Genomic DNA, 57,671 nt, shown 5'->3' with positions numbered 1-57,671 from the left:
TCTTTAGGTAAACTGGGTCTGCTGCATCACTTTCCGGACACGCTGTTCAGCGGTTATGACATCCAGCGCTGGAAGCCCGATCCAGCGTTAATGTACCATGCGGCAAAAGCGCTGAATGTTAATCCGGTAAACTGTATTCTGGTGGACGACTCCACTGCCGGAGCACAATCAGGTATTGCGGCGGGTATGGAAGTGTTTTACTTCTGCGCCGATCCGCATAACCAACCTATCGATCACCCGAAAGTGACTACGTTCACTGATTTAGCGCAGTTGCCAGAGCTGTGGCGCGCACGCGGGTGGCATGTTACGCGTTAACCAAAACCACTAAACAGGACGTTTTTATGGCCCAGGCAACCCGACCACTTCCGGTCTTTAAATACCACCCACATCCCCTGGACACCGGGGTGTTTTCTGATGACAAAACGGTCACCTGCGCCTGCTGCCAGCAGCCGACCGCGATTTATTACACCAATCCGTTCTACACCACCGAAGAGATCGATTACCTTTGCCCGTGGTGTATCGCTGACGGCGCAGCCGCGCAAAAGTTTGGCGGCAGTTTTCAGGACGAATCCAGTGTTGATGGCGTTGAAGCGGAGTACGACAACGACGGCGAATTCACCGGGTTCAAAAATCCCTGGCCGGAAGACCGTCTCGTTGAGCTGACCGAACGCACACCGGGTTACTGCGGCTGGCAACAGGAGTACTGGCTGGCGCATTGCAACGACTTCTGCGCTTTTGTGGGGTACGTCGGCTGGAAAGAAATTGCCGATAAACTCGATCAGTTTGCCGACCTGCAAGCCGACTGCTATGCATTTGGTATGGACTACGAGAAACTGCCTGAGTACCTTCTCGATGGCGGCGACTGCCAGGGTTACCTCTTCCGCTGCCTGCATTGCGGAAAACTACGCCTGTGGGCGGATTTATCCTGACGGAGTATACCCATGCCAGAATTACTTGAGCGCTACCAGGGCACGCTTCTCGGCCTGGCAGCCGGGGATGCCGTGGGCACTGCCGTTGAATTTAGCCCGAAAGACAGCTTTCCCCCGGTAACGGATATGGTAGGCGGCGGCCCGTTTCACTTACAAGCCGGGCAGTGGACGGATGATACCTCTATGGCCCTGTGCCTGGCGGAAAGCCTGACGACCTGCCGGGGTTTTGATGCCAGAGATCAGATGAATCGTTATCTTAACTGGTGGAAATGGGGCTATTTCAGCTCCACGGGCCACTGTTTTGATATCGGTATGACTGTTGCGGGGGCGCTGCAAAAATTTGCCAGCGATGGCGAACCGTTTGCCGGTTCCAGCGATCCACGAACGGCCGGAAACGGGTCGTTGATGCGTCTTGCTCCCGTCGTGCTGTGGTATTTCCCGGATGCGCAGCAGGTGCTGGAGTATGCCGAAGCCTCATCGCGTACTACCCATGCCGCCCCGGAAGCCGTCGCCAGTTGCCGCTTATTTGCACAGATGCTGATCAATGCGCTGAGCGGTATGAGCAAGCAGGAGATCCTGACACATATCCCGCAACTGCCGCAGCAAGAAAAGCTGCGCCACATCGCTGAAGGCCGCTATTTGCAGAAAACGCGAGCGGATATCGTTGGCACCGGTTATTGCGTACAGAGCCTGGAAGCCGCGCTCTGGTGTTTCGCAAAGGGCGGTGATTTTGAGGAAACGATTCTTCTGGCTACCAACCTTGGCGACGATGCCGATACCACGGCCGCGATTGTCGGGCAGTTAGCCGGCGCGTATTACGGCGTGAACGGTATTCCGCAACGCTGGCGCGATAAACTGTGGCAGTATGAGGATATCGATAATCTGGCGAGAAAACTGCTGGTGAAATCAGCCTGAGACACTCACCCCCTCCGTAGCGAGGGGGTGATATTGCTGCATTACTCTTTCGGATCTTTCCCGGCAAGCAGCTTATCCAGCTCATCACCGCCGACATGACGGAAGTCCTGCCCCTTCACGAAGTAGAAAATGTATTCGCAAATATTCTGGCAGCGGTCACCAATACGCTCGATAGAGCGGGCGCAGAACAGAGCAGTCAGGACGCTCGGGATAGTGCGGGAATCTTCCATCATGTACGTCATTAACTGACGCACGATGCCTTCGTATTCCTGATCCACTTTTTTATCTTCGCGGTAGATGCGTACCGCTTCATCCAGATCCATGCGGGCGAAGGCGTCCAGCACATCATGCAGCATTTGCACGGTGTGGCGGCCCAACGACTCCAGACTCACCAGAAGAGGCTGATGCTGCTGCGAGAATTTCTCCAGTGCGGTACGGCAAATTTTATCCGCCACATCGCCAATACGTTCCAGCTCAGCAATAGTTTTAATAATTGCCATGACCAGACGCAGGTCGCTCGCCGTAGGCTGGCGTTTGGCAATAATACACACACAGGCTTCATCGATGGTCACTTCCATCATGTTGACCTGTTTATCACCTTCGACGACGCGCTTTGCCAGCTCACTGTCCTGGTTGTGCATCGCGGTGATCGCATCAGAAAGCTGCTGCTCCACCATTCCACCCATGGTCATTACCTGAGTGCGGATACTTTCCAGTTCAGCGTTGAACTGCCCGGAAATATGTTTGTTAAGGTTGAGGTTGTCCATGGTTCAACTCCAAATGCCCGACAGATTTCACGTTAAAACAAGGCGTTTACGCCTTTGCGGTTCGGGCATATCAACCGTAGCGCCCGGTAATATAGTCTTCGGTTTGTTTCTTCTTCGGCTTGGTGAACAGATCATCCGTATTACTGAACTCAATCAGTTCGCCGAGATACATAAACGCCGTATGATCGGAGCAACGCGCAGCCTGCTGCATGTTGTGGGTAACGATCACGACGGTGTAATCCTCTTTAAGCTCAGTAATCAGCTCTTCAATACGACCCGTTGAAATCGGGTCCAGCGCTGAACAGGGCTCATCCAGCAACAGCACTTCCGGGCGAATCGCGATACCGCGTGCAATGCACAGACGCTGCTGCTGACCACCGGAGAGAGAGTACCCACTCTGGTGCAGTTTATCCTTGGTTTCGTTCCATAATGCGGCTTTGGTCAAAGCCCACTGCACGCGCTCGTCCATATCGGCGCGGGAGAGCTTCTCAAACAGACGCACGCCAAAGGCGATATTGTCGTAAATCGACATCGGGAACGGCGTCGGCTTCTGGAACACCATGCCCACTTTTGCACGCAACAGCGCGATATCCTGGGTATTGGTGAGGATGTTATCGCCATCCAGCAGGATTTCACCTTCAGCGCGCTGCTCCGGGTAGAGCTCAAACATCTTGTTAAAGGTACGCAACAGCGTGGACTTGCCGCAGCCTGACGGCCCGATAAACGCAGTCACCTGATTTTTAGCGATATCCAGGCTGATGTTTTTCAGTGCATGGAATTTGCCGTAATAGAAGTTCAAATCGCGAACCTGAATTTTGCCCGGCGTCGTATCAACCATACTCATTTATCTCTTTCCTCAACTCGACGCCGCTTATCGCCGCGTCGCAAAAAATTAACCGTGTTTACTCTTCGCGAAAATGACGCGCGCCAGAATATTCAGCAACAGTACACAGAGAGTGATAATCAATACCCCGGCCCAGGCCAATTCTTGCCATTCGGCAAACGGGCTCATAGCGAATTTGAAAATCGTCACCGGCAGGTTAGCGATAGGCTGCATCATGTCGGTACTCCAGAACTGGTTAGAAAGCGCAGTAAACAGCAACGGCGCGGTTTCACCCGCAATACGCGCAACCGCCAGCAGCACTCCCGTCATAATCCCGGAGACGGAGGCCTTCAGGGTAATCGCCGCAATCATCTTCCATTTAGGCGTTCCCAGCGCATACGCCGCTTCACGCAGGCTATCCGGTACCAGTTTCAGCATGTTTTCCGTGGTGCGGATAACAATAGGCACCTGCAACAGCGCCAGCGCAATCACGCCTGCCCAGCCGGAGAAGTGCTGCATTTGCGCGACCACAATGGTGTAAACAAACAGCCCCACCACAATAGAAGGCGCAGACAACAGGATATCGTTGATAAAGCGGATCACTTCCGCGAGCAGCGACTTACGCCCATACTCGGCCAGATAAATCCCCGCCATAATGCCCAGCGGTGTACCGATGACGGTTGCCCACAGAATCAGCAAACCACTGCCCGCCAGAGCGTTCGCCAGACCGCCACCCGCCGTATTCGGCGGCGGTGTCATTTCAGTGAACAGTGCCAAAGACATGCCATCAAAGCCGCGTGCCACGGTAGAAAAGAGGATCCAGACCAGCCAGAACAGACCAAACACCATGGTCGCCATCGACAGCGTCAGGGCGATACGGTTTTTCATGCGACGACGCGCCTGCATTTTGCGGCGCGACTCGGCTAATTGCACCGTGCTTTGCATTTCAAGCGTTGCCATCAGCGCGCCCCCTCGTTTTTCGCCAGTCGCAGGATCATCACTTTAGAAATGGCCAGCACAATAAAAGTGATCACAAACAGGATCAGTCCCAGCTCCATTAGCGCGGCAACATGCAGACCGGATTCCGCTTCGGCGAATTCGTTCGCCAGTGCGGAAGTGATACTGTTGCCCGGCATAAACAGCGAAGCGCTATCGAGTTGGTAGGTGTTACCGATGATAAAGGTTACCGCCATGGTTTCGCCCAGTGCGCGGCCCAACCCCAGCATAATGCCGCCAATCACCCCGTTTTTCGTGAACGGCAGCACGATGCGCCAGATCACTTCCCAGGTGGTGCAGCCAATGCCGTACGCCGACTCTTTCATCATCACCGGCGTTTGTTCAAACACATCGCGCATAACCGCCGCAATGTAAGGAATAATCATGATCGCGAGGATCACCCCGGCAGCCAGAATGCCAATACCGAACGCCGGCCCGGAAAACAGCGCGCCCACAAACGGAATGGTGGAGAGCACATTACCCACCGGCTCCTGGAAATAGGTGGCGAACAGCGGAGCAAAGATAAACAAGCCCCACATGCCATAGACAATACTGGGGATAGCCGCCAGCAGCTCAATCGCAATACCCAGCGGGCGTTTCAGCCAGTTTGGCGCCAGTTCGGTCAAAAACAGCGCGATGCCGAAACTCACCGGAACCGCGATCAGCAGCGCGATAACTGAGGTGACGATAGTGCCGTAAATAGGTACCAACGCACCATAAATGTCATTCGGAGCATCCCACTCTTTGGTCCACAGGAATGAGAAACCAAACTTCTGAATGCTTGGCCAGGCGGAGAAAATCAGAGACACAATAATGCCGCTGAGCAGCAATAACACAATCAGCGCAGCCAGTTTTACCAGTGCGCTGAAAATCATGTCGCCTTTTTTTCCCGGAGGGTTAAATGCCGGCTTGGTTGCAGCCATAAATTACTCTTCAGTTTAACGTCTTACGAATTTGCCCGAAGGCGCATGCATCGGCTTACGGGCCTACAGAGAATCTGTAAGGCGAGTGGTGTAAGCGCCACTCGCCATATTCTTCAATAATCTGTGATTAGTACAGTGCTTTACCGCTGCTGTCTTTCACATTTGCTTTCCATGCAGCGCGAACCTGAGTCACGACGCTTTCCGGAAGCGTGGCGTAGTCAAGTTCGTTAGCTTGTTTGCCGCCTTTTTTGTAAGCCCAGTCGAAGAATTTCAGGACTTCAGCGCCTTGCTCCGGTTTAGCCTGCTCTTTATGCACCAGGATGAAGGTGGTGGAAGTGATTGGCCACACATCCGCGCCTTTCTGGTTAGTCAGGTCCTGAGCGAAGGATTTGCTCCAGTCGATATTTTTTGCGGCGTTAGAGAAGCTGGTTTCAGTCGGGCTAACCGCTTTACCATCTGCAGACAGCAGTTTGGTGTAGGTCAGGTTGTTCTGCTTAGCGTAAGCATATTCAACATAACCAATGGAACCCGGCAGACGCTGTACAAATGCGGCGATACCGTCGTTACCTTTACCGCCCAGACCGGTCGGCCAGTTAACCGTGGAGCCAGAGCCAACTTTGGATTTCCACTCTTCGTTGACTTTCGCCAGGTAGCTGGTGAAGACGAAAGAGGTGCCAGAACCATCAGCACGACGCACAACCGCGATGTTCTGCGAAGGCAGTTTCAGACCCGGGTTGAGTTTTGCAATCGCTGCGTCATCCCATTTTTTGATGTTGCCCAGATAGATATCACCCAGCGTTTTACCATCCAGTACCAGCTCGCCGGATTTAATGCCCGGGACGTTAATAGCCAGTACAATACCGCCGATTACGGTCGGGAACTGGAACAGGCCTTCCTGAGCCAGTTTGTCATCAGCCAGCGGGGCATCGGAAGCACCGAAATCAACCGTTTTAGCCGTAATTTGTTTCACGCCGCCGGAAGAACCGATACCCTGGTAGTTAATCTTATTACCCGTTTCTTTCTGGTAGGTATCAGCCCATTTGGCATACACCGGCGCAGGGAAAGTTGCACCAGCACCGGTCAGGCTTGCCGCAGCATTGGCAGCAAAAGCGCTCAGAGATAAGGTCGCGGCGACAACAGTTGCGACAGTGGTACGCATAACGTTCATAATGTCTCCTGCAAGATTCGTAAATCGTTGTTTGAGTTGCTACTCGGAGCAAAATAGGACACTTTGATGACAGTTATATGCAATGATTGTTACTGTTTAATGACAGCAATGAAATATCCTTGCTGAATTATTAAAAACATTTATAAATCAATGTAATAACATTCAATTACCACAACTTCATTACACGAACATTTTCTTTTTATGACAATCCAAACGTAGCTGAAAATCCGGATTTGTCATAAAGCGCTGCCAGAATAAACGCCGCTATTCCGCCCCAGCTAACGATCCCTTTTCCAGTGATTTAGCAATCATCCGCCACCGATTTTCAGCGCGACAGCGCTACCAGGAAGAGGTAGCAGACAAGCCTCTGGTTTCGTATTTATATAGCTACGAAGTCGGACCATTGTTGATGCAACATAGTAAACCCTAAGGAATGATGATGATTAAATCAGTTGCTGTCGCTATCGGATTGCTGTCGTTTCTTCCTGCTACATACGGCAATGCCGCCGACAGGCCCGTATCTCTTGGCTCCTCCGGTTATCAGTCTGATTCGGTGATGGTTTTGCAGGGCACAGAACATGACACGGGTAACGCAACTATCGTCCCATCGGATTACCTGAGCGTAAATAAACTCAGAAACATTCAAGAGGATGCGCCAAAACAAAAAGAAGACATCGCTGATATGAAAAAAACGCTCTCGGAAATGGGGCGGGACAGAGAAAACCTGCAAAGACGCAATGATGAATTAAGCCGTAAAGTTGATGACATGCAACGCAGCATTAATTCGCTGGAAAACAAGCTTGATGAACTGAGCCGTAGGGTCAAATAAGTCAGGAGAGGTTGCCATCGGCAACCTCTTTTTTACGCTGCGGCTAACTGCCTGGCGCTTGCTGTTTATCGAACACAAACAGAATGTGTTGATCATCCAGATACTTAATATCCACTTTATTGCCTTTCTGTATTTTTGATGCGTTAAAGGCAGAAATGGTCTCTTTCCCTTCCACCGATCGGGTGGCCCCTCCTTCTTGCAATGCGAGCCGATATTTAATGTTAATGGTGCCATTGTCGTTTGAGCTGATGTAGCTGACCTCTTCGACGGTAGCCTGCAATTCATGGCCCTGTGTCTGGATCTTATGGTCACGGTTAAACAGATAGACGATATAAGCGACCATGCCGACGATAAATATTACCGAAAAAACGATAACAAACTTCATTTAATCAATCCCTTACATAAACATCGTTAAACCATGAACCGAGGCCATCACCTGACCGTATTGCATCATTGCATTGGTAAACGCTACCCGACCCTCGCTGGAGGCCAAATCAAAAGCCGACTTATCGAACTTCAGATTGGTTAATCCTACCTTGCTGATCGCGGTAGCCGTAAACGAGGCCCCCTCGGTGACCACCTTAAGGGTGGTAAAATCAAAAGAAAACAGGGAAACCGTCTCTTTATGGTCTTTATATTCAAGCGCTTGTGGCGTTTTAATGTGCACCTTTTCATCACTCGCAATGGTGATCAGTTTAGGGGAAGAGATTGTCGCACCCTGCGCTATTTTCTGGGTCCACGCCCCTTCTATGATGGTGATGTTATTGCCGGTGATCGTTTGTGTCAGGTTTTGCGAAATCGACTCTTGCCTGGAGCCGGTAATCAATGACGAGACGCCGTTATCAAAGGTATAACTCACCAGACCGGTAATATGCTGCGATGATCTACCGTCAATATCTTCAGTGCGGTTGCCTTTTACCGTCACCGTTTCACCCCCGCTGGTTACCCGCATCACACGGCCATTCGTAATGGTGGTTTCTTCACCATTACCTACCGTTCGGGTCTCTTTATCCGTCACTTCCGTCGTGCGCGTTGCATGGTATTTGAAGCCTGCGCGTTTCGTCACCTCATCATCAAGCTCACCCAAAACGGTCAGGCTACGGTTACCGTCGACTGTAATCACCTGATTATTTTCGACCGAGACATTCATGTCCTTTTCCGCATGCAAATCCATGCGCTCAGCGCCGAGTTTATCTTCAAACAGCAGATAGCTGGCGTTGTCGCAATTGCCGGTTTTTGAGCGCGTCATAAACCCCATTACCGTTGCGGCGGCGGGCAATGCCCAGGGCGGCATATTTGCTTCGTTATATACGCGCCCGGTCACCATCGGACGGTCGGGATCGCCGTTGATAAAATCAATTACCACTTCATCACCAACCCGCGGGATCTGAACACCACCAAATCCCTGACCGGCCCACGAACTGGATACGCGCACCCAGCAAGAGCTGGTTTCATCACTTTTCCCCAGCCTGTCCCAGTGGAATTTCACTTTTACCCGCCCGTATTTATCGGTCCAGATAGGTTCCCCCTCCGGGCCGACTACGCGAGCGGTTTGCGGGCCATATGTCCGCGGCCATGCGGTTTTTTGCTCCGGTCGCCAGGTCAGAGAAGCCGGGATCACGCTAAAGCTAATTAGCCGGGAACTGTCACCTTCATCACCGCTGGCATAGCGGTTTTCTTCAAACTGCAACCAGGTCTTTGTCACCAGATAGCGGCCATTATCCTGCATAAAAGGAGCATTAATGAGCTGAAAGGTATGCCCGGCCGCAATGCCAATAGCGGTGGCTGTTCCCGCGGTCTGCTGATGATCAACCTGCCAGCGTTCCTGCTTGATGCGGGCATAATATTCCCCGTCATTTTGCTCAACAAAACGCCCCGGCCATTCATACACATCAATACGGCCAGGCGACGGTGATGCGGGGTTCTGGCGAGCCTGGAAAAGCCAGGCATTTGGTTTACGAAAGTCGTAATCCTCGGTGCTGAAAATACCCGGCGTAACGCGATCTTCCATTGACCACTGACTAATGCCTTCAACATCCGCCACGCCGCCAGCCTGGGACTGTATATAGGGGATGACATCATAACCTGCTGCCGACGGAAAAGCAGAACCGGCGTCGGTAAGTACCAACGTATGGTTATCCGCTGCATGGCGAAAATACCAGGAGATACCTTCCAGCTCCATTAAGCGTCGGATGAAATCCAGGCTGCTTTCCTGGTACTGCACACAGTACTCCCAGACCCGATAACTTGCTGTGAGCTGATTATCCAGCTTTACCCCATGTTCACTCAGCATGGTCTGGACGATTTGCGGAACCGTCTGCGCCTGAAAAATACGCATGTTTCGCTCCAGCCGCATCGGCCAGAGATCCGACTCAACAGTGAGCTGATAGGCCGCGTAACGCTGCCCGGAAAGCTCTACGGAAGCGACTGCCACGCTGGTGGCTTTTCCGTTGAGATACCGTGTTGCAAGCGCGTCCTGGCCCGGTATTTCAACGCTGACGGATTGCCCCAATATCTGGCTTCTGTCTATTCGGGCATCTTGTCCGAGTACGGTAAGTTGATATTCAAAGGGTTCAGAGAGGGATTCACTGCCGGCCATTTTCCAGAAAAGCAGGTCCGGTGCGGCGGTGATTTTGACGGTTATGCGGGAAGACATTGATCATCTCCGGGCAGATTCAACGGTAGGCGAAACACAGGAGCGGTAAGTGCTCCAGCTGAGATAGCCAGCCGCGGAACATTCCGCGCAATGTCTGATTCCGGTAGTGCGAGTGTCGGGCTGACCATAAAAAAAATCCGGTATGCTTTTTAAAAAGCATGACCGGATTTGTTTACAGTACGGTTAAACCGCAGACCGTAACGGCGTTAGCGCCGCATTATCGGATTATTCTACTGTGACGGATTTCGCCAGGTTACGCGGCTGGTCAACGTCAGTGCCTTTGATCAGCGCAACGTGGTACGCCAGCAATTGCAGCGGCACGGTGTAGAAAATCGGCGCAATCATCTCTTCAACATGCGGCATCTCAATGATATGCAGATTGTCGCTGCTGGTGAAACCGGCATCCTGATCGGCGAAGACGTACAGCACACCGCCGCGCGCGCGAACCTCTTCGATATTGGATTTCAGTTTTTCCAGCAGTTCGTTGTTTGGTGCCACCACAATCACCGGCATATCGGCATCAATCAGCGCCAGAGGGCCGTGTTTCAGCTCGCCCGCCGCGTACGCTTCTGCGTGAATATAGGAGATCTCTTTCAGTTTCAGCGCGCCTTCCAGCGCAATCGGATACTGATCGCCACGCCCCAGGAACAACGCGTGATGTTTGTCAGAGAAATCCTCCGCCAGCGCTTCAATACGCTTATCCTGTGACAGCATCTGCTCAATACGACTCGGTAGCGCCTGCAGACCATGAACGATGTCGTGCTCGATAGACGCATCCAACCCTTTCAGGCGGCTCAGTTTCGCCACCAGCAACAGCAGAACCGTGAGCTGAGTAGTGAAAGCCTTGGTGGAGGCAACGCCAATTTCGGTACCGGCATTGGTCATCATCGCCAGATCGGATTCACGCACCAGCGACGACCCCGGAACGTTACAAATCGCCAGTGAACCAAGGTAGCCCAGCTCTTTCGACAGACGCAATGCAGCCAGTGTATCCGCCGTCTCGCCGGATTGGGAAAGGGTGATCATCAGGCTGTTGCGACGCACCGCCGATTTGCGGTAGCGGAATTCAGAGGCGATCTCCACATCACACGGAACACCGGCCAGCGCTTCAAACCAGTAACGGGAAACCATACCGGAGTTATAAGAAGTTCCGCAGGCAACGATCTGGATATGTTCCACTTTCGACAGCAGCTCGTTAGCATTCGCCCCCAGTTCGCTCAAATCCACTTCGCCGTGGCTGATACGGCCGGTCAGAGTATTTTTAATAGCATTCGGCTGTTCAAAGATCTCTTTCTGCATGTAGTGACGATAAATGCCTTTATCACCCGCATCGTATTGCAGACTGGATTCAATATCCGGGCGTTTCACCTGCGCGCCTGATTTATCGAAAACAACCACTGTACGACGGGTCACTTCCGCGATATCGCCCTCTTCCAGGAAAATAAAGCGACGGGTCACCGGCAGGAGTGCCAACTGGTCGGAGGCGATAAAGTTTTCCCCCATACCGAGGCCGATAACCAGCGGGCTACCGGAACGTGCAGCCAGCAGCGTACTGGGATCGCGGGTATCCATGATCACCGTACCGTATGCACCGCGCAGCTGCGGAATGGTACGCAGCACAGCCTCGCGCAGGGTGCCGCCCTGTTCCAGTTCCCAGTGCACCAGATGTGCGATCACTTCAGTGTCTGTTTCAGACACAAACACATACCCGCGCGCTTTTAAAACTTCGCGCAGCGGTTCATGGTTCTCGATGATGCCGTTATGCACCACAACAATATGGTCTGAAACATGCGGATGCGCATTGCCTTCAGAAGGTTCACCATGGGTCGCCCAGCGTGTATGAGCAATACCTGTCCCACCGTGCAACGGGTGTTCTTCCGCTGCCTGAGAGAGCATCTGCACTTTACCGAGACGACGCAGACGCGTCATATGCCCGTTGTTGTCCACCACTGCCAGACCGGCAGAGTCATATCCACGGTATTCCAGACGACGTAAACCTTCGAGAAGGATTTCTGCAACATCACGCTGCGCGACAGCGCCAACAATTCCACACATATTTTAAGATTCCGATTTTGGCATTATGCCTTTTGTTGTCGGTCAACCTGTATGCCCGTTTTCGGGCGCCCCGAGCCTTGTAGAGAGTGGGGTTATTTTTATAGGTACTGCCTTACGGGCGGAGGAATTATTTTTCCCCTCATCCCTGAATACTTGCCGGAAAGCGCTACGCTTATCCGGCCTAAAAAACGGGTTATTTCTTCTTCACCGGACGACGCCAGCCCGGTTTCTGCACCTGTGGCACGCGGCTTAACACCAGTTCATTTTCGCCTACGTTGCGCGTGACCGTCGTACCAGCCGCAATGGTGGCACCGTTGGCCACCGTAACCGGCGCCACTAACTGCGTATCAGAGCCAACAAACACATCATCACCAATCACGGTTTTGTGCTTATTTGCACCGTCGTAGTTGCAGGTGATGGTCCCGGCGCCAATATTCACATTATCGCCAATGTCCGCGTCGCCCAGGTACGTCAGATGCCCCGCTTTAGAGCTTTTACCCAGACGCGCTTTTTTCATTTCAACGAAGTTACCAACATGCGCGCCAGCCAGCAGTTCGGCCCCCGGACGTAAACGCGCGAAGGGACCAATGGTGCATGCGGCTTCCAGGCGGGCATCTTCCACGACGCTGTAAGGACTGATTTCGCAATCATCGCCAATTTCGCTGTTTTTGATCACGCAGCCTGCGCCAATCTTCACGCGATGGCCAAGTTTGACGCGCCCTTCAATAATGACGTTAGCATCGATCTCCACATCCCGCCCGTGCTCCAGCGCGCCGCGGAGGTCGAAACGCGCCGGATCGCGCAGCATAACGCCGGCAAGCAGTAGCCGCTCAGCTTGTTCAGCCTGATAAGCACGCTCCAGACGCGACAATTGCAGACGGTTGTTGACCCCTTCCACTTCACTCAGGCGTTGCGGATGAACAGCTGTAATTTCACGCCCTTCCTGATGAGCAAAGCCAATGATGTCGGTAATGTAGAATTCACCCTGAGCATTGTTATTGGTGAGTTGGCTAAGCCAGCGCTTCAGATCGCCGCCGTTGGCCACCAAAATGCCGGTGTTGATTTCTTTAATCAGGCGTTGAGCTTCGCTGGCGTCTTTCTGCTCGATAATCCCGGTAATCACGCCATTTTCACGCGTAATCCGACCATAACCGGTGGGATCGTCGAGTTTCACCGTCAACAGACCAATACCGCCCTGTGGCTTGGCGTCACGCAGGCGCTGCAGCGTATCAACAGAAATCAGCGGAACATCGCCATAGAGCATCAAAATGTCTTCGTCATCGGCGAAGAACGGAGCGGCCTGCTGCATCGCATGGCCCGTGCCCAGTTGCTCAGCTTGCAGCACCCAATTGAGTTTATCGTCGCGTAGCGTAGCTTTCAGCAGATCGCCGCCATGACCATAAACCAGATGAACGTTATTTGCGCCAAGATTTGTAGCAGCATCAATGACATGCTGGACCATCGACTTCCCTGCAAGGGTATGCAGCACTTTCGGGAGATCGGAATACATGCGTGTGCCTTTGCCCGCGGCAAGGATCACCACACTCATTTTTGTGTTCAACATACGCGTCCTGACTGTCATTTGAGTGAGAAGTTAAACTCTTTAGCGTTGAAAATACTACATATTTTGCAGCATAAAATGGAGTGTTGGTGAAACGCTCAACATCCACCTTTACAGTGCATTTGGAGGCTATTTTAACGGCAGAGTAAATGCGTTTGTCACTGAAAATTAGCGACGTTTCTCTCTGTCACTAATTTATACAAAGGGTTAGCTGTTTTTTTTTATCCTGAATAAAGATTAAACAAAAATAAAACACCGTTTTGATCATTAAAGAGTGTGACGTACAAAAAAGAAACAGTGTTTCATCCTGGTAATAATGGCGGGCAATGATTAATCAGGAGCATAAAATGAATTATAAAATACCTCTCGCCATAACCGTTTGCAGCTCACTTATCTCCGCTTCTGTACTGGCCACACCGGCTCCTGTATGGCGAGCCATTGCTTTCGGGCAATCAACTGACGTGAATTTTTCTTCTAACGTTCTGCCGGAAAAGATCGGCGTTAACGATGTAACTATCGACGGCAAGACACTTTCCGTTTCGGACCAGGCCGATCTCTCTAAACCCATCACACTCGAAAGCCGCGGCGGTAAAATTGCTAACTCTCATGATGGCCTGACCTACTTTTACACATCCCTGCCCACTGGCGAAAATTTTGTCTTACAGGCCACCGTCACCGTAGACCAGTTCGGTCCGGAAAATGGCGCCAAACCGGCGGCGCAAGAAGGGGCTGGCTTACTGGTTCGCGATATTATTGGCAACCCGCGCCAGCAGCCGCTGAAAGAGGGCTATGAGGAGTTCCCGGCGGCATCGAATATGGTGATGAATGCCATCATGACGCAGGATAAAAAAGACCATTTTCGCGTGAAAATACAGGCAATCGCCCGTGAAGGGATCAGCCACCCGTGGGGAGACGCTGGCGCGGCAATCACTAAAAAAAGTTACCAGGAAGAGGTGGATCTTCGCCAGACGCCCACCTTCCGCATGAAACTCGAGCGTACCAATGACGGTTTTATTAGCGCATGGGCTCCGCAAGGAAGCGATAACTGGGTAAGCCAGACAATTCCACATGCCGATTTGATTTCAGTACAGAACAGCGAGCAATATTACGTCGGTTTCTTTGCCTCACGTAATGCCAAAATTACCATCTCCGACGCCTCTCTGACCACCAGCAAAGCCCGAACGGTGGCATCCAAACCCTGGCAGGCAAAACCGTTGCCTGTTGTTGTGCAGATAGCCTCGCCTGCGCAAAGTATCAGTGAGAAATATACCGTTCAGGCACGCGCCAACTATGATGGTCTGTTTGCTGTGCGGCAAAACGAAGTGGTGATCGGTAATGATAAACCCGTAAAAGCGGGTGATATGTACACGCTCCCCGCGACGCTTTCAGGTGACACCTCCATGTTTGTGTTGACCTTCACCCCCACCAGCGGCGATGACAAAACCCCCGTTACGCAGACCATAAACGTAGAGAGAGCGACCGCCACAACCGCCACAACCCTCCATGTCGCCGCCGACGGAAAAACGGATGGCGAAGGTACGGCCGCCTCACCGCTGGATTTAGCCACCGCCATCAATCTGCTGCCGCCAGGTGGCACCCTTGCGCTAAAAGCCGGAGACTATGCGCGAACAGAAATCCCGCTCACAGCCAGCGGTTTGCTGGGGAAGATGAAGACGCTGCAAGCCGACGGCAAAGTGGTGATTCATGGGTTACAACTAGACGCCAGCTACTGGCATATCAAGGGGATTGAAGTCACAGACAAGAGCCTGCGTGTGCAAGGCAGTCACAACCTGATCGAAAAAGTGGTCGCCTGGCGTAATGACGATACCGGTATTCAAATTTCTTCGCCGGAAAATATCGGTCGACCATTATGGGCGAGCCACAACCGCGTGATCGATTCCGAGTCCTGGAGTAATGAAGATCCGGGGAAAATTAATGCCGACGGGTTTGCCGTAAAAATGCGCGTAGGCGAAGGGAACAAACTGGAAAGATGCTATGCCCACGACAACATTGACGATGGTTTTGATCTTTTCAACAAGATTGAAGATGGCGGCAACGGTGTTGTGGTGATCGAGAATTCAATTGCCAGTAATAACACCAGCAATGGTTTTAAACTGGGAGGAGAAGGGCAGCCTGTCGCTCATCAGGTTCGCAACAGCAAAGCAATCGGCAACCATCTGGACGGTTTCACCGATAATTTTAACCCTGGCAAGTTGGTGGTGGAAAACAATATTGCCGCGGATAACCAACGCTTTAACTTTATCTTCCGCCCCAGTCCTTACGGTGATGCCTCCACGCAAGGCGTGTTTAAAGGCAACATTTCTGTACGCAGTAAAGCCGGGCAGTATGATGATGCGGTGGTGGGGAATATTGACGCGACGAACTACTTTATCGCCAATGGCAAAAGCGTGAATGCATTGCAGCAAGAAGTGGACAGTAAAGCGGTACTGGCGGAACTGAAGATGTAGCCAGATGGCGCTCGCTTATCACACAACGGTAAGCGCAGCGCCACTCAGCGGATCAGCAGATTAGTGGTTGAACGTCCCGAAAGAGATGTTCATATTGCTGAAGAGAGCGATGATTTTGTTGATCAGTTTCATGATGGCTTCCTGATTTTGTCAGAGTTGATTTTTGTGATGAACCTCACAGAAAAGAAGTCTACGCCTCATTTTTTAACCGATCAATATTTTTGTGATGCGCATCACAAAATAATAAAACACGTTTTCAGTTCCATTTTTTCTGAAACGCAACCATAAAAAAAGCCAGTCTGGAAACCAGACTGGCTTTTTAACGTTCAAGCCGGTTTACATCGCTTTTTTAGTCAACTCGATAACACGCAGTTTCGCGATGGCTTTCGCCAGCTCCGCAGACGCCTGAGCGTAATCCACGTCACCGTGAGAGCTCTTAATGTGCTCTTCTGCTTTACGCTTCGATTCCAGGGCTCGCGCTTCGTCGAGATCCTGGCCACGAATAGCGGTATCAGCCAGAACGGTCACGCTGCTCGGTTGCACTTCAAGAATGCCGCCGGACAGATAGATAAACTCTTCATGACCGAACTGTTTAACGATGCGGATCATACCAGGCTTAATGGCGGTGAGCAGCGGTGCGTGCCCCGGGAAAATCCCCAGTTCACCTTCACTACCCGTTACCTGGATTTTCTCGACCAGACCAGAGAACATCTGTTTCTCTGCACTGACGACGTCCAGGTGGTAAGTCATTGCCATATCACCCTCCGATTAAGGCGTTAAAGTTTTTTGGCTTTTTCCACTGCTTCTTCGATGGAACCAACCATGTAGAACGCCTGCTCCGGCAGGTGATCGTATTCGCCTTCCATAATGCCTTTAAAGCCACGGATGGTGTCTTTCAGGGAAACGTATTTGCCCGGAGAACCGGTGAACACTTCCGCTACGAAGAACGGCTGGGACAGGAAGCGCTGGATCTTACGTGCGCGAGCTACCACCAGTTTGTCTTCTTCAGACAGCTCATCCATACCAAGGATGGCGATGATGTCTTTCAGTTCCTGATAACGTTGCAGCAGAGACTGTACGCCACGCGCGGTGTCGTAGTGTTCCTGACCCACAACCAGCGGATCCAGCTGACGGCTGGTGGAGTCCAGCGGGTCAACGGCCGGGTAGATCCCCAAAGACGCGATCTGACGGCTCAGTACCACAGTTGCGTCAAGGTGCGCAAAGGTGGTGGCTGGCGACGGGTCAGTCAGGTCATCCGCAGGTACGTATACCGCCTGTACGGAAGTGATAGAACCGGTTTTGGTAGAAGTGATACGTTCCTGCAGAACACCCATCTCTTCCGCCAGCGTCGGCTGGTAACCTACCGCTGAAGGCATACGGCCCAGCAGTGCGGATACTTCAGTACCGGCGAGGGTATAACGGTAGATGTTGTCGACGAACAGCAGAACGTCACGACCTTCGTCACGGAACTTCTCAGCCATGGTCAGGCCGGTCAGCGCAACGCGCAGACGGTTTCCCGGCGGCTCGTTCATCTGACCGTAAACCAGGGATACTTTGTCCAGAACGTTGGAGTCAGTCATTTCGTGGTAGAAGTCGTTACCCTCACGAGTACGTTCACCCACGCCCGCAAACACAGAGTAACCGGAGTGCTCAATCGCGATGTTACGAATCAGCTCCATCATGTTTACGGTTTTACCCACGCCCGCACCACCGAACAGACCGACTTTACCGCCCTTCGCGAACGGACACATCAGGTCGATAACTTTGATGCCGGTTTCCAGCAATTCCTGAGAGCTGGACAGCTCTTCATAGGACGGTGCCGCGCGGTGGATAGCCCAACGCTCTTCTTCACCGATGTCGCCTTTCATGTCGATCGGCTGACCGAGCACGTTCATGATACGACCCAGTGTTGCTTTACCAACCGGGACTTCGATCGGGTGCGCAAGGTCGTTCACTTCCAGACCACGACGCAGACCGTCAGAAGAACCCATGGCGATGGTACGTACGATACCGCCGCCCAGCTGCTGCTGCACTTCCAGCACCAGCGTCTCGTTACCATTCTTAACCTCAAGAGCATCGTACACGCGCGGTACGGCATCCTGAGGGAATTCGACGTCAACTACGGCGCCGATTACCTGGACAATTTTTCCAGTAGCCATCTTGAATCCTCTACGAATTAACCTGGTTATACCGCGGATGCACCACCGACGATTTCGGTGAGTTCCTGAGTAATGCTGGCCTGACGAGCTTTGTTGTATACCAACTGCAGCTCTTTAATCAGGCTGCCGCCATTGTCGGTCGCGGCTTTCATCGCCACCATACGTGCGGCCTGCTCGCTGGCCAGGTTTTCCACAACACCCTGATAAACCTGAGATTCAACGTAACGACGCAGGAGCGTGTCCAGCAGCGCTTTCGGATCAGGTTCGTACAGATAATCCCAGGATTTATGCTTCAACTCTTCATCTTCTGCGGCCGGTAAAGGCAGCAGCTGAGTGATGGTCGGAGCCTGAGACATGGTGTTGATAAATTTGTTGCTAACAATATAAAGCTTGTCGAGACGACCTTCGTCGTAGGCTTGCAACATGACTTTTACCGGGCCGATCAGTTCGGACAGGGAAGGGTTATCTCCCATGCCGGTTACCTGAGCGACAACGTTGCCACCTACGGAATTAAAGAAAGACACGCCTTTAGAGCCGATCATCGCGAGTTCGCTCTGAACGCCTTTATCGGACCATGCTTTCATATCCGCCAGCAGTTTTTTGAACAGGTTAATGTTCAAACCACCACATAAACCACGGTCGGTCGACACCACCAGGTAGCCCACGCGTTTAACGTCGCGTTCTTCCAGGTAAGGGTGCTTATATTCCAGATTACCGTTCGCAAGGTGACCAATCACTTTGCGCATGGTATCTGCATAAGGACGGCTGGACGCCATGCGATCCTGCGATTTACGCATTTTGGAAGCGGCGACCATCTCCATCGCTTTAGTGATCTTTTGCGTGTTCTGGACGCTTGCGATCTTACTACGTATCTCTTTTGCGCCGGCCATGAGCTTCTCCTCAATGCCTTGCGGCCTGCCCTAAGACAAGCCGCCAGACGTTACCAGGACTGGGTTGCTTTGAAGGAATCGAGGATGCCTTTCAGCTTGCCTTCGATTTCGTCGTTATAGCCACCGGACTGGTTGATCTCTTGCATCAGCGGAGCATGATCACGGTCAGCGTAAGCCAGCAGAGCGGCTTCGAAGCTACCGATTTTCGCCAGTTCCACATCTTCGAGGTAACCGCGTTCAGCCGCAAACAGCACCAGACCCTGCTGAGCAACAGACATTGGAGCGTACTGTTTTTGCTTCAGCAGCTCGGTCACTTTCTGACCGTGGCTCAGCTGTTTACGGGTTGCTTCATCCAGATCGGAAGCGAACTGAGAGAACGCTGCCAGTTCACGATACTGCGCCAGCGCGGTACGGATACCACCGGACAGTTTCTTGATGATCTTGGTCTGAGCTGCACCACCCACACGAGATACAGAAATACCCGGGTTAACCGCCGGACGAATACCGGAGTTAAACAGGTTAGTTTCCAGGAAGATCTGACCATCGGTAATAGAAATTACGTTAGTCGGAACGAACGCAGAAACGTCACCCGCCTGGGTTTCAATGATTGGCAGCGCGGTCAGGGAACCGGTTTTACCTTTCACTTCACCTTTGGTGAAGGCTTCAACGTATTCAGCGTTAACGCGGGATGCGCGCTCCAGCAGACGAGAGTGGAGATAGAATACGTCGCCCGGGAATGCTTCACGTCCTGGCGGACGACGGAGCAGCAGGGACACCTGACGATAAGCGACTGCCTGTTTAGACAGGTCATCGTATACGATCAGCGCATCTTCACCGCGGTCACGGAAGTATTCGCCCATTGCGCAACCGGCATACGGTGCCAGATATTGCAGTGCGGCAGATTCAGAAGCGGTTGCAACCACAACGATGGTGTTAGACAGCGCACCGTGCTCTTCCAGTTTACGCACCACGTTGGCAATGGTGGACGCTTTCTGGCCGATAGCAACGTATACGCATTTGATGCCGGAATCGCGCTGGTTGATGATCGCATCGATTGCCATCGCGGTTTTACCGGTCTGACGGTCACCGATGATCAATTCACGCTGACCACGACCGATTGGAATCATGGCGTCAACGGATTTATAACCCGTTTGAACCGGCTGATCGACGGACTGACGATCGATAACGCCCGGTGCGATAACTTCGATTGGCGAGAAGCCATCGTTATCAACCGGACCTTTACCATCGATTGGCGCACCCAGGGTGTTCACCACACGACCCAGCAGGCCACGGCCAACCGGAACTTCAAGAATACGGCCAGTACATTTAACCTTCATGCCTTCGGCAAGGTCAGCGTACGGTCCCATCACTACTGCACCCACGGAGTCGCGCTCCAGGTTCAGTGCGATAGCGTAACGGTTACCCGGCAGAGAAATCATCTCGCCCTGCATACAGTCGGCCAGGCCGTGAATGCGGATAACACCGTCGCTTACAGAAACAATAGTACCTTCGTTGTGAGCTTCACTCACAACACTGAACTGAGCAATGCGCTGCTTGATCAGTTCGCTGATTTCGGTGGAATTCAGTTGCATGCTCCAGTCCCCTTAAGACTGCAAGACGTCTGCAAGGCGTTCAAGACGGCCGCGAACGCTGCCATCAATCACAGTATCACCCGCTCGGATGATAACGCCTGCCATAACAGACTTATCGATTTTGCAATTCAGCTTCACTTTACGTGACAGTCGTTTTTCCATCGCTGCGCTGATTTTCGTGAGCTGCTCTTCGCTCAATGCGGTTGCGGACGTGACTTCAACGTCTGCTGTAGCCTCGCTGGCTGCACGCAAATGAACAAACTGCTCAAGAACATCAGGGAGCACTTTCAGACGTCCATTTTCAGCCATTACCCGAATCAGGTTCTGACCTTTGGCGTCCAGTTGCTCCCCACAGATGGCGATAAACGACTCAGCGAGCGTTTCCGGTGCTAATGCACCGGAGAGGAGCTCGGCCATTTGCTCGTTTTTAGTCACCTCGGCGGCAAACGCCAGCATATCCTGCCAGCGATCAACACTTTGGTTTTCAACGGCAAAGTCAAAAGCTGCTTTGGCGTAGGGGCGAGCTACCGTTACAAATTCAGACATCAGCCCCTCCTCCTTACAGTTCAGCGACCAGTTTATTCACGATGTCGCTGTTAGCAGCTTCATCCACGGAACGCTCAATGATTTTCTCGGCGCCAGCTACAGCCAGCAGAGCCACTTGTTTACGCAGCTCTTCGCGAGCACGTTTACGCTCGGCGTCAATTTCCGCCTGCGCCTGCGCCACGATTTTGGTACGTTCCTGCTCGGCTTCTGCTTTCGCTTCGTCCAGGATCTGAGCACGGCGTTTGTTCGCCTGTTCGATGATTACCTGAGCTTCTGCTTTCGCTTTTTTCAGCTGGTCGGTCGCATTGGCCTGTGCAAGGTCAAGGTCCTTTTTAGCTCGTTCTGCGGAAGCGAGACCGTCAGCAATTTCTTTCTGACGTTTTTCAATGGCAGCCATCAACGGCGGCCATACATACTTCATGCAGAACAGAACGAACAGGACAAACGCGATGGCCTGGCCGAGGATTGTTGCGTTTAGATTCACAGCACAATGCCTCTTATCTGGTTAACGTTCTAAACAATTGCTTGGAAAGCAACTCTTACTACGCGACAGCAAACATCACGTACAGACCCAGACCCACAGCGATCATCGGGATAGCATCCACCAGACCCATAACGATAAAGAACTGAGTACGCAGCAGAGGAATCAGATCAGGTTGACGCGCTGCGCCTTCCAGGAATTTGCCCCCGAGGATGCCGATACCGATCGCAGCACCGATTGCCGCCAGACCCATCATCACAGCGGCAGCCATGTACAGCAGATCCATATTCAGGTTTTCCATGACAGTCTCCAGTTTGTTTCAGTTAAAACGTAGTAGTGTTGTTAAAAATCAATGCTCTTCAGATGCCATCGACAGATAGACGATCGTCAGAACCATGAAAATAAAGGCTTGCAGCGTAATGATCAGGATGTGGAAAATGGCCCATGGCACATTCAGAACCCACTGTGACCACCACGGCAGAAGACCCGCGATCAGAATGAAAATCAACTCACCCGCGTACATGTTGCCAAACAGTCGCAGACCGAGAGAAACCGGTTTGGACAGCAGGCTCACGCCCTCAAGGATAAGGTTTACCGGAATAAATACCGGATGGTTGAACGGCTGGAGAGTCAGCTCTTTAGCGAAACCGCCAATACCCTTCATTTTGATGCTGTAGAACAGAATCAGGATAAATACGCCCAGCGCCATAGACAGCGTGATGTTGACGTCTGCAGACGGCACCACACGCAGCGCAGGCAGCCCCAGAACCTTCTCGCCGATAAGCGGGAGAAAATCGATAGGCAGCAAATCCATCAGGTTCATCAGGAATACCCAGACGAAGATCGTCAGGGCCAACGGAGCGATAAGTTTGCTTTTGCCGTGGTACATGTCTTTGACGCTACCATGGACAAAACCAATCACCAGCTCAATTGCAGTCTGGAATTTTCCCGGGACGCCGCTGGTGGCTTTTTTCGCTACGCTACGGAACATCATCAGGAACAACAGACCCAGTACCACCGAGAAAAACATGGAGTCGATATTGAGCGTCCAGAAGGTGGCCGGGGGGTTATGCGGATCCACCAGCGAGAACGTACGAAGATCGATCTGAAGGTTATTCAGATGGTGACCTATGTACTCCTGCGGTGTTGAGATTTCTCCTGCAGACATGATGCCTCTTACCCTTTGTTGTTAATTACAGCGGGTGCCAGTATCTGAACTACCAGCACCGAAACCCACGTGACTATCAGCGGCAAAAACGCCACCCTGAATACCGCCAGCGCCACCACCAGCAACACGAATGTCACCAACACCTTGATTGCTTCACCGAGGGCGAAGGTCCAGGCCACTCGGCCTTTAGCAGGTGTAAGCGCCTGATGACGCCAGGCAAAAATCATAAACAACATGTTTGGCAATAAGACTGCCATACCTCCGCACACGGCGGAAATGCCCCAGAAGGGGTCTTTGAGGCTAAACAGCAATCCACTTGCCATTACTGCCAGAAACTGAATAAGCAGAAGCTTGCGTGCAACGTTTCGACTAAAGAGCGACACAGACATCACGTTTCTTTACTCCTGCTCCCTTTGAGGTATGCCGCGTGTCGTATAAAACGTTCTTTAAGGCCCGGAGTCAAGCAGCAAAAAGCGGTCAAATTATACGGTTCGGCCTCGTGATTTCAAACAATAAGTAGCGAAAAGGTGAATAAATGTTTAAATAATTTTCCCGATGGCTATTTTTCAACTTTTGTCGAAACTGTGAACCTTCGGGCAAAACTGCAAATAACGCGAAAAACCTGCTACCAAAGCGTGCACCAGGTCACAAAACAAACATTTATGCGTCGGTCATATTAATCACGCCCGTAAATTGTGACTTTTCATCTTTCTGATATTTAAGACGAATTATCACAACTCTTTTTAAAACAGCCGCAAATATAACAAAAACGTTTCATTGACATTTATAATAATTATTTAACATCTATTTTTGATTATCAGCGCCGACTTTTAGCGCGCTGATATTTTCGCAGTTGACTATTCTTCCGGTGAAGAATAAAAATGACGTTAAAAGTCGGATAAATCCTGGTAAATGTCTGGTTAAATGTAACTGAACGTATCACCGCTTTTTATGTCGATTTTTAACATCCTGAGAACAGCACGAATTCTACATTTTTTGATAAAAATTAAACTTTATTTGCCTTAACAACCACCAGATGGCGTTCGCCTTCAAGGTGCGGAACATACAGTTTCTCAATACTTTCCACCGTAAATTCAGCAGGCAACAGAGAAATCTCATCGTCTGGCACCATTCCTTTCAGCGCGTAAAAACGGCCTTGCGCTCCAGGCAAATGCTGACACCAGCTCACCATGTCATTCAGCGAAGCAAAAGCCCGACTGATCACCCCATCAAACGGCGGTTCCGCAGGGAAGTCTTCCACACGGCTCTGCACAGGTGCGATATTTTCAAGATGCAATTCATGCTGGACCTGACGCAAAAAGCGCACGCGCTTGCCCAAGCTATCAAGCAGCGTGAAATGCGATTCAGGACGAACGATAGAGAGGGGAATCCCGGGTAAACCAGGCCCGGTGCCAACATCGATAAAGCGCGAACCCTGCAGATAAGGCGCCACCACGATACTGTCGAGTATATGGCGGATCAGCATCTCGTTAGGATCGCGTACCGACGTCAGGTTGTAGGCTTTGTTCCATTTGTGCAGCAGGTTGACGTAACCCACCAGTTGTTGCTGCTGGTGATCGGACAACGAAATGCCAGCTTCATCCAGCAGACGAGAGAGTTTGTTAAGCACGGTTGATACCCTGGGATTGCTATGCCCGGTAGACCGGGCATACGACGACGATTATGCGCTACGGCGCAGCATACCTTGTTTTTTCAACCATACCAGCAGAATGGAGATGGCTGCGGGAGTGATCCCGGAGATGCGTGACGCCTGACCGATGGAAGACGGTTTATGATCGTTGAGTTTCGCGATCACTTCGTTAGACAGTCCGTTCACCTGACGATAATCCAGTGTGGCAGGCAGCAAGGTGTTTTCATTGCGCTGCTGTTTCTCGATTTCATCCTGCTGACGCGCGATGTATCCCTCGTATTTCACCTGAATTTCCACCTGCTCAGCGGCTTGCGGATCGTCCAGACCAGGGGAGAATGGCGTCAGCTGCACCAATTGCTGGTAAGTCATTTCAGGGCGACGAAGCAGATCTTCACCGCTGGCTTCGCGAGACAACGGCGCAGTCAGCAGCGTATTAACCGCTGGCGCATGTTCAGAAGCCGGTGATACCCATTGTGATTTCAGGCGTTGACGCTCACGTTCAATGCTTTCCAGTTTCTCATTGAAGCGCGCCCAACGCGCATCGTCCACCAGGCCCAGTTCACGACCGGCTTCTGTCAAACGTAAATCCGCGTTGTCTTCACGCAGCATCAGGCGATATTCCGCGCGAGACGTAAACATACGGTACGGCTCTTTGGTGCCGAGTGTGCAAAGATCGTCCACCAGTACGCCGAGATAAGCCTGATCACGGCGTGGTGCCCAACCCTCTTTGTCAGCGGAGGCGCGTGCGGCGTTCAGACCTGCCAGCAACCCCTGCGCCGCGGCTTCTTCGTAACCGGTGGTACCGTTGATTTGGCCAGCAAAGAACAGACCATGAATGAATTTACTTTCCAGGGTCGGTTTCAGGTCGCGCGGATCGAAGAAATCGTACTCAATGGCATAACCCGGACGAACGATTTTGGCGTTTTCCATCCCTTGCATTGAACGGACAATCTGCATTTGCACATCGAACGGCAAGCTAGTGGAGATGCCGTTCGGATAAATTTCGTTAGAGGTCAGTCCTTCCGGTTCAAGGAAGATCTGATGCTGGTTGCGATCGGCAAAGCGCATCACTTTGTCTTCGATCGACGGACAATAACGTGGACCGATCCCTTCGATCACGCCGGCATACATCGGGCTACGATCGAGGTTATTGCGGATCACGTCGTGGGTTTTTTCATTGGTGTGCGTAACGTAGCACGGTACCTGGCGCGGATGCTGGGCAGCATTTCCCATAAACGAGAAGACCGGCATTGGGTTATCACCATGCTGCTGCGCCAGTACGCTGAAATCGATCGTGCGCGCATCAATACGCGGCGGTGTCCCGGTTTTCAGACGGCTTACGCGTAGCGGCAGTTCACGCAAACGGCGTGACAGAGGAATCGACGGCGGATCGCCTGCGCGGCCACCGCTGTAGTTATCCAGACCAATATGAATTTTGCCGTCAAGGAATGTCCCTACGGTCAGCACAACCGCTTTGGCGCGGAATTTCAGCCCCATCTGAGTAACGGCGCCTACCACACGATCGTTTTCAACGATCAGATCTTCAACCGCCTGCTGGAAGATCATCAGGTTCGGCTGGTTTTCCAGCGCGGTACGTACAGCCTGGCGGTAAAGCACGCGATCCGCTTGAGCGCGGGTTGCCCGGACAGCCGGGCCTTTGCTGGCGTTTAGTATTCTAAACTGAATGCCTGCCTGATCGATCGCTTTCGCCATCAGTCCGCCCAGGGCATCCACTTCTTTCACCAGGTGTCCTTTCCCAATACCGCCGATCGCCGGGTTGCAACTCATCTGCCCCAGCGTGTCGATATTGTGTGTCAAAAGCAGGGTCTGTTGACCCATACGCGCTGCTGCCATTGCGGCCTCAGTGCCTGCATGACCCCCGCCAATGATAATGACGTCAAAAGGATCCGGATAAAACATGGTGGTATGCCTCGCCTGAGCGGTTAGAAATTGGGTTGAAGCCCGGGTCGTGGATTCTACTCAACTTTAGTCCAGTGAGAAAGATCCGGATCCCGGGTATTAAAAAGAAGATCTTTTATGTAGAGAGATCTGTTCTATTGTGATCTCTTATTAGGATCGCGGTCGCTTGTGGATAAGCCGGATCATCACTTTAAGATCAATTCATTAGGCTGGATCATTAGCTGTGAATGATCGGTGATCCTGGGCCGTATAAGCTGGGATCAGAATGCGATGTTATACACAACTCAAAAAGTGAACACGCGTTATTCTTTGGATAACTACCGGTTAGTAAGACCTTTTAAGCAGAGTTATCCACATCTGATCGCACGATCTTTAATCATTGTTGAGTAAATTTTTCCAGGATCCCAACCATTCCTCTGCGGGATCTTCCGGAATATCGTGATCCAGAATGTTGATCTTCAGTGTTTCGCCGATCTGTCTGGCGCCGTTTGCCTTTAAAGACGCTTCCAGTTTTTCGATCGCCTGGCAGAAGGTGTCATATTCACGGCTACCAATACCGATCGCGCCAAAGCGAACCCGGGAAAGATCCGGTTTCTGTTCATTCAAATCATCCAAAAACGGCTGCAGGTTTTCTGGAAGATCGCCCGCACCGTGGGTTGAACTGACCACCAGCCATATCCCCTGCGGCGCAAGATCCTCTAGTAGCGGGCCATGTAACGTCTCAGTGCTAAAACCTGCATCTTCCAGCTTTTCCGCCAGATGTTCTGCAACATATTCCGCATTGCCAAGCGTACTGCCGCTAATCAGCGTGATGTCTGCCATGAAGCCCCGCTCCGTTTTATTCGCCATCCGGCGACAAATAGAGGTGCATTGTACGCTGTGAACGGGCTGGGATCTACCTGTGGACAATACGGGTATTACTCAGGGATGAAAACGCCCGGTTAAGGGCGGATGGTACGCATGATAGGGTTTTGCAGGGAGATCAATGTTTCGGTGGACTGAATTTCATCGATTGTTTGGATCTTGTTGATAAGTACTTGCTGGAGGGCATCGATTGATCGGCACATCACCTTTATAAAGATACTGTAATGGCCGGTGGTGTAATACGCCTCGGTCACCTCTTCCAGGCTTTCGAGTTTTGCCAGCGCGGAAGGGTAATCTTTTGCGCTCTTCAGAATGATGCCGATAAAGCAGCACACATCGTAACCCAGTTGCTTCGGGCTGACGTCAATGCGCGCACCGGTGATGATCCCGGCCTGCTTCATTTTCTCTACGCGAACATGAATGGTGCCGGGGCTTACGCCAAATTGTTTAGCCAGTTCGGCGTAAGCAGTACGCGCGTTCGCCATTAAGGCGTCGAGAATGCCGCGGTCCAGATTGTCGATCTGATAATTTTCCATAGGATTTTCTTATGAAGAATAGTGATTCTTTCCATTTTAACCTGTGATTTTATCGATTCAAAAGCACTGGTGGCTTTTTAATTGATGATTATTGAGTTGCGATGTCATTTTGTTGCTTAATTAAAAGCAACAGGACACAGGAGTTAAATAATGAAAACCGCTTACATCGCTAAACAACGCCAGATCGCCTTTGTGAAATCCTTTTTTTCCCGCCTGCTTGAAGAAAAATTGGGCCTGATTGAAGTGCAGGCGCCGATTCTCAGCCGTGTTGGGGATGGTACTCAGGATAATCTGTCCGGTAGCGAGAAAGCGGTGCAGGTCAATGTGAAGACATTGCCGGAGGCCCGCTTTGAAGTCGTGCACTCTCTGGCGAAATGGAAACGACAGACGCTGGGTCAACACGACTTCAGTGCCGGAGAGGGGCTATACACACATATGAAAGCCCTGCGTCCGGATGAAGACCGCCTTTCTCCGATTCACTCTGTTTATGTGGATCAGTGGGACTGGGAACGAGTGCTGGGTGACGGTGAACGCCATACCTCGACCTTAAAAGAGACCGTTCGAGCGATCTGGGCCGGGATCAAAGCCACGGAATCAGAAGTCAGTGAACGATTTGGTCTGGTGCCCTTTCTGCCTGAACAGATCCATTTTGTGCACAGTGAAACGCTGCGCAGCCGTTTCCCGGATCTGGATGCCAAAGGTCGTGAAAGAGCCATCGCCAAAGAGCTGGGCGCGGTATTTCTGATGGGCATCGGCGGTAAGCTAAGTGACGGTAAACGCCATGACGTTCGCGCGCCGGATTATGATGACTGGAGTACCGTGGCAGAAGGTGGCTTCAGCGGCCTGAACGGCGATATTCTGGTCTGGAACCCGGTACTGGAAGATGCGTTGGAACTCTCTTCCATGGGCATTCGCGTTGATGCGGATGCGTTAACACGTCAACTTAAACTGACGGGTGATGAAGACAGGCTACAGCTTGAGTGGCACCAGGCGCTGTTGCGCGGAGAGATGCCACAAACCATTGGCGGCGGTATTGGTCAATCCCGACTGACGATGCTGTTATTGCAGTTGCCGCACATTGGCCAGGTTCAATGCGGTGTGTGGCCGGAACACGTCCGCAAGCAGGTTTCCGGTCTGCTTTAACGCCGCCAGCGCCGCAGCAGGCGGCTACGCATCCCGGTATCGAAGCGCCAGATATGGTCGAAGATGCGCATGATGCCGGGTTTGCCATGCACGGACATCGCCACCGCATGAAAGCGATGCTGATGAACGTGTTGCAGTTCCTTCACTTTATTTACCACATCGTCCGGCAAACGCTGGGCGATAAAGTCAGAGATCACTACCGCATCGGCGTCGTACCATTCGCCGCCCTGCATGCGTTCCACGATGGCGCGGAAACAGCTCGCCAAATCGGTTCCGCCGCGAAAACGCTGACTGAGAAAACGAATTGCCTGCTCCAGGCCTTCAGCGCTCGTCAGTTCGTAGCGCACCACTTCACTGGAGAAAAGCATAATGTAGCAGCGCCGCTTATCGGCCAGTGCGACGCGCATCAACGCCAGGCAAAATGCCTTTGCACATTGTTCATTAAAACCGCCCATTGAACCTGAGGTATCGACACAGACGATAAAAGGTCCGCGCGGTTGTTCATCGAATTCCTGATGAATAACCGGTCGTTCGGTCACTTTTTCCCGCCATGCATCGCCGTGTAGCCGGTAAGTGAGTAACTGTTTTTCCACCAGCCGGCGATAAAACTCATATTCCAGCTCAGTGATCCCCAGTGTGGCCAGTTCGGGCGGCAACAGCCGCAACATATCATCGCTTTGATGCAGCCCGTCGACTTGCTCCGGAACCGTTGCCGGTTCACGTACCAGTGTACGGAATGTCTCCATTGGCGCATCTTTACGGGGGACGGATTTTGCTTCACGCGAGCGACCAAGCTGTTCGGCCAGATGCTGAAGTTCCGGCTGCTGATTGAGGAACTCACCATATTTAATGATTAACTGATAATCGCCGCGTTTAAGCTGCCCTGCACTCATATCCCATAACCGGCCTGCCGCATTTTCATTTTCAATCAGCACGGGCTCCAACTGACCGCTCAGGGTCATACGTTCCTGTACTTCACTGAGCAGCCGATCGCGTTCCTCATCCAGCAATTGCTGATTAAAGGTGGTGGTCTGCACCACAAGGCTCAGGCGCCAACGCTGTAAAAACAGCGTATGCAGCGCAGGTGTGAAGAGGGCGTTATCCGCTACCATCTGTCTGGCCTGGGCGGCATATGGCGAATGGAGCTTATCCAGTAACGCGAGAATTTGCGGCAACTGAACAATAAACTGCGATGTCGACAGGAGCTGGTTTTGTTGGTAACTCAACACTTCTTCTGCCAGTTCTGGCGGAACGTCGGTCTCTTTAAGGTGTTTTCTCAGCGCTTCACGCCAGCGGGGTACATCGTCAGTGATGGCCTGTTTCAGGCGAGGAAATTTTTCAAAAAACAGCGCCAGTTGCGGCGATGCCAGCAGGGCGACGATGAGCTCTTCAATCATCGCCTCCTCGCTGACGGTCATCATGACATTGAGGGTATCCAGCGTTAGCATTGACGCGCCTGTTGGATTTGCGCTCTGACGTCCTGCAAGCTGGCTTCAATGCGACCTAACCAGTCGCTGGCGATAAACAGGCATTTCTGCTGTTCGCTAAAACGGGTGTGCTGCTGATGCCAGGTGTTATCCAGCGCTTCAAGCTGTTGTTTGATCTCTTCCGGAACGTTTTCCGGCGTAGCACCCGGCAGCGCGAGGCGCGATCCCTGTAAACTGACGTCGCGGATCAGCAGATGCAGGCTGGTGTCCACTTCCAGATCAAGCGGTTGCGCAAAACCAATGCCGTTGAGCTTACCGCGGATCTCCCCGCCTTTTGTCAGCCATTGCGCCAGCGCATTGCGTTCAATGGTGACATGAATAACCTGCATATCGTGCAGTTTCAGCGGCTTTTGCAACAACAAGGTCAGTACCGGGTCGTCCAGATCTTCCGGCAAGTCATAATGCGGTCGACGGCTGAACATACCGCCCTGACGGCTGACTTTGAGCGCTGTTTTATCGCTTTGCTGTTGCTGAAGCCGCATATTCTGCTGAGCGATGCTGCTCAGTTGCGCCAGCATCGCTTGCTGCTGCCATGCGTGCCCGGTCATCAAAATATCTAACTGTTGTTGCAGCAGATTCATACTCTGCGCATCGTGCCACAGGCAGTCCTTCAGCAGGATCAAATCTATTGGCGCAACGGCGTCACGACCGCTAAAAAAGGCGCTGGATTGCAACAGTCGGATGGCCTTTTTCCATCGACGATCGGAAACATAAGGTGCGTTTGGTAAAGCATCAAGCTGCTGGCGCAGCGTATAAATCAGCTCAAAGACATGGTCCGGCAGTTTGACCTGCCCGATCTCGTGCTGCCAGTTGAGGTACTCTTCATCGGTGATCTGTAGCTCTTTCGCCACCGGATTGTCATTTTCATCCTGCTGACTGATCAGCATCGAGCGGAAGTTCCCCTTTTCCTGAACCTTGTCCAGCCACAGACGAATCAACATACGGTCATACAGCGCTTCGAGGCTGCTGTCTGCCTCCGGTAGTTCGTTAGACGCCGCCACCAGCAGACGCATAGGGATTTTCTCTTCGCTGGCACCGTTGCGAAAACGCCGTTCATTAATTGCGGTCAGCAAGGTATTGAGAATGGCGGGACCCGCTTTCCATATCTCATCCAGAAAAACGATTTCAGCTTCCGGCAGATAGCCACTGGTTAAGCGTTCATAGCGCCCTTCATCTTTTAGCGCCTGGATCGAGAGCGGGCCAAAAACTTCCTCTGGCGTAGAGAAGCGGGTCATCAGATATTCGAAGGCGCGGGCATGTTTAAAGGCGAATTTCAGACGACGGGCAATCAGACTCTTGGCGATACCTGGCGGGCCCAATAGAAATACGCTCTCTCCACTCAGGGCTGCCAGCAGGCATAGCCGAATGGCGTGGCTACGCTCAAAGAGGCCTTTCTCCAGCGCGCTGCTTAAGCGGGAAATTCTTTCAGCTAATAAATGCGAGTGAGCCATAATAGATTTGCGTCCTTTCGCCGTGTTATCCGGCTTGCAAAAGCGAGTATAGACGTTCCTGTAAGGGCTTGTAATAGACTGAAGAACAGCTTTATTTTCTTTGCTCCAGATTAACGTGGCCGCATTTAGGGGTACGATTTCGCAAATAATCGTGCATACTGTGCGCTTTTTGTGGGCCAAGGGACTAAGCACACATTTGTCATTTCAACAAAAGATTAGTCTATGAGCACTGATAATAAGCAATCGTTACCCGCGGTAACACTCGCGGCTATTGGGGTTGTCTACGGTGATATTGGTACCAGCCCGCTTTATACGCTTCGTGAATGTTTGTCTGGTCAGTTCGGTTTCGGCGTTGAGCGTGATGCCGTTTTCGGTTTCTTATCGCTGATTTTCTGGCTGTTGGTTTTTGTCGTCTCCATAAAATACCTGACATTCGTCATGCGGGCGGATAACGCCGGTGAGGGCGGGATCCTGACGCTGATGTCGCTGGCGGGGCGCAATACGTCTGCCAGAATGACTTCCGTACTGGTGATTATGGGGCTCATAGGCGGCAGTTTTTTCTATGGCGAAGTGGTCATCACCCCCGCAATCTCTGTTATGTCGGCTATTGAAGGGCTGGAAATTGTCGCGCCGTCGCTCGACTCATGGATTGTTCCGCTCTCTATCGTCGTCTTAACCTTACTGTTCGCGATCCAAAAACATGGCACCGGGCTTGTGGGGAAGCTGTTTGCACCGATTATGCTGGCGTGGTTTTTAATTCTGGCGGTTCTGGGTGCACGTGGGATTTTGTCTAATCCGGAAGTGTTGCAGGCACTGAACCCTGTATGGGCGGTCAATTTCTTCGTTCAGTACAAAGCGATCTCGTTTGTTGCGCTGGGTGCGGTGGTGCTTTCCATTACCGGGGTTGAAGCGCTGTATGCGGATATGGGGCACTTTGGCAAACTGCCGATTCGCGTGGCGTGGTTTATTGTGGTGCTGCCCTCTCTGGCGTTGAACTATTTTGGTCAGGGCGCATTGCTGCTGAAAACGCCGGAAGCGATTAAAAACCCGTTCTTTTTACTGGCACCTGAATGGGCGCTTATTCCTATGCTGATCATTGCCACCCTGGCGACGGTCATTGCCTCACAAGCCGTTATTTCAGGTGTCTTCTCACTGACCCGCCAGGCTGTACGTTTGGGTTACCTTGCCCCGATGCGTATTATCCATACCTCGGAAATGGAGTCCGGGCAGATCTATATCCCCTTTATAAACTGGCTGCTTTACTTTGCGGTGGTGCTGGTGATTGTCAGCTTTGAACACTCCAGTAACCTTGCGGCGGCGTATGGTATTGCCGTAACCGGGACAATGGTGCTGACATCGATCCTTTCTACCACGGTGGCGCGAAATAACTGGCACTGGAATAAGCTATTTGTTGCGCTGATCCTCACGTTGTTCCTGTGTATTGATGTGCCGCTGTTTTCGGCAAACCTCGATAAGATTGTTTCCGGCGGCTGGTTGCCGTTAAGCCTGGGTCTGGTGATGTTCCTGGTGATGACCACCTGGAAAAGCGAGCGTTTCCGTTTACTGCGTCGCATGCATGAACACGGTAACTCTCTCGAAGCGATGATTGCATCGCTGGAGAAATCACCGCCGGTACGTGTCCCCGGTACTGCGGTGTATATGTCCCGTGCGCTGAACGTTATTCCATTCGCTATGCTGCATAACCTTAAGCATAACAAAGTGTTGCATGAGCGTGTCATCCTGCTGACGCTGCGTACCGAAGATGCGCCTTATGTGCATAACGTTCGTCGCGTGCAGATAGAGCAACTCTCGCCAACTTTCTGGCGTGTTGTGGCCAGCTACGGCTGGCGTGAAACGCCGAACGTGGAGGAAGTGTTTCACCGTTGCGGGCTTGAAGGCCTCAATTGCCGCATGATGGAAACTTCTTTCTTTATGTCGCATGAATCGCTGATCGTCGGCAAACGTCCATGGTATCTGCGGCTACGCGGTAAACTTTACCTGGTGTTGCAGCGAAATGCGTTGCGCGCTCCCGATCAGTTTGAGATCCCGCCTAACAGGGTGATAGAACTGGGAACCCAGGTCGAAATTTAGTCCTGATTAAACCCCTCGCAATGAGGGGTTTTTGTTATTAATTGCTGTAAATTTTGCTTAAGCAAGAAAAGCTGTTTTTTTCATCATTTCCACAAGCGAAACGTTTCGATATCGATCACACTTCTGTAATGCCGGGATGGTTTTCTGAGCATTCTTCATACTACACTGCGTTCAGCGAAACGTTTCGCTAGTGGAGCATAAAATATGAAAAAAGGTCGTGTACTGAACGCTGACATTTCGTCGGTCATCTCTCGTCTTGGTCATACTGATACGCTGGTGGTGTGTGATGCCGGGTTGCCGGTGCCACGTAGCACACAACGTGTGGATATGGCATTAACACAGGGCGTTCCTTCCTTCATGCAAGTGCTGGAAGTGGTGACAACGGAAATGCAGGTTGAGGCCGCTATCTTAGCGTCGGAAATTAAACAATATAATCCGCAGCTCCACGAAACGTTGCTCAGCCATATTGAGCAACTGCAACAACACCAGGGAAATACCATAGCCGTGCAGTACGTTACGCACGAGCAGTTCAAAAAACACACCGCGGACAGTCATGCGGTTATTCGCAGCGGGGAGTGTTCCCCGTTTGCGAATATCATTCTCTGTGCTGGCGTCACATTCTGAGGCCCTCATGGACGCGTTATTGCAACTCAAGGGAATCGATAAAGCATTCCCCGGCGTAAAAGCCCTCTCCGGAGCGGCGCTGAATGTTTACCCCGGCCGCGTGATGGCGCTGGTCGGGGAAAATGGCGCCGGTAAATCCACCATGATGAAAGTACTGACCGGCATCTACACGCGAGATGCGGGTTCGCTACTTTGGCTGGGGAAAGAGACCACCTTCACCGGTCCTAAATCTTCCCAGGAAGCCGGCATTGGTATCATTCACCAGGAACTGAACCTGATCCCGCAGTTGACCATTGCCGAGAACATTTTCCTTGGCCGTGAGTTTGTGAACCGTTTTGGCAAAATCGACTGGAAAAAGATGTTTGCCGACGCCGACAAACTGCTGGCGAAACTGAATCTGCGCTTTAAGAGCAACCGTCTTGTGGGCGAGCTATCCATCGGCGATCAGCAAATGGTCGAAATCGCTAAAGTGATGAGCTACGAATCGCAGGTCATCATTATGGATGAACCGACCGATGCCCTGACCGACACCGAAACCGAATCGCTGTTTCGCGTGATCCGCGAACTGAAAGCGCAAGGGCGTGGCATTGTTTATATCTCCCACCGAATGAAAGAGATCTTCGAGATTTGCGATGACGTGACGGTTTTCCGTGACGGGCAATTTATTGCCGAGCGCGAAGTTGCAACGCTGACCGAAGATACGCTGATCGAAATGATGGTTGGCCGTAAGCTGGAAGATCAGTACCCGCGTCTGGATAAAGCGCCGGGTGAAGTACGTCTTACCGTCGATAGTTTGTGTGGGCCGGGGGTGGACAACGTCAGCTTCACCCTGCGTAAAGGTGAAATTCTTGGGGTGGCCGGGCTGATGGGGGCCGGTCGCACTGAGCTGATGAAAGTGCTGTATGGCGCACTGCCGCGCACCAGCGGCTATGTGACACTCGATGGGCACGAAGTGATCACCCGCAGTCCGCAGGATGGGCTGGCAAACGGCATTGTGTATATCTCTGAAGATCGTAAGCGTGACGGGCTGGTGCTTGGCATGTCGGTTAAAGAGAACATGTCGCTCACCGCGCTGCGCTACTTCAGCCACACAGGTGGCACGCTGAAGCATAAAGATGAACAGCAGGCGGTAAATGATTTTATTCGTCTGTTTAATGTGAAAACGCCCTCGATGGAACAGGCCATTGGGCTGCTCTCCGGCGGGAATCAGCAAAAAGTGGCGATTGCACGCGGTCTGATGACCCGCCCGAAAGTGTTGATCCTCGACGAACCGACCCGTGGTGTGGACGTCGGGGCGAAGAAAGAAATTTATCAGTTAATTAACCAGTTTAAGGCCGATGGCCTGAGCATCATTCTTGTCTCTTCGGAGATGCCGGAAGTTCTGGGAATGAGCGATCGCATTATGGTGATGCATGAAGGGCGTCTCGGCGGTGAATTCACGCGCGAGCAGGCCACTCAGGAAGTATTGATGGCTGCCGCTGTGGGCAAGCTTAATCGTGTGAATCAGGAGTAAAAAAGATGACTACCCAGGCTGTTTCTGGTCGCCGTTATTTCACCAAAGCATGGTTGATGGAACAAAAATCGTTAATTGCCCTGCTGGTGCTGATTGCGATCGTTTCGACCATGAGCCCGAACTTTTTTACCGTCAACAACCTGTTGAACATCCTGCAGCAGACGTCGGTTAACGCCATTATGGCCGTCGGGATGACGCTGGTGATCCTGACATCGGGAATCGACCTGTCCGTGGGGTCTCTGTTGGCACTAACCGGTGCTGTCGCGGCTTCGCTGGTGGGCATGGAAGTGAATGCACTGGTGGCTGTTGCTGGTGCGCTGGCGCTTGGCGCTGCCGTGGGCGCGCTGACCGGTGCCATTGTCGCTAAAGGTCGTGTTCAGGCGTTTATCGCCACGCTGGTGATGATGCTGCTGTTGCGCGGTGTGACGCTGGTTTATACCAACGGTAGCCCGATCAACACCGGCTTTACGGATAATGCCGATGTGTTTGGCTGGTTCGGTATTGGTCGTCCTTTCGGCATCCCTACGCCGGTCTGGCTCATGGCGATAGTCTTTATTGCCGCATGGTATCTGTTGCATCACACCCGCCTGGGTCGTTATATCTATGCCTTAGGCGGTAACGAAGCCGCTACGCGTTTGTCCGGTATCAGCGTAGATAAAGTCAAAGTTATCGTTTACTCGCTGTGCGGCCTGTTGGCCTCTCTGGCGGGCATTATTGAAGTGGCGCGTCTTTCCTCGGCGCAACCTACTGCGGGAGCAGGTTATGAGCTGGATGCTATCGCCGCGGTTGTTTTGGGTGGGACCAGTCTTGCAGGCGGTAAGGGTCGTATCGTCGGGACGTTAATTGGCGCACTGATCCTTGGCTTCCTCAATAATGGATTGAATTTGCTGAGTGTTTCCTCCTATTACCAGATGATCGTTAAAGCAGTGGTGATTCTGCTCGCGGTACTGGTAGACAACAAAAAGCAGTAATTACCTACACAACAGGACTCATGAAAATGAACATGAAAAAACTGGCCACTCTGGTTTCTGCTGTTGCACTGAGCGCCACCGTAAGTGCGAATGCGATGGCAAAAGACTCTATTGCTCTGGTTATTTCTACGCTGAACAACCCGTTCTTCGTTTCGCTGAAGGATGGTGCGCAGAAAGAAGCGGACAAACTGGGTTATGACCTGGTGGTTCTGGACTCGCAGAACAACCCGGCTAAAGAGCTGGCTAACGTTCAGGATTTGACCGTACGTGGCACCAAACTGCTGCTGATCAACCCAACAGATTCCGACGCGGTGGGTAACGCCGTGAAGATGGCTAACCAGGCGAAAATCCCGGTGATCACCCTTGACCGTGTGGCCTCCAGTGGTGAAGTGGTCAGCCATATTGCTTCCGATAACGTACTGGGCGGCAAAATCGCCGGTGACTATATCGCCAAGAAAGCTGGCGAAGGCGCAAAAGTCATCGAACTGGCGGGTATTGCCGGTACCTCTGCAGCACGTGAGCGTGGTGAAGGTTTCCAGCAGGCGGTAGCTGCGCATAAATTCAACGTGCTGGCCAGCCAGCCGGCAGACTTTGATCGTACTAAAGGTCTGAACGTCATGCAGAACCTGCTGACCGCGCATCCGGACGTGCAGGCTGTGTTCGCACAGAACGATGAAATGGCGTTGGGCGCGCTGCGTGCGCTGCAAACTGCCGGTAAATCCGACGTTATGGTCGTAGGTTTTGACGGTACACCAGACGGTGTGAAAGCGGTAAATGATGGCAAATTGTCAGCGACTATCGCCCAGCTGCCAGAACAGATTGGCGCGAAAGGTGTTGATACCGCTGATAAGGTTCTGAAAGGCGAAAAAGTTTACGCGAAAAACCCGGTTGACCTGAAACTGGTCATCAAGCAGTAATATGGCGTTCTGGCCGTAGCAACACGCTGCGGCTTGTGGGACAACGTAAAAAAAAGAAAAGCATGGCACGCGCCACCGTCACCGGTGGCGCACTTTACGGACTCGTTCATCATGAAAACCGCAGGCAAACTCGTCGTCCTTGGTAGTATTAATGCCGATCACATTCTTAACCTTGAATCCTTCCCTACGCCGGGCGAAACCGTCACCGGTAGTCACTATCAGGTCGCTTTCGGCGGCAAAGGCGCAAACCAGGCTGTCGCCGCCGGACGCAGCGGTGCGGATATCGCGTTTATTGCCTGTACTGGTGATGATGACACCGGTACGCGGGTACGTAAGCAGCTGGAAAGCGACAACATTGATGTTGCTCCGGTAAGTGTTGTTGCTGGTGAATCTACCGGCGTGGCGCTGATTTTCGTTAATGGCGAAGGTGAGAATGTTATCGGTATTCATGCGGGAGCGAATGCGGCGCTCTCCGTAGAAAGAGTCGATGCACAACGCACGCTTATTGCGGATGCTTCTGCACTGCTGATGCAGTTGGAATCCCCGGTAGAGAGCGTGCTGGCTGCGGCCCGTATTGCTCATCAGAATGGCACGCTCGTCGCACTGAACCCGGCACCGGCACGTGAGCTCTCTGATGAGTTGCTGGCGCTGGTGGACATCATTACGCCTAATGAAACTGAAGCGGAAAAACTCACGGGGATTAATGTTTCCAGTGATGACGATGCCGCTCGCGCCGCGCAAGTGTTGCACGGTAAAGGTATCAATACCGTTATTATTACGCTGGGTAGCCGCGGCGTGTGGGCCAGCGTGAAAGGTGAAGGCAAGCGTGTACCCGGTTTCAAAGTGAAAGCCGTCGATACCATTGCCGCAGGCGATACGTTTAATGGCGCGCTGTTAACCGCATTGCTGGAAGCTAAACCGCTGGATGAGGCGATTCGTTTTGCTCATGCAGCGGCAGCCATTGCCGTTACGCGTAAAGGCGCGCAACCGTCTGTGCCCTGGCGCAACGAGATTGATGATTTTCTACATCAGCAGGGGTAACGCGTGGCCACGATGAAGGATGTTGCCCGCCTGGCGGGCGTTTCCACCTCTACGGTTTCCCACGTTATCAATAACGATCGCTTTGTCAGTGATGCGATTCGTGAAAAGGTGGACGCGGCGATCAAAACGCTGAACTACGCGCCCTCCGCCCTTGCGCGCAGTCTGAAGATCAATCAGACCCGCACTATCGGCATGCTGATTACCGCCAGTACGAATCCCTTTTATTCAGAACTGGTGCGCGGCGTTGAACGTAGCTGTTTTGAGCGTGGCTATAGCCTGGTGCTGTGTAACACCGAAGGCGATGAGCAGCGGATGAATCGTAACCTGGAGACGCTGATGCAAAAGCGTGTTGATGGGTTACTTTTGCTGTGTACCGAAACGCATCAGCCTTCGCAAGAGATCATGCGCCGTTATCCTTCTATACCCACCGTTATGATGGACTGGGCGCCGTTCGATGGCGACAGCGATCTGATTCAGGATAACTCCTTGTTTGGCGGCGATATGGCGACGCAGTATCTGATTGATAAAGGCTATACGCGTATTGCCTGCATTACCGGGCCGCTGGATAAAACACCGGCGCGTTTGCGTCTCGAAGGGTATCGCGAAGCGATGATTCGTGCCGGTCTGACCATTCGCGAAGGCGATGAAATTGAAAGTGATTTTGAGTTCGGCGGCGGGTTTGACGCGATGAAGTCGTTACTGGCGATGAACGAGCGTCCGCAGGCAGTGTTTATCGGGAATGATGCAATGGCCGTAGGGGCTTATCAGGCGCTGTATCAAGCGGGGCTGAAGATCCCGGAGGATATGGCTATCGTGGGTTATGATGATATTGAGCTGGCGCGTTATATGACGCCGCCGCTCACCACTATCCATCAGCCAAAAGATGAACTGGGCGAGCTGGCGATTGATGTACTGATTCACCGAATGGCAGAACCTGATCTGCAACAGCAACGGTTGCAGCTGACGCCGATCTTAATGACGCGCGGTTCCGCCTGATTTCCTGTTCCGCTCTTTTATCAGGTTGCGCCCATCTTTCGCTTTCAGCAGCATAAATACCAGTGCGGAAACCAGTGTAATCGCCCCCATCGTAATAAACGTATAGTGAAACTGTTCCACTGTATTGGCGCTATCAAACCCTTCATAAAAACGCAGTACCGCTGCACTGACTGCCACGCCCAGGCTTATCGACAGTTGCTGTGTTACCGCCAGCACGCTATTGCCGCTGCTGGCGTTGTCATCCGTTAAATCCGCCAGCGTAATGGTGTTCATGGCTGTGAACTGCGTGGACATCGCCATTCCCAGTACGAACAGCGGCAAAATCAGCATCCATACTGCCATTGACGGCGACTGGAGCGAGAACTGTGCAATCATCAAACCAATAAAAAGCGTGATGCCAACCAGTGTCTTGCGATAACCCAGACTGCGCAGTATTTGCGTGACGATGGATTTCGCCAGAATCGACCCCAGAGCGGTAGGGGCCATCATACAACCGGCGATCAGCGCCGGATAACCAAAACCAACCTGCAACATCAGCGGCATCAGAAAAGGAACACAGCCGGTTCCCAAGCGTGATGCAATATTGCCCGCAATGCCGACGGAAAAAGTATGTGTCCTAAACAGATTCAGTGAAATCAGTGGGGTCGGGTGGCGTTTAGCGTGGCGGATATAGGCCAGCAGTAACAAAATACCACTCAGGATGATGGCGAGCGCAATCCAGGTGGCAACCAGTTTTTCGCCAAACAGTTCCATCCCACTTGAGAAGAGCACGAGGCTTAAGCCAAACAGGAAAAAACCACCCATGTCGAAGCTACGTCGCGGGGTGGTGAAATTGGGCATATATTTGCGTGCGTAAAACAGTCCGGCAAGGCCAATGGGGATATTAATCAGAAAGATCCAGTGCCAGCTTGCCCACGTCACCAGAATGCCACCCATCACCGGGCCCAGAATCGGCCCGACCAGGCCTGGCATAGTGACAAAGTTAAGCACTGGCAATAATTCACTGCGCGGATAAGCGCGCAACAGCGCCAGACGGGCTACCGGCATCATCATTGCTCCGCCGATGCCCTGAATCACACGAAAGATTACCAGCATGGCGAGCGAGTTGGAGAGCGCGCAAGCCAGAGAGCCTAGCGTAAACAGACTCACGGCTAGCATAAATATCCGCCGCGTACCGAAGCGGTCTGCCAGCCAGCCGCTCATCGGGATGAGCATCGCCACGGTCAGTGTGTAACTAATAATGGCTGATTGCATGGCTAAAGGGGAACGATCAAGGCTGTGCGCGATGGCCGGTAAAGCAGTGTTGAGAATGGTGGCGTCCAGCGCCTGCATAAAAAAAGCCATTGCCGCAATCCACGGCAGACCAGCCATACTGCGTGCTTTCTTCTCTGTCATGCAATATCCCGTTATTTCGCCGTAGGGGCATAAGGCGTGGTCAGTAATATCTGGCATGCCCGGAATGCGCTTTCACCGTCGCTTTCCTGGATGGCATTCACAATCGCCTGATGAAGGTCGAGCTTGACCACTTCGTTTTGCGTTATAGAAGTAAAGTAGGTGTGATAAATAGAATGAAAGAGCGTGGAGAACGATATAAGGAAGGGGTTTTCACTCATGGCGTAAATATGTTCATGCCAGGCCATATCCACATCTATCCAGCGTTCGCGGTTAAAATCCTTTTTCAGAATCACCATCTCTTCCATTAATGTATTGAGATGCGCTTTTTGTTCCGCGCTGCCCAGAGTTGCCGCCAACAGGCACGCCTGAGGTTCCAGGCTGCTACGCATTACCAGAAAGTGTTGGATAACGGTTTCAACGTTCTCCTCGCTCATCCACCAGGACAATAATTCTTTATCCAGAAAGTTCCAGTTACCGCGTGGCATGACACGGGTGCCAATACGCGGACGGGGTAAAACCATTCCTTTTGCTGTTAATGTCTTTACTGCTTCCCTGATGGCGGTGCGGCTTACACCAAACTGCTCACCCAGCTCCATCTCTCCAGGCAGAATAACGCCTGGCGCATATTTGCCTTTCAGGATTTGTCGCGCCAGTTTCTCCGCCAGCACCCATGAGATGTTTTTCTGTGCGGCAAGTTGTTGTGCGTTTAAAGACATTTTCTCACTTCCTTTTATCTCGTTATCACCTGTTAGTATGCCATTCGATATATGTCAGTGGTGGTAAAAACAGCGAAATCAGCAATTCATGCCGCTTTTTGCCGCGCTTTGTTGAAAAAAAACGCGGTTGATAACTTTTTTTAAATTAGGGGTTGTCAGCCGGAATTAACTCCCTATAATGCGCCACCACTGACACGGCACAACGGCAAACACACCGGCCTGTCAGGTGAAGAAATCTGAAAATATTCAGTTGACTTCGCAGCGGGAAAGCGTAATATGCACACCCCGCGCCGCAGCGAAAACACAGCGGCACTGCTCTTTAACAATTTATCAGACAATCTGTGTGGGCACTCAAAGTGACATGGATTCTTGACGTCCACGGACGCTAAATGAATACCAAGTCTCACGAGTGAACACGTAATTCATTACGAAGTTTAATTCGATGAGCATCAAACTTTTAAATTGAAGAGTTTGATCATGGCTCAGATTGAACGCTGGCGGCAGGCCTAACACATGCAAGTCGAACGGTAGCACAGAGAGCTTGCTCTCGGGTGACGAGTGGCGGACGGGTGAGTAATGTCTGGGAAACTGCCTGATGGAGGGGGATAACTACTGGAAACGGTAGCTAATACCGCATAACGTCGCAAGACCAAAGAGGGGGACCTTCGGGCCTCTTGCCATCAGATGTGCCCAGATGGGATTAGCTAGTAGGTGGGGTAACGGCTCACCTAGGCGACGATCCCTAGCTGGTCTGAGAGGATGACCAGCCACACTGGAACTGAGACACGGTCCAGACTCCTACGGGAGGCAGCAGTGGGGAATATTGCACAATGGGCGCAAGCCTGATGCAGCCATGCCGCGTGTATGAAGAAGGCCTTCGGGTTGTAAAGTACTTTCAGCGGGGAGGAAGGTGTTGTGGTTAATAACCACAGCAATTGACGTTACCCGCAGAAGAAGCACCGGCTAACTCCGTGCCAGCAGCCGCGGTAATACGGAGGGTGCAAGCGTTAATCGGAATTACTGGGCGTAAAGCGCACGCAGGCGGTCTGTCAAGTCGGATGTGAAATCCCCGGGCTCAACCTGGGAACTGCATTCGAAACTGGCAGGCTGGAGTCTCGTAGAGGGAGGTAGAATTCCAGGTGTAGCGGTGAAATGCGTAGAGATCTGGAGGAATACCGGTGGCGAAGGCGGCCTCCTGGACGAAGACTGACGCTCAGGTGCGAAAGCGTGGGGAGCAAACAGGATTAGATACCCTGGTAGTCCACGCTGTAAACGATGTCGATTTGGAGGTTGTGCCCTTGAGGCGTGGCTTCCGGAGCTAACGCGTTAAATCGACCGCCTGGGGAGTACGGCCGCAAGGTTAAAACTCAAATGAATTGACGGGGGCCCGCACAAGCGGTGGAGCATGTGGTTTAATTCGATGCAACGCGAAGAACCTTACCTGGTCTTGACATCCACAGAACTTGGCAGAGATGCCTTGGTGCCTTCGGGAACTGTGAGACAGGTGCTGCATGGCTGTCGTCAGCTCGTGTTGTGAAATGTTGGGTTAAGTCCCGCAACGAGCGCAACCCTTATCCTTTGTTGCCAGCGGTCCGGCCGGGAACTCAAAGGAGACTGCCAGTGATAAACTGGAGGAAGGTGGGGATGACGTCAAGTCATCATGGCCCTTACGACCAGGGCTACACACGTGCTACAATGGCGCATACAAAGAGAAGCGACCTCGCGAGAGCAAGCGGACCTCATAAAGTGCGTCGTAGTCCGGATTGGAGTCTGCAACTCGACTCCATGAAGTCGGAATCGCTAGTAATCGTGGATCAGAATGCCACGGTGAATACGTTCCCGGGCCTTGTACACACCGCCCGTCACACCATGGGAGTGGGTTGCAAAAGAAGTAGGTAGCTTAACCTTCGGGAGGGCGCTTACCACTTTGTGATTCATGACTGGGGTGAAGTCGTAACAAGGTAACCGTAGGGGAACCTGCGGTTGGATCACCTCCTTACCTTAAAGAACCTGCCTTTGCAGTGCTCACACAGATTGTCTGATGAAAAGAAAGAAGCAAGGCGTCTTGCGATTGAGACTTCAGTGTCCCCTTCGTCTAGAGGCCCAGGACACCGCCCTTTCACGGCGGTAACAGGGGTTCGAATCCCCTAGGGGACGCCACTTGCTGGTTTGTGAGTGAAAGTCACCGGCCACCGTATCTCAAAACTGACTCACGAGTCATGTTTGAGATATTTGCTCTTTAAAAATCTGGATCAAGCTGAAAATTGAAACACAGAACAGTGTGAACTGTTCTGCGAGTCTCTCAAATTTTCGCAACTGAGGATGTTTCACGAAACATCTTCGGGTTGTGAGGTTAAGCGACCAAGCGTACACGGTGGATGCCCTGGCAGTCAGAGGCGATGAAGGACGTGCTAATCTGCGAAAAGCGCCGGTAAGGTGATATGAACCGTTATAGCCGGCGATGTCCGAATGGGGAAACCCAGTGTGATTCGTCACACTATCATTAACTGAATCCATAGGTTAATGAGGCGAACCGGGGGAACTGAAACATCTAAGTACCCCGAGGAAAAGAAATCAACCGAGATTCCCCCAGTAGCGGCGAGCGAACGGGGAGGAGCCCAGAGCCAGAATCAGCTTGTGTGTTAGTGGAAGCGTCTGGAAAGTCGCGCGATACAGGGTGACAGCCCCGTACACAAAAACGCACAGGTTGTGAGCTCGATGAGTAGGGCGGGACACGTGGTATCCTGTCTGAATATGGGGGGACCATCCTCCAAGGCTAAATACTCCTGACTGACCGATAGTGAACCAGTACCGTGAGGGAAAGGCGAAAAGAACCCCGGCGAGGGGAGTGAAAAAGAACCTGAAACCGTGTACGTACAAGCAGTGGGAGCACCCTCTGGGGTGTGACTGCGTACCTTTTGTATAATGGGTCAGCGACTTATATTCTGTAGCAAGGTTAACCGAATAGGGGAGCCGAAGGGAAACCGAGTCTTAACTGGGCGTTAAGTTGCAGGGTATAGACCCGAAACCCGGTGATCTAGCCATGGGCAGGTTGAAGGTTGGGTAACACTAACTGGAGGACCGAACCGACTAATGTTGAAAAATTAGCGGATGACTTGTGGCTGGGGGTGAAAGGCCAATCAAACCGGGAGATAGCTGGTTCTCCCCGAAAGCTATTTAGGTAGCGCCTCGTGAATTCATCTCCGGGGGTAGAGCACTGTTTCGGCTAGGGGGCCATCCCGGCTTACCAACCCGATGCAAACTGCGAATACCGGAGAATGTTATCACGGGAGACACACGGCGGGTGCTAACGTCCGTCGTGAAGAGGGAAACAACCCAGACCGCCAGCTAAGGTCCCAAAGTCATGGTTAAGTGGGAAACGATGTGGGAAGGCCCAGACAGCCAGGATGTTGGCTTAGAAGCAGCCATCATTTAAAGAAAGCGTAATAGCTCACTGGTCGAGTCGGCCTGCGCGGAAGATGTAACGGGGCTAAACCATGCACCGAAGCTGCGGCAGCGACACGAATGTGTTGTTGGGTAGGGGAGCGTTCTGTAAGCCTGCGAAGGTGTGCTGTGAGGCATGCTGGAGGTATCAGAAGTGCGAATGCTGACATAAGTAACGATAAAGCGGGTGAAAAGCCCGCTCGCCGGAAGACCAAGGGTTCCTGTCCAACGTTAATCGGGGCAGGGTGAGTCGACCCCTAAGGCGAGGCCGAAAGGCGTAGTCGATGGGAAACAGGTTAATATTCCTGTACTTGGTGTTACTGCGAAGGGGGGACGGAGAAGGCTATGTCATCCGGGCGACGGTTGTCCCGGTTTAAGCGTGCAGGTGTGTGTTCCAGGTAAATCCGGTTCACTTTAACACTGAGGCGTGATGACGAGGCACTACGGTGCTGAAGTGACAAATGCCCTGCTTCCAGGAAAAGCCTCTAAGCTCCAGGTAACACGAAATCGTACCCCAAACCGACACAGGTGGTCAGGTAGAGAATACCAAGGCGCTTGAGAGAACTCGGGTGAAGGAACTAGGCAAAATGGTGCCGTAACTTCGGGAGAAGGCACGCTGATATGTAGGTGAAGCGGTTTACCCGTGGAGCTGAAATCAGTCGAAGATACCAGCTGGCTGCAACTGTTTATTAAAAACACAGCACTGTGCAAACACGAAAGTGGACGTATACGGTGTGACGCCTGCCCGGTGCCGGAAGGTTAATTGATGGGGTTATCCGTAAGGAGAAGCTCTTGATCGAAGCCCCGGTAAACGGCGGCCGTAACTATAACGGTCCTAAGGTAGCGAAATTCCTTGTCGGGTAAGTTCCGACCTGCACGAATGGCGTAATGATGGCCAGGCTGTCTCCACCCGAGACTCAGTGAAATTGAACTCGCTGTGAAGATGCAGTGTACCCGCGGCAAGACGGAAAGACCCCGTGAACCTTTACTATAGCTTGACACTGAACATTGAGCCTTGATGTGTAGGATAGGTGGGAGGCTTTGAAGCGTGGACGCCAGTCTGCGTGGAGCCAACCTTGAAATACCACCCTTTAATGTTTGATGTTCTAACGTGGACCCGTGAACCGGGTTGCGGACAGTGTCTGGTGGGTAGTTTGACTGGGGCGGTCTCCTCCTAAAGCGTAACGGAGGAGCACGAAGGTCAGCTAATCCTGGTCGGACATCAGGAGGTTAGTGCAATGGCATAAGCTGGCTTGACTGCGAGCGTGACGGCGCGAGCAGGTGCGAAAGCAGGTCATAGTGATCCGGTGGTTCTGAATGGAAGGGCCATCGCTCAACGGATAAAAGGTACTCCGGGGATAACAGGCTGATACCGCCCAAGAGTTCATATCGACGGCGGTGTTTGGCACCTCGATGTCGGCTCATCACATCCTGGGGCTGAAGTAGGTCCCAAGGGTATGGCTGTTCGCCATTTAAAGTGGTACGCGAGCTGGGTTTAGAACGTCGTGAGACAGTTCGGTCCCTATCTGCCGTGGGCGCTGGAGAATTGAGGGGGGCTGCTCCTAGTACGAGAGGACCGGAGTGGACGCATCACTGGTGTTCGGGTTGTCATGCCAATGGCACTGCCCGGTAGCTAAATGCGGAAGAGATAAGTGCTGAAAGCATCTAAGCACGAAACTTGCCCCGAGATGAGTTCTCCCTGAGACTTTGAGTCTCCTGAAGGAACGTTGAAGACGACGACGTTGATAGGCCGGGTGTGTAAGCGCAGCGATGCGTTGAGCTAACCGGTACTAATGAACCGTGAGGCTTAACCTTACAACGCCGAAGATGTTTTGGCGGAAGAGAGACAATAATCAGCCTGATACAGATTATATTGACAGACCGGAAGGTGTGTTGATGACAGAATTTGCCTGGCGGCACTAGCGCGGTGGTCCCACCTGACCCCATGCCGAACTCAGAAGTGAAACGCCGTAGCGCCGATGGTAGTGTGGGGTCTCCCCATGCGAGAGTAGGGAACTGCCAGGCATCAAACAAGAAAAACCCTGACCGTAAGGTCGGGGTTTTTTGCTTTTATCCCTTGCGAAAAAATCGGGAAACTAGCCGGTAGAGCGCAACCAGCGCAAAATAAAGTCGACAATCTGTTCAAGATTGTTCAGATCCAGCACCGGAACGTTGATTTCCAATGATTCATCGCTGACCACAGCGATAACATGTTCATCCAATATGAGTTCTTGCAGACTGTGTCCACAGTTTTGCCGCCAAAGCAGGAGCTTTGCTACCGCTTCATGCTTAAACCCTTCCACCAAAACCACATCCAGTGTTGATGTATCCATCCGACTGACCAGATACGCCAGGTCCAGTTCAGAATCATCCGGTGTTTCTGTCATCAAAGCCCAGCGCTGAGAACTTGCCACCAGCGTTTGCGCCGCGCCAGCCTTACGCAATTCATAACTGTCTTTTCCTGGCTTATCGACATCCATATCGTGATGGGTATGTTTGATTAAACCCGGTCGGATTCCATGTGCACAAAGTGCCGGGATCAGTTTTTTTAGAAGGGTTGTTTTACCTGTACCGCTCCAGGCTGCAATCGCGAGTAAAGGGATCATGAATTCTCCTGCCAGTGAGCAAGATCGTCTGGCGTATTTACATTGGCAAATGCGATTTTCGCATCGCTAAAATCTACAGGGTGTCCGCCTGATTCACGCATAAACACCATTACTCTGCGTTCTCCACGCGCCAGGTAGTCTTGTAACGCTGGCAGAATGCGCCTGTTAATCAGAGCGATAGCCGGATGATCTCGCTCGCCATCATGCACCCACACCGCAGGGGCCTGTTGACGTTGAACCTGCAACCGGGCGAGAAGATTCTCTGGTACATAGGGCGTATCGCAAGGACAAAACAGAAACCACTCGCTGTCTATTTTCTGCATTACCGAAAGTATTCCTGCCAGCGGGCCAGGAAAATCATTCAGACTGTCAGGCACCACAGTCAGACCACTCGCGCGATAGATATCAAGGTTGCGGTTGGCGCTGATCACCACGTGTTCAACCTGCGGTCTCAGTCTCTGCGCGACATGTTGCCATAAAGGCTTGCCGTTCAGCTCCAGCAAGCCTTTATCTTTTCCCCCCATGCGTGAGGCCTTTCCTCCCGCCAGTACCACGCCGGTTACTGCGCTGCTGTCCGTCACAGTTATCGCCTCTTTTATTGTGGGATTGACCCTGCTAACGTGTCTGTACCAAGAGTAAGGAGCACGACCATGAAATGTAAACGCCTGAACGAAGTTATCGAACTTCTCCAGCCTGCATGGCAGAAAGAGCCGGAACTGAATTTACTGCAATTCTTGCAGAAACTGGCGAAAGAATCAGGTTATGACGGCGAACTGGCTGATTTAAGTGACGACATTCTGATCTATCACCTGAAAATGCGCGATTCATCGAAAGACGCGGTGATCCCTGGTATTCAAAAAGATTATGAAGAAGATTTCAAAACCGCTCTGCTGCGCGCCCGCGGCGTGATTAAAGAGTAAAAGCTTGTAAGCGGCGCCACCGAAAACGTTGCAAAATGATATCCTGAATCATTCGTTGTATTTTCGGATGACAGGATGACCTGTAACGCTTTTACTTTCCAGACACTACACCCGGATACCATCATGGATGCGCTGTTTGAGCAGGGGATCCGGGTGGACTCCGGTCTTACTCCGCTCAACAGCTACGAAAACCGTGTCTACCAGTTTCAGGATGAAGATCGCCGCCGTTATGTGGTGAAGTTTTATCGTCCCGAACGCTGGTCAGCAGAGCAAATCCTTGAAGAGCACGAGTTTGCTCTGGATTTACAGCGTGATGACGTTCCCGTTGCCGCGCCGCTTGCTTTTAACAACCAGACCTTGTTAACCCATAACGGCTTCTTTTTTGCGATTTTCCCAAGCGTTGGCGGCCGCCAGTTCGAGGCTGATAATCTTGATCAGATGGAGTGGGTGGGGCGGTATCTGGGGCGTCTGCATCAAACCGGCAGCAAAAAACGCTTCGCCCATCGACCGGACATTGGAGTAAAAGAGTATTTATTAGAACCTCGCCAGCTCTTTGAAACAACAGCGCTAATCCCGGCGGGTTTAAAAAGTGAGTTCCTGTCTGCGGTAGATAAGCTTATTGATGCTGTCATGGCGCAATGGCACAACCGCTTTAATCTGCTGCGCCTGCACGGTGACTGTCATGCCGGGAATATTCTCTGGCGCGACGGACCGATGTTTGTCGATCTTGACGATGCCCGCAACGGTCCTGCGATTCAGGATCTGTGGATGTTGCTGCATGGCGATAAAGCTGAGCAGCGTATGCAGCTTGAGATGATCGTTGAAGCTTATGAGGAATTCAGCGAGTTTAATCATGCCGAGTTAGGCCTTATTGAGCCGCTGCGCGCCATGCGGATGGTCTACTATATTGCGTGGCTTATCCGTCGTTGGGACGATCCGGCATTCCCCAAAAATTTCCCCTGGCTGAACAGTGAAGATCACTGGCGCAGGCAGACAGTGAGTTTCCTTGAGCAGGTAAAAGTTCTGCAGGAACCCCCTTTAGCATTAACACCCATGTATTAAACGGAGAGAGTTAACCATGAAGAAGATTTGGCTGGCGCTGGCAGGAATGATTCTGGCATTTAGCGCCTCTGCAGCGCAGATCACCGATGGCAAGCAGTTCATTACTCTGGATAAACCCGTGGCTGGCGAGCCGCAGGTACTTGAGTTCTTTTCATTTTACTGCCCGCACTGCTACGATTTTGAACGTGTATGGCATATTGCCGATGCGGTTAAGCAAAAACTGCCGGAAGGCACCAAAATGACCAAGTATCACGTAGAGTTTCTTGGCCCGCTGGGTAAAGAGATGACGCAAGCGTGGGCGGTAGCGATGGCGTTGGGCGTGGAAGATAAGATCACTGCGCCAATGTTTGAAGCGGTGCAGAAAACCCAGACCGTTCAGTCTGTTGCCGATATCCGTGACGTCTTTATCGCTGCGGGTGTGAAGGGGGAAGAGTATGATGCCGCCTGGAACAGCTTTGTGGTGAAATCACTGGTTGCTCAACAGGAAAAAGCGGCTGCCGATCTGCAATTGCAAGGGGTTCCGGCCATGTTTGTGAATGGCAAATACCAGATTAATCAGCAAGGCATGGATGGCAGTAGCCTGGATGCCTTCGTGAAAGATTATGCCGACACGGTGAAATTCCTGGTCGAGAAGAAGTAAAAGAAAACGCCGGTCACTGACCGGCGTTTTTGTATTGTGTCTTTATCGCGTCAATACGTTCGTCTTTATCTGCCCATAGTTTATTCAGCCACTGCTGAAAACCACGCTTAAAATTCTTATCACTGACGTAGTCCCCGTGTAGTTCTTCATTTACCGGGAGCAGGTTAATGCGTACAACAATGCGAGTCAGTTTACCGCTAAGCATATCCTGGAAAGGAGTCTTATCGTTTTCCGGGTAACATAACGTGACGTCTAGCAGCTTATCGAATTGCGTCCCCAGCACATTTAACGCCATGGCGATACCTGCGGCTTTTGGCGGCAGCAGGTTTTTATAAGGGGAACGCGTTTCGTTGCGTTTTTGTTCGGTAAAACGCGAGCCTTCAACAAAATTGACTATCGTGGTGGGGTGATGGCGAAACTTCTCACAGGAACGTCGTGTGGTTTCCACATCTTTGCCTCGGCGTTCAGGATGGCGGATCAAATACCCCCTGGAGTAGCGGCGCATAAATGGCATATCCAGCGCCCAGCAGGCAAGGCCGATAAACGGAACCCATGCAAGCTGTTGCTTGAGAAAGTACTTATTCATCGGGATATGTTTGCGAAACAGCACGCATAACACCACGATATCCGCCCAGCTATGATGATTGCAGATCAGCAAATACCAATTCTTTTTATTCAGGCTTTCCAGTCCTTCGACATCCCACTTCAAGTGCGGATTAAGGTACAACAGCCAGGAAAGCCCTTCGCACCAGCAGTACATCATAAAATTGCAGAAGGCTGAGATTGCACGCCAAAGCGCCGGAACCGGCAGTAATAGTTTGAGCATGCCGGCAATAATGATCGGCACGGAGCAAACAACAGTAACCAATATGGTGAGCAGGACACTCAACGTTAGAGTGAATACTGCAAGCAATCTCGACATAGTTAAATTATTCAGAAAGTTAGCTGCTGAAGGTGCACCAGAGAAAAGCGCAATGCGGGATTTTATCAGAAAACAGAGGACAGGAATGCTTAAACCTTGCTGGTAATACCTGGTTATGCTGGCACGGGAAAAACAAATCAGCTTTTCTTATATCCACATAGCTTAAATTGTCATCATAAAGCCATAAGGATCCTTTTTACTGTTTTAATTATATGAAATAAAAGGTTTTGTATAATCCTGCGATCTTAGTTAAGACACAAAAGTCCAGCCTGAAAGAAACTATACACAAACTTATCCACAGGTTGAATATGCGAGCGATCCCGACGATCGCGAAATCTTTGCCGCCAATTACCGTGAAAAATTCATGTTTCCCCCGGTCTGTGGCATCCTTGGACCATAAATTGATAAACAGGCACGGACATCATGGTTCAGATCCCAGAAAATCCCCTTATCCTTGTTGACGGTTCGTCTTACCTCTATCGCGCTTATCATGCGTTCCCCCCCCTGACTAACAGCGCGGGCGAACCTACAGGGGCGATGTATGGCGTACTGAATATGCTGCGTAGCCTGATTTTGCAGTACCAGCCGACACATGCCGCAGTGGTGTTTGATGCGAAGGGAAAAACCTTTCGTGACGAACTGTTTGAACATTACAAATCGCATCGTCCGCCAATGCCGGATGATCTGCGTGCGCAAATTGAACCCCTTCACGCCATGGTCAAAGCGATGGGATTGCCGCTGTTGGCGGTGTCCGGCGTAGAAGCGGACGATGTGATCGGTACGCTGGCCCGTGAAGCAGAAAAAATGGGTCGCCCGGTGCTGATCAGCACGGGTGATAAAGATATGGCGCAGCTGGTCACGCCAAATATCACTCTTATCAATACCATGACCAACACTATTCTTGGACCAGATGAAGTAGTCACCAAATACGGTGTTCCACCGGAACTGATTATCGATTTCCTCGCATTGATGGGCGACTCTTCGGACAACATCCCGGGTGTACCTGGCGTTGGTGAGAAAACCGCACAAGCGCTGCTGCAGGGGCTTGGCGGCTTAGATACGTTGTATGAGCAGGCGGATAAAATCGCTGGCCTGACTTTCCGCGGGGCGAAAACCATGGCGGCGAAGCTGGAGCAGAGTAAAGAGGTGGCTTACCTCTCTTATCAGTTGGCAACGATTAAAACCGATGTTGAGTTGGAGCTGACTTGCGAACAACTTGAAGTGCAGCAGCCCGTGGCGGAAGAGCTGCTTGGGTTGTTCAAACAGTATGAATTCAAACGCTGGATTACCGATGTTGAAGCCGGTAAGTGGTTGCAGGCAAAAGGGGCGAAACCGGCAACGAAACCTCAGGAAACCATTACCGTAGACGCCGATGCGGATATCCCGGCAGCGACGCTCTCTGCGGATAAGTACGTCACTATCCTTGATGAAGAGACATTGCAACAATGGATTGCAAAGCTGAAAAGCGCGCCACTGTTTGCCTTTGATACCGAAACCGATAGCCTGGACAATATCAGCGCCAACCTGGTTGGGCTCTCTTTTGCCACTGAACCTGGTGTTGCGGCGTATGTGCCGGTGGCGCATGACTATCTGGATGCGCCGGATCAAATTTCCCGTGAACGTGCGCTGGAGCTGCTCAAGCCACTCCTGGAAGATGAAAAAGCCGTTAAAGTCGGCCAGAACCTGAAATACGATCGTGGCGTTCTGCAAAATTACGGTATTGAACTGCGCGGTATTGTGTTTGATACCATGCTGGAGTCCTACACACTGGATAGCGTGGCGGGTCGCCATGATATGGACAGTCTTTCTGAACGCTGGCTGAAACACAAAACCATCACCTTTGAAGAGATTGCCGGCAAGGGTAAAAATCAACTGACCTTTAACCAGATCGATCTGGAACAGGCAGGTCGCTATGCAGCGGAAGATGCTGACGTTACCTTGCAACTGCATCTGAAGATGTGGCCGGAACTGCAAAAAAACGCTGGACCACTTAACGTGTTTCAGAACATCGAAATGCCGCTGGTGCCAGTGATTTCCCGCATTGAACGCAACGGGGTAAATATCGATCCTGCCGTATTGCATAAGCACTCGGAAGAGTTGACCCTGCGTCTGGCGGAGTTGGAGAAAAAGGCCCATGAGATTGCCGAAGAGTCTTTTAATCTCTCGTCCACGAAGCAATTACAAACTATTCTTTTTGAAAAACAGGGTATTAAACCGCTGAAGAAAACGCCGGGCGGCGCACCGTCTACGTCAGAAGAGGTGCTGGAAGAGCTGGCGCTTGACTACCCGCTGCCGAAAGTGATCCTGGAGTACCGTGGGTTGGCGAAACTCAAATCAACTTACACCGACAAATTACCGCAGATGATTAACCCGAAAACCGGGCGCGTACATACGTCGTATCATCAGGCGGTAACGGCGACAGGGCGTCTCTCCTCAACCGATCCGAACCTGCAAAATATTCCGGTGCGTAACGATGAGGGCCGCCGCATTCGCCAGGCGTTTATTGCGCCGAAGGATCATGTAATTGTCTCTGCGGACTACTCGCAAATTGAACTGCGCATTATGGCTCACCTGTCGCGCGATAAGGGCCTGCTATCGGCATTTGCCGAAGGGAAAGATATTCACCGCGCGACGGCAGCGGAAGTGTTTGGTCTGCCACTCGAAAGCGTCAGTAATGAGCAGCGTCGTAGCGCCAAGGCCATTAACTTTGGTCTGATCTACGGAATGAGCGCGTTTGGGTTATCACGTCAGCTCAATATCCCGCGCAAAGAGTCGCAAAAGTATATGGATCTCTACTTTGAGCGCTATCCGGGTGTGCTGGACTATATGGAACGCACGCGTGCGCAGGCGAAAGCTCGCGGTTATGTTGAAACCCTCGAAGGGCGTCGTCTGTACTTGCCGGACATCAAATCCAGCAATGCGGCAAGGCGTGCTGGTGCGGAACGCGCGGCAATCAACGCGCCGATGCAGGGTACGGCGGCGGACATTATTAAACGCGCGATGATCGCGGTAGACGCATGGCTGCAAAGTGAAAAACCGCGCGTTCGTATGATCATGCAGGTTCACGATGAACTGGTGTTTGAGGTGCACAAAGACGATCTTGAAGCGGTGTCGAAAAAGATCCATGAACTAATGGAGAGCAGTACCACGCTTGACGTGCCGTTGCTGGTGGAAGTCGGGAGTGGCCAAAACTGGGATCAAGCGCACTAAGTCCGCGGTGGATAAGCTTCTTTTTTGTAAGTAAGCAACAAATGACCGGGGGTTTTGTGATGATCATTAGAATTCCCTATGTAAATATTGAAAAGAAATTACAAAAAATGCTTTTTCCGGATCCAAAAAGGGAGTAGAGTTATTCGCGTAGGGTACAGAGGTAAGATGTTCTATCTTTCAGACCTTTTACTTCACGTAATCGGATTTGGCTGAATATTTAGCCGCCCCAGTCAGTAATGACTGGGGCGTTTTTTATTGTGCAAAATAAAGCAAAAACGCGGCGGGGGCCGCGTGGATGGAAGGAATTACTCGTTGCTTTCTTCAACCGGCGGCAGCGAGCTAAACCAGGTATCCAGCTTTTCACGCAATTTATCCACACCCTGTTTTTTCAGTGAAGAGAACGCTTCAACCTGAACGTCTCCCTGGAAAGCGAGCACTGCTTCACGCACCATATTGAGCTGCGCTTTGCGCGCGCCGCTGGCAAGTTTGTCCGCTTTAGTGAGCAGCACCAGCACCTGGAGATTGCTATCTACGGCCCACTGGATCATCTGCTGATCAAGATCTTTTAACGGATGGCGAATATCCATTAACACCACCAGACCCTGCAAGCACTGGCGTTTTTCCAGATACTCTCCGAGTGCGCGCTGCCATTTGATTTTCATCTCTTCCGGCACTTCTGCATAGCCATACCCCGGCAGGTCGACCAGGCGTTTCCCATCGGCGACCTCAAACAGGTTGATAAGCTGCGTACGGCCAGGCGTCTTTGACGTGCGAGCCAGGTTTCTCTGGTTTGTCAGCGTGTTAAGCGCACTCGATTTTCCTGCGTTGGAGCGGCCAGCAAAAGCCACTTCGATGCCGGTGTCGGCGGGTAAGTGGCGAATATCAGGCGCACTGGTAACAAAGTGCGTCTGTTGGTAATTCCAGTTAGTCAAAATGGTCGTCTCCATCAGAAAGCATGCGGCGATTATACCTGAACTACCGCAAAAGGCTGTTTTTCTCGTCAGAAACTCATTTGTGAGTCCTTGTCTCAAACGTTGTAAGAAATTGGCTATTCCTGCTATGCGAACTTTCAGAGAAGTTGCAGGCAACCGAAACCGGTAAACTATGTTAAATCAACGAGTTGGTTTTAAAGAATTTTCCTAATTTATCGGATCGAGGCATCTAACTGCTTGTTAGTTTCGCTCAGAAGGGTAAAGTAACTCGCAGGCCAGGAGGCTATAGAAGGAAGGATGACTCAAGGAGTGAGGGGTCAGGAGCGCCAGGAGGCGAAGACAGGACAAAACGTCTGGAGACGTTTACAAGGAAAAAGGAACCCCAACAGGGAATGTTCGACGCTAACGGAAAAACAGGGCTGGTTGATAGCGCACACGGAATGTAGAACCCATTATGGGTTAAGGGTCAAGAAAAAAGGCGACAGTTTGCACTGTCGCCTTTTTTCTTTGCTTGCTTTCTGCTAGATTCCGCCGCAATTCTATACTGAAGAAAACGACTTAAGACGACCATCATGAAAAAACCGTCCGCCCAACCACGCAGCAAAGTACGCCGTAAAACACGTGAAGAATTAAATCAGGAAGGCCGCGATCGCAAACGTGACAAAAAGCATCGCGGTAATGCTTCCGGCAGCCGCGCGAACGGTGGTGCTGAGTCTTCCGGCTCCGGCAAGGGTAAACCGCAAAAAGATCCGCGCATTGGCAGCAAAAAACCGATCCCACTGGGCGTTACCGAACCCCAGGTTAAAAAGCACCACAAACCTAAGAGCGAGAAACCTATGCTTTCACCGCAGGATGAGTTGGAGATGCTGGAAACGGATGAGCGCCTGGATGCGCTACTGGAACGTCTGGAAGAGGGCGAAACCCTGAGCGCTGAAGACCAGGCGTGGGTGGATGCCAAACTGGATCGTATTGATGAGTTGATGCAGAAACTGGGCCTCTCTTACGATGATGATGAAGATGAGGAAGAAGAAGAGCGCAAGGAAGATATGATGCGTCTGCTGAAAGGCGGCAATTAATCCTTTTCTATGGGCCTTCCCGTCCTGCTTATAACCCTTCCGGTTATATGTTATCTGGTGTGGTTATTCGTTAAACTACAGCGGTTGTCGCGGCGCAAAGTGTGGCTGCGCAACCGGCTTATGACCCGCAACGAGGTCAGGCCGGGCCGCCGGACCCGCCAGCGGCGTCATCGGAAGGAGTAAGCAATGTCAGAGCATGTGATCGACTGGGACCTGGCCCTCATCCAGAAATATAACTATTCCGGGCCGCGTTACACTTCATACCCTACCGCGCTGGAGTTTTCCGACGCTTACGGCGAAGAGGATTTTCAGCGTGCTGTTGCGCGTTATCCGGAGCGTCCGCTATCGCTGTACGTTCATATCCCGTTTTGTCACAAGCTGTGCTATTTCTGCGGCTGCAATAAGATTGTTACCCGGCAGCAGCATAAAGCCGATCAATACCTGGATGCGCTGGAACACGAGATCGTTCATCGTGCGCCGCTGTTTAAAGGCCGCCACGTCAGCCAGTTGCACTGGGGCGGCGGTACGCCAACTTACCTGAATAAAGCGCAAATTACCCGCCTGATGGGGCTCCTGCGAGGGCATTTTGCTTTTAACGATGACGCGGAAATCTCGAT

The 57,671-nt window shown here is 51.9% G+C and carries 51 protein-coding genes, 1 tRNA gene and 3 rRNA genes (2 of these 55 only partly in view); 25 read left to right on the top strand and 30 right to left on the bottom strand.

The annotated features are described in order from the left end of the window. The 3 genes in view from yieH to O9K67_RS24550 are tightly spaced (at most 26 nt apart) and all read left to right on the top strand, a layout consistent with a single transcriptional unit that may run on beyond the window. Positions 1–315, top strand: the final stretch of a protein-coding gene (gene yieH, locus O9K67_RS24560; protein WP_061499648.1) for a 6-phosphogluconate phosphatase. It extends 351 nt beyond the left edge of the window; only the last 315 of its 666 coding nucleotides appear in the window; the start codon falls outside the window, past its left edge; it ends in the stop codon at positions 313–315. A 26-nt stretch (positions 316–341) separates the two neighbouring features. Then, complete coding sequence (gene cbrC, locus O9K67_RS24555; RefSeq protein ID WP_061499646.1) at positions 342–929, top strand: PF03691 family colicin E2 tolerance protein CbrC; 588 nt, start codon at positions 342–344, stop codon at positions 927–929. A gap of 12 nt (positions 930–941) precedes the next feature. Then, on the top strand, positions 942–1,844 hold the full coding sequence (locus tag O9K67_RS24550; protein WP_061499643.1) for an ADP-ribosylglycohydrolase family protein: 903 nt from the start codon (positions 942–944) through the stop codon (positions 1,842–1,844). 41 nt (positions 1,845–1,885) lie between these two features. Here O9K67_RS24550 and phoU read toward each other — a convergent pair whose 3' ends face one another. From phoU to pstS, 5 genes are all read right to left on the bottom strand, one after another. Beyond that, on the bottom strand, positions 1,886–2,611 hold the full coding sequence (gene phoU / locus O9K67_RS24545) for a phosphate signaling complex protein PhoU (protein WP_061499641.1): 726 nt from the start codon (positions 2,609–2,611) through the stop codon (positions 1,886–1,888). Between the two features lie 70 nt (positions 2,612–2,681). Then, positions 2,682–3,455, bottom strand: a complete 774-nt coding sequence (gene pstB, locus O9K67_RS24540) for a phosphate ABC transporter ATP-binding protein PstB (protein ID WP_061499637.1) — start codon at positions 3,453–3,455, stop codon at positions 2,682–2,684. Between the two features lie 48 nt (positions 3,456–3,503). Beyond that, positions 3,504–4,394 carry a phosphate ABC transporter permease PstA gene (pstA, locus tag O9K67_RS24535; RefSeq protein ID WP_061499635.1) on the bottom strand — a complete coding sequence of 297 codons (891 nt, stop codon included), beginning with the start codon at positions 4,392–4,394 and terminating at the stop codon, positions 3,504–3,506. Beyond that, the gene (pstC, locus tag O9K67_RS24530; protein WP_061499632.1) at positions 4,394–5,353 is read right to left on the bottom strand and encodes a phosphate ABC transporter permease PstC; all 960 of its coding nucleotides are present in this window, start codon (positions 5,351–5,353) and stop codon (positions 4,394–4,396) included. The genes pstA and pstC overlap by 1 nt, the downstream gene beginning before the upstream one ends. A gap of 127 nt (positions 5,354–5,480) precedes the next feature. Then, entirely contained in the window at positions 5,481–6,521 is a 1,041-nt protein-coding gene (gene pstS, locus O9K67_RS24525) for a phosphate ABC transporter substrate-binding protein PstS (protein WP_061499630.1), read from the bottom strand. A gap of 439 nt (positions 6,522–6,960) precedes the next feature. Here pstS and O9K67_RS24520 point away from each other — a divergent pair, with 439 nt between their 5' ends. Next, positions 6,961–7,350, top strand: coding sequence for a hypothetical protein (locus O9K67_RS24520; RefSeq protein WP_061499627.1), 390 nt, complete (start codon positions 6,961–6,963; stop codon positions 7,348–7,350). A 43-nt stretch (positions 7,351–7,393) separates the two neighbouring features. Here the strand turns inward: O9K67_RS24520 and O9K67_RS24515 are convergent, their stop codons facing one another. The 4 genes from O9K67_RS24515 to glmU form a co-directional block, all read right to left on the bottom strand. Continuing rightward, a complete protein-coding gene (locus tag O9K67_RS24515) occupies positions 7,394–7,735 on the bottom strand; it encodes a hypothetical protein (protein ID WP_061499625.1) in 342 nt (113 codons plus the stop codon). A gap of 12 nt (positions 7,736–7,747) precedes the next feature. Beyond that, complete coding sequence (locus O9K67_RS24510; protein ID WP_061499622.1) at positions 7,748–10,006, bottom strand: type VI secretion system Vgr family protein; 2,259 nt, start codon at positions 10,004–10,006, stop codon at positions 7,748–7,750. A gap of 225 nt (positions 10,007–10,231) precedes the next feature. Beyond that, entirely contained in the window at positions 10,232–12,061 is a 1,830-nt protein-coding gene (glmS, locus tag O9K67_RS24505; protein ID WP_061499619.1) for a glutamine--fructose-6-phosphate transaminase (isomerizing), read from the bottom strand. A gap of 193 nt (positions 12,062–12,254) precedes the next feature. After that, positions 12,255–13,625, bottom strand: coding sequence for a bifunctional UDP-N-acetylglucosamine diphosphorylase/glucosamine-1-phosphate N-acetyltransferase GlmU (glmU, locus tag O9K67_RS24500; protein ID WP_061499615.1), 1,371 nt, complete (start codon positions 13,623–13,625; stop codon positions 12,255–12,257). A 344-nt stretch (positions 13,626–13,969) separates the two neighbouring features. On the opposite strand from glmU, the gene O9K67_RS24495 reads away from it, so the two are divergent. Together O9K67_RS24495 and O9K67_RS24490 are read left to right on the top strand one after the other, a co-directional pair. Next, the gene (locus tag O9K67_RS24495) at positions 13,970–16,090 is read left to right on the top strand and encodes a right-handed parallel beta-helix repeat-containing protein (RefSeq protein WP_061499611.1); all 2,121 of its coding nucleotides are present in this window, start codon (positions 13,970–13,972) and stop codon (positions 16,088–16,090) included. A gap of 63 nt (positions 16,091–16,153) precedes the next feature. Beyond that, a complete protein-coding gene (locus O9K67_RS24490) occupies positions 16,154–16,378 on the top strand; it encodes a hypothetical protein (protein WP_061499608.1) in 225 nt (74 codons plus the stop codon). A gap of 48 nt (positions 16,379–16,426) precedes the next feature. Here O9K67_RS24490 and O9K67_RS24485 read toward each other — a convergent pair whose 3' ends face one another. The 13 genes from O9K67_RS24485 to asnC form a co-directional block, all read right to left on the bottom strand. Beyond that, positions 16,427–16,846 (bottom strand): F0F1 ATP synthase subunit epsilon, encoded by a 420-nt coding sequence (locus O9K67_RS24485; protein WP_061499604.1) that lies wholly within the window; start codon positions 16,844–16,846, stop codon positions 16,427–16,429. 20 nt (positions 16,847–16,866) lie between these two features. Beyond that, positions 16,867–18,249: a F0F1 ATP synthase subunit beta gene (atpD, locus tag O9K67_RS24480; RefSeq protein ID WP_017458048.1), complete on the bottom strand. Its 1,383-nt coding sequence runs from the start codon at positions 18,247–18,249 to the stop codon at positions 16,867–16,869. A gap of 26 nt (positions 18,250–18,275) precedes the next feature. Further along, complete coding sequence (gene atpG, locus O9K67_RS24475) at positions 18,276–19,139, bottom strand: F0F1 ATP synthase subunit gamma (RefSeq protein WP_061499600.1); 864 nt, start codon at positions 19,137–19,139, stop codon at positions 18,276–18,278. A 50-nt stretch (positions 19,140–19,189) separates the two neighbouring features. Further along, positions 19,190–20,731 carry a F0F1 ATP synthase subunit alpha gene (gene atpA, locus O9K67_RS24470; protein ID WP_061499596.1) on the bottom strand — a complete coding sequence of 514 codons (1,542 nt, stop codon included), beginning with the start codon at positions 20,729–20,731 and terminating at the stop codon, positions 19,190–19,192. A 12-nt stretch (positions 20,732–20,743) separates the two neighbouring features. After that, positions 20,744–21,277, bottom strand: a complete 534-nt coding sequence (gene atpH, locus O9K67_RS24465) for a F0F1 ATP synthase subunit delta (RefSeq protein ID WP_061499591.1) — start codon at positions 21,275–21,277, stop codon at positions 20,744–20,746. A 13-nt stretch (positions 21,278–21,290) separates the two neighbouring features. Further along, on the bottom strand, positions 21,291–21,761 hold the full coding sequence (gene atpF, locus O9K67_RS24460; RefSeq protein WP_044182687.1) for a F0F1 ATP synthase subunit B: 471 nt from the start codon (positions 21,759–21,761) through the stop codon (positions 21,291–21,293). 58 nt (positions 21,762–21,819) lie between these two features. Further along, positions 21,820–22,059: a F0F1 ATP synthase subunit C gene (atpE, locus tag O9K67_RS24455; RefSeq protein ID WP_000429386.1), complete on the bottom strand. Its 240-nt coding sequence runs from the start codon at positions 22,057–22,059 to the stop codon at positions 21,820–21,822. Between the two features lie 48 nt (positions 22,060–22,107). After that, positions 22,108–22,926: a F0F1 ATP synthase subunit A gene (atpB, locus tag O9K67_RS24450; protein ID WP_061499588.1), complete on the bottom strand. Its 819-nt coding sequence runs from the start codon at positions 22,924–22,926 to the stop codon at positions 22,108–22,110. An 8-nt stretch (positions 22,927–22,934) separates the two neighbouring features. Beyond that, complete coding sequence (gene atpI, locus O9K67_RS24445; RefSeq protein WP_061499585.1) at positions 22,935–23,315, bottom strand: F0F1 ATP synthase subunit I; 381 nt, start codon at positions 23,313–23,315, stop codon at positions 22,935–22,937. A gap of 617 nt (positions 23,316–23,932) precedes the next feature. Next, positions 23,933–24,556 carry a 16S rRNA (guanine(527)-N(7))-methyltransferase RsmG gene (gene rsmG, locus O9K67_RS24440; RefSeq protein ID WP_061499582.1) on the bottom strand — a complete coding sequence of 208 codons (624 nt, stop codon included), beginning with the start codon at positions 24,554–24,556 and terminating at the stop codon, positions 23,933–23,935. A 51-nt stretch (positions 24,557–24,607) separates the two neighbouring features. Continuing rightward, on the bottom strand, positions 24,608–26,497 hold the full coding sequence (gene mnmG / locus O9K67_RS24435; RefSeq protein WP_061499579.1) for a tRNA uridine-5-carboxymethylaminomethyl(34) synthesis enzyme MnmG: 1,890 nt from the start codon (positions 26,495–26,497) through the stop codon (positions 24,608–24,610). Positions 26,498–26,869: 372 nt separating this feature from the next. After that, positions 26,870–27,319 carry an FMN-binding protein MioC gene (mioC, locus tag O9K67_RS24430; RefSeq protein ID WP_061499576.1) on the bottom strand — a complete coding sequence of 150 codons (450 nt, stop codon included), beginning with the start codon at positions 27,317–27,319 and terminating at the stop codon, positions 26,870–26,872. A 119-nt stretch (positions 27,320–27,438) separates the two neighbouring features. Then, entirely contained in the window at positions 27,439–27,897 is a 459-nt protein-coding gene (asnC, locus tag O9K67_RS24425) for a transcriptional regulator AsnC (RefSeq protein WP_007369362.1), read from the bottom strand. Between the two features lie 150 nt (positions 27,898–28,047). Here asnC and asnA point away from each other — a divergent pair, with 150 nt between their 5' ends. After that, complete coding sequence (asnA, locus tag O9K67_RS24420) at positions 28,048–29,040, top strand: aspartate--ammonia ligase (RefSeq protein WP_061499573.1); 993 nt, start codon at positions 28,048–28,050, stop codon at positions 29,038–29,040. Here the strand turns inward: asnA and viaA are convergent. Continuing rightward, positions 29,037–30,488 (bottom strand): ATPase RavA stimulator ViaA, encoded by a 1,452-nt coding sequence (gene viaA / locus O9K67_RS24415; protein ID WP_061499571.1) that lies wholly within the window; start codon positions 30,486–30,488, stop codon positions 29,037–29,039. The two genes, asnA and viaA, sit on opposite strands and share 4 nt — an antisense overlap. Next, on the bottom strand, positions 30,482–31,978 hold the full coding sequence (gene ravA, locus O9K67_RS24410; RefSeq protein WP_061499567.1) for an ATPase RavA: 1,497 nt from the start codon (positions 31,976–31,978) through the stop codon (positions 30,482–30,484). The genes viaA and ravA overlap by 7 nt, the downstream gene beginning before the upstream one ends. A gap of 222 nt (positions 31,979–32,200) precedes the next feature. Here ravA and kup point away from each other — a divergent pair, with 222 nt between their 5' ends. The 7 genes from kup to rbsR all read left to right on the top strand — a co-directional run bounded on the left by kup (position 32,201) and on the right by rbsR (position 40,131). After that, a complete protein-coding gene (gene kup / locus O9K67_RS24405) occupies positions 32,201–34,069 on the top strand; it encodes a low affinity potassium transporter Kup (protein WP_061499564.1) in 1,869 nt (622 codons plus the stop codon). Positions 34,070–34,273: 204 nt separating this feature from the next. Continuing rightward, the gene (rbsD, locus tag O9K67_RS24400; RefSeq protein ID WP_061499562.1) at positions 34,274–34,693 is read left to right on the top strand and encodes a D-ribose pyranase; all 420 of its coding nucleotides are present in this window, start codon (positions 34,274–34,276) and stop codon (positions 34,691–34,693) included. 7 nt (positions 34,694–34,700) lie between these two features. Beyond that, complete coding sequence (rbsA, locus tag O9K67_RS24395; protein ID WP_061499560.1) at positions 34,701–36,206, top strand: ribose ABC transporter ATP-binding protein RbsA; 1,506 nt, start codon at positions 34,701–34,703, stop codon at positions 36,204–36,206. A gap of 5 nt (positions 36,207–36,211) precedes the next feature. After that, positions 36,212–37,177 carry a ribose ABC transporter permease gene (gene rbsC / locus O9K67_RS24390; protein WP_061499558.1) on the top strand — a complete coding sequence of 322 codons (966 nt, stop codon included), beginning with the start codon at positions 36,212–36,214 and terminating at the stop codon, positions 37,175–37,177. A gap of 26 nt (positions 37,178–37,203) precedes the next feature. Beyond that, positions 37,204–38,094, top strand: a complete 891-nt coding sequence (gene rbsB / locus O9K67_RS24385) for a ribose ABC transporter substrate-binding protein RbsB (protein WP_061499555.1) — start codon at positions 37,204–37,206, stop codon at positions 38,092–38,094. 111 nt (positions 38,095–38,205) lie between these two features. Further along, the gene (gene rbsK, locus O9K67_RS24380) at positions 38,206–39,135 is read left to right on the top strand and encodes a ribokinase (RefSeq protein ID WP_061499551.1); all 930 of its coding nucleotides are present in this window, start codon (positions 38,206–38,208) and stop codon (positions 39,133–39,135) included. Positions 39,136–39,147: 12 nt separating this feature from the next. Further along, the gene (gene rbsR / locus O9K67_RS24375; protein ID WP_061500267.1) at positions 39,148–40,131 is read left to right on the top strand and encodes a ribose operon transcriptional repressor RbsR; all 984 of its coding nucleotides are present in this window, start codon (positions 39,148–39,150) and stop codon (positions 40,129–40,131) included. Here the strand turns inward: rbsR and mdtD are convergent. Beyond that, positions 40,108–41,526, bottom strand: coding sequence for a multidrug transporter subunit MdtD (gene mdtD, locus O9K67_RS24370; RefSeq protein ID WP_061499548.1), 1,419 nt, complete (start codon positions 41,524–41,526; stop codon positions 40,108–40,110). The genes rbsR and mdtD overlap by 24 nt on opposite strands. Before the next feature lie 11 nt (positions 41,527–41,537). Further along, positions 41,538–42,242 carry a FadR/GntR family transcriptional regulator gene (locus tag O9K67_RS24365; RefSeq protein ID WP_061499545.1) on the bottom strand — a complete coding sequence of 235 codons (705 nt, stop codon included), beginning with the start codon at positions 42,240–42,242 and terminating at the stop codon, positions 41,538–41,540. A 459-nt stretch (positions 42,243–42,701) separates the two neighbouring features. Between O9K67_RS24365 and O9K67_RS24360 the strand changes: the two genes are divergently transcribed. The 4 genes from O9K67_RS24360 to rrf all read left to right on the top strand — a co-directional run bounded on the left by O9K67_RS24360 (position 42,702) and on the right by rrf (position 47,711). Then, positions 42,702–44,241, top strand: a 16S ribosomal RNA gene (locus O9K67_RS24360). A gap of 85 nt (positions 44,242–44,326) precedes the next feature. After that, positions 44,327–44,402 (top strand) — tRNA-Glu (locus tag O9K67_RS24355). Between the two features lie 191 nt (positions 44,403–44,593). After that, positions 44,594–47,501: ribosomal RNA gene (locus tag O9K67_RS24350) — 23S ribosomal RNA — on the top strand. 94 nt (positions 47,502–47,595) lie between these two features. Then, positions 47,596–47,711 (top strand): 5S ribosomal RNA (gene rrf, locus O9K67_RS24345). Together the 16S, 23S and 5S rRNA genes with 1 tRNA gene alongside form the textbook arrangement of a ribosomal RNA operon. 71 nt (positions 47,712–47,782) lie before the next feature. On the opposite strand, the gene mobB is transcribed toward rrf, so the two are convergent. Continuing rightward, positions 47,783–48,292 (bottom strand): molybdopterin-guanine dinucleotide biosynthesis protein MobB, encoded by a 510-nt coding sequence (gene mobB, locus O9K67_RS24340; RefSeq protein WP_061499543.1) that lies wholly within the window; start codon positions 48,290–48,292, stop codon positions 47,783–47,785. Beyond that, the gene (mobA, locus tag O9K67_RS24335) at positions 48,289–48,816 is read right to left on the bottom strand and encodes a molybdenum cofactor guanylyltransferase MobA (protein WP_061500264.1); all 528 of its coding nucleotides are present in this window, start codon (positions 48,814–48,816) and stop codon (positions 48,289–48,291) included. Before mobA ends, mobB begins: the two co-directional genes overlap by 4 nt. 126 nt (positions 48,817–48,942) lie before the next feature. On the opposite strand from mobA, the gene O9K67_RS24330 reads away from it, so the two are divergent. The 3 genes from O9K67_RS24330 (at position 48,943) to dsbA (ending at position 50,914) form a co-directional block, all read left to right on the top strand. Continuing rightward, complete coding sequence (locus tag O9K67_RS24330) at positions 48,943–49,212, top strand: YihD family protein (protein WP_061499540.1); 270 nt, start codon at positions 48,943–48,945, stop codon at positions 49,210–49,212. A 75-nt stretch (positions 49,213–49,287) separates the two neighbouring features. Next, positions 49,288–50,274, top strand: coding sequence for a serine/threonine protein kinase (locus tag O9K67_RS24325; protein WP_061499538.1), 987 nt, complete (start codon positions 49,288–49,290; stop codon positions 50,272–50,274). A gap of 16 nt (positions 50,275–50,290) precedes the next feature. Beyond that, a complete protein-coding gene (gene dsbA / locus O9K67_RS24320; RefSeq protein ID WP_061499535.1) occupies positions 50,291–50,914 on the top strand; it encodes a thiol:disulfide interchange protein DsbA in 624 nt (207 codons plus the stop codon). 13 nt (positions 50,915–50,927) lie between these two features. Here the strand turns inward: dsbA and O9K67_RS24315 are convergent, their stop codons facing one another. Continuing rightward, on the bottom strand, positions 50,928–51,836 hold the full coding sequence (locus O9K67_RS24315) for an acyltransferase (RefSeq protein WP_061499532.1): 909 nt from the start codon (positions 51,834–51,836) through the stop codon (positions 50,928–50,930). Positions 51,837–52,259: 423 nt separating this feature from the next. Between O9K67_RS24315 and polA the strand changes: the two genes are divergently transcribed. Both polA and O9K67_RS24850 read left to right on the top strand, forming a co-directional pair. Continuing rightward, complete coding sequence (polA, locus tag O9K67_RS24310) at positions 52,260–55,046, top strand: DNA polymerase I (RefSeq protein ID WP_061499529.1); 2,787 nt, start codon at positions 52,260–52,262, stop codon at positions 55,044–55,046. 165 nt (positions 55,047–55,211) lie between these two features. After that, positions 55,212–55,259, top strand: a complete 48-nt coding sequence (locus tag O9K67_RS24850; RefSeq protein WP_071892919.1) for a spot 42 RNA, inhibition of DNA synthesis — start codon at positions 55,212–55,214, stop codon at positions 55,257–55,259. A gap of 92 nt (positions 55,260–55,351) precedes the next feature. Here O9K67_RS24850 and yihA read toward each other — a convergent pair whose 3' ends face one another. After that, positions 55,352–55,978, bottom strand: a complete 627-nt coding sequence (gene yihA / locus O9K67_RS24305; RefSeq protein ID WP_148654743.1) for a ribosome biogenesis GTP-binding protein YihA/YsxC — start codon at positions 55,976–55,978, stop codon at positions 55,352–55,354. A gap of 572 nt (positions 55,979–56,550) precedes the next feature. On the opposite strand from yihA, the gene yihI reads away from it, so the two are divergent. Both yihI and hemN read left to right on the top strand, forming a co-directional pair. Beyond that, entirely contained in the window at positions 56,551–57,054 is a 504-nt protein-coding gene (gene yihI, locus O9K67_RS24300; protein ID WP_061499522.1) for a Der GTPase-activating protein YihI, read from the top strand. 186 nt (positions 57,055–57,240) lie between these two features. Then, positions 57,241–57,671, top strand: partial view of an oxygen-independent coproporphyrinogen III oxidase gene (hemN, locus tag O9K67_RS24295; RefSeq protein WP_061499518.1) — the start only. The gene runs 943 nt beyond the window's last position; 431 of the gene's 1,374 nt are visible here — the first part of the coding sequence; the start codon lies at positions 57,241–57,243; its stop codon lies off the right edge, out of view.

Source organism: Kosakonia oryzendophytica (assembly GCF_027886705.1).
Taxonomy (GTDB): domain Bacteria; phylum Pseudomonadota; class Gammaproteobacteria; order Enterobacterales; family Enterobacteriaceae; genus Kosakonia; species Kosakonia oryzendophytica.
This window is presented reverse-complemented; position numbering and strand designations above follow the sequence as displayed.

Excerpts from the sequence above, each read along its gene's own strand:
- O9K67_RS24495 (WP_061499611.1), top strand. The coding sequence starts at position 13,970 with ATGAATTATAAAATACCTCTCGCCATAACCGTTTGCAGCTCACTTATC.
- O9K67_RS24365 (WP_061499545.1), bottom strand. The coding sequence starts at position 42,242 with ATGTCTTTAAACGCACAACAACTTGCCGCACAGAAAAACATCTCATGG.
- O9K67_RS24315 (WP_061499532.1), bottom strand. The coding sequence starts at position 51,836 with ATGTCGAGATTGCTTGCAGTATTCACTCTAACGTTGAGTGTCCTGCTC.
- glmS (WP_061499619.1), bottom strand. The coding sequence starts at position 12,061 with ATGTGTGGAATTGTTGGCGCTGTCGCGCAGCGTGATGTTGCAGAAATC.
- O9K67_RS24325 (WP_061499538.1), top strand. The coding sequence starts at position 49,288 with ATGACCTGTAACGCTTTTACTTTCCAGACACTACACCCGGATACCATC.
- polA (WP_061499529.1), top strand. The coding sequence starts at position 52,260 with ATGGTTCAGATCCCAGAAAATCCCCTTATCCTTGTTGACGGTTCGTCT.
- atpD (WP_017458048.1), bottom strand. The coding sequence starts at position 18,249 with ATGGCTACTGGAAAAATTGTCCAGGTAATCGGCGCCGTAGTTGACGTC.
- mdtD (WP_061499548.1), bottom strand. The coding sequence starts at position 41,526 with ATGACAGAGAAGAAAGCACGCAGTATGGCTGGTCTGCCGTGGATTGCG.
- rbsK (WP_061499551.1), top strand. The coding sequence starts at position 38,206 with ATGAAAACCGCAGGCAAACTCGTCGTCCTTGGTAGTATTAATGCCGAT.
- mioC (WP_061499576.1), bottom strand. The coding sequence starts at position 27,319 with ATGGCAGACATCACGCTGATTAGCGGCAGTACGCTTGGCAATGCGGAA.
- pstS (WP_061499630.1), bottom strand. The coding sequence starts at position 6,521 with ATGAACGTTATGCGTACCACTGTCGCAACTGTTGTCGCCGCGACCTTA.
- glmU (WP_061499615.1), bottom strand. The coding sequence starts at position 13,625 with ATGTTGAACACAAAAATGAGTGTGGTGATCCTTGCCGCGGGCAAAGGC.
- asnA (WP_061499573.1), top strand. The coding sequence starts at position 28,048 with ATGAAAACCGCTTACATCGCTAAACAACGCCAGATCGCCTTTGTGAAA.
- mobA (WP_061500264.1), bottom strand. The coding sequence starts at position 48,816 with ATGGGGGGAAAAGATAAAGGCTTGCTGGAGCTGAACGGCAAGCCTTTA.
- O9K67_RS24520 (WP_061499627.1), top strand. The coding sequence starts at position 6,961 with ATGATTAAATCAGTTGCTGTCGCTATCGGATTGCTGTCGTTTCTTCCT.
- ravA (WP_061499567.1), bottom strand. The coding sequence starts at position 31,978 with ATGGCTCACTCGCATTTATTAGCTGAAAGAATTTCCCGCTTAAGCAGC.
- atpG (WP_061499600.1), bottom strand. The coding sequence starts at position 19,139 with ATGGCCGGCGCAAAAGAGATACGTAGTAAGATCGCAAGCGTCCAGAAC.
- cbrC (WP_061499646.1), top strand. The coding sequence starts at position 342 with ATGGCCCAGGCAACCCGACCACTTCCGGTCTTTAAATACCACCCACAT.
- mnmG (WP_061499579.1), bottom strand. The coding sequence starts at position 26,497 with ATGTTTTATCCGGATCCTTTTGACGTCATTATCATTGGCGGGGGTCAT.
- asnC (WP_007369362.1), bottom strand. The coding sequence starts at position 27,897 with ATGGAAAATTATCAGATCGACAATCTGGACCGCGGCATTCTCGACGCC.
- pstB (WP_061499637.1), bottom strand. The coding sequence starts at position 3,455 with ATGAGTATGGTTGATACGACGCCGGGCAAAATTCAGGTTCGCGATTTG.
- atpE (WP_000429386.1), bottom strand. The coding sequence starts at position 22,059 with ATGGAAAACCTGAATATGGATCTGCTGTACATGGCTGCCGCTGTGATG.
- O9K67_RS24510 (WP_061499622.1), bottom strand. The coding sequence starts at position 10,006 with ATGTCTTCCCGCATAACCGTCAAAATCACCGCCGCACCGGACCTGCTT.
- pstC (WP_061499632.1), bottom strand. The coding sequence starts at position 5,353 with ATGGCTGCAACCAAGCCGGCATTTAACCCTCCGGGAAAAAAAGGCGAC.
- rbsR (WP_061500267.1), top strand. The coding sequence starts at position 39,148 with ATGAAGGATGTTGCCCGCCTGGCGGGCGTTTCCACCTCTACGGTTTCC.
- pstA (WP_061499635.1), bottom strand. The coding sequence starts at position 4,394 with ATGGCAACGCTTGAAATGCAAAGCACGGTGCAATTAGCCGAGTCGCGC.
- O9K67_RS24515 (WP_061499625.1), bottom strand. The coding sequence starts at position 7,735 with ATGAAGTTTGTTATCGTTTTTTCGGTAATATTTATCGTCGGCATGGTC.
- O9K67_RS24550 (WP_061499643.1), top strand. The coding sequence starts at position 942 with ATGCCAGAATTACTTGAGCGCTACCAGGGCACGCTTCTCGGCCTGGCA.
- rbsD (WP_061499562.1), top strand. The coding sequence starts at position 34,274 with ATGAAAAAAGGTCGTGTACTGAACGCTGACATTTCGTCGGTCATCTCT.
- viaA (WP_061499571.1), bottom strand. The coding sequence starts at position 30,488 with ATGCTAACGCTGGATACCCTCAATGTCATGATGACCGTCAGCGAGGAG.
- rbsB (WP_061499555.1), top strand. The coding sequence starts at position 37,204 with ATGAACATGAAAAAACTGGCCACTCTGGTTTCTGCTGTTGCACTGAGC.
- O9K67_RS24485 (WP_061499604.1), bottom strand. The coding sequence starts at position 16,846 with ATGGCAATGACTTACCACCTGGACGTCGTCAGTGCAGAGAAACAGATG.
- atpA (WP_061499596.1), bottom strand. The coding sequence starts at position 20,731 with ATGCAACTGAATTCCACCGAAATCAGCGAACTGATCAAGCAGCGCATT.
- yihI (WP_061499522.1), top strand. The coding sequence starts at position 56,551 with ATGAAAAAACCGTCCGCCCAACCACGCAGCAAAGTACGCCGTAAAACA.
- atpB (WP_061499588.1), bottom strand. The coding sequence starts at position 22,926 with ATGTCTGCAGGAGAAATCTCAACACCGCAGGAGTACATAGGTCACCAT.
- O9K67_RS24330 (WP_061499540.1), top strand. The coding sequence starts at position 48,943 with ATGAAATGTAAACGCCTGAACGAAGTTATCGAACTTCTCCAGCCTGCA.
- mobB (WP_061499543.1), bottom strand. The coding sequence starts at position 48,292 with ATGATCCCTTTACTCGCGATTGCAGCCTGGAGCGGTACAGGTAAAACA.
- kup (WP_061499564.1), top strand. The coding sequence starts at position 32,201 with ATGAGCACTGATAATAAGCAATCGTTACCCGCGGTAACACTCGCGGCT.
- dsbA (WP_061499535.1), top strand. The coding sequence starts at position 50,291 with ATGAAGAAGATTTGGCTGGCGCTGGCAGGAATGATTCTGGCATTTAGC.
- atpH (WP_061499591.1), bottom strand. The coding sequence starts at position 21,277 with ATGTCTGAATTTGTAACGGTAGCTCGCCCCTACGCCAAAGCAGCTTTT.
- phoU (WP_061499641.1), bottom strand. The coding sequence starts at position 2,611 with ATGGACAACCTCAACCTTAACAAACATATTTCCGGGCAGTTCAACGCT.
- rbsA (WP_061499560.1), top strand. The coding sequence starts at position 34,701 with ATGGACGCGTTATTGCAACTCAAGGGAATCGATAAAGCATTCCCCGGC.
- rbsC (WP_061499558.1), top strand. The coding sequence starts at position 36,212 with ATGACTACCCAGGCTGTTTCTGGTCGCCGTTATTTCACCAAAGCATGG.
- atpI (WP_061499585.1), bottom strand. The coding sequence starts at position 23,315 with ATGTCTGTGTCGCTCTTTAGTCGAAACGTTGCACGCAAGCTTCTGCTT.